General features: G+C 63.4%; 53 protein-coding genes and 1 riboswitch (1 of these 54 only partly in view). Of the genes, 27 read left to right on the top strand and 26 right to left on the bottom strand.

Translation table 11 applies throughout. From position 1 onward, the window contains the following. The 7 genes from NKK47_RS01360 to NKK47_RS01330 form a co-directional block, all read left to right on the top strand. On the top strand, positions 1-23 hold the 3' portion of the coding sequence (locus NKK47_RS01360; RefSeq protein ID WP_031212142.1) for an aminotransferase class V-fold PLP-dependent enzyme. 1,183 nt of this gene lie to the left of the window's left edge; only the last 23 of its 1,206 coding nucleotides appear in the window; its start codon lies beyond the left edge, outside the window; the stop codon is at positions 21-23. Between the two features lie 165 nt (positions 24-188). After that, positions 189-1,136 (top strand): metallophosphoesterase family protein, encoded by a 948-nt coding sequence (locus tag NKK47_RS01355; RefSeq protein WP_023678472.1) that lies wholly within the window; start codon positions 189-191, stop codon positions 1,134-1,136. A 116-nt stretch (positions 1,137-1,252) separates the two neighbouring features. Beyond that, a complete protein-coding gene (locus NKK47_RS01350; protein ID WP_502904968.1) occupies positions 1,253-1,495 on the top strand; it encodes a cupredoxin domain-containing protein in 243 nt (80 codons plus the stop codon). A 25-nt stretch (positions 1,496-1,520) separates the two neighbouring features. Then, on the top strand, positions 1,521-2,081 hold the full coding sequence (locus NKK47_RS01345; protein WP_352574780.1) for a sigma-70 family RNA polymerase sigma factor: 561 nt from the start codon (positions 1,521-1,523) through the stop codon (positions 2,079-2,081). Continuing rightward, positions 2,078-2,911 carry an anti-sigma factor family protein gene (locus NKK47_RS01340; RefSeq protein ID WP_352574778.1) on the top strand — a complete coding sequence of 278 codons (834 nt, stop codon included), beginning with the start codon at positions 2,078-2,080 and terminating at the stop codon, positions 2,909-2,911. Before NKK47_RS01345 ends, NKK47_RS01340 begins: the two co-directional genes overlap by 4 nt. Before the next feature lie 124 nt (positions 2,912-3,035). Next, positions 3,036-3,533: a 5-(carboxyamino)imidazole ribonucleotide mutase gene (gene purE, locus NKK47_RS01335; protein WP_023678468.1), complete on the top strand. Its 498-nt coding sequence runs from the start codon at positions 3,036-3,038 to the stop codon at positions 3,531-3,533. Continuing rightward, positions 3,530-4,606, top strand: a complete 1,077-nt coding sequence (locus NKK47_RS01330) for a 5-(carboxyamino)imidazole ribonucleotide synthase (RefSeq protein ID WP_352574776.1) — start codon at positions 3,530-3,532, stop codon at positions 4,604-4,606. Before purE ends, NKK47_RS01330 begins: the two co-directional genes overlap by 4 nt. Before the next feature lie 92 nt (positions 4,607-4,698). Here NKK47_RS01330 and NKK47_RS01325 read toward each other — a convergent pair whose 3' ends face one another. After that, positions 4,699-5,121, bottom strand: coding sequence for a lysozyme inhibitor LprI family protein (locus tag NKK47_RS01325; RefSeq protein ID WP_352574774.1), 423 nt, complete (start codon positions 5,119-5,121; stop codon positions 4,699-4,701). A gap of 235 nt (positions 5,122-5,356) precedes the next feature. Between NKK47_RS01325 and ykgO the strand changes: the two genes are divergently transcribed. Next, a complete protein-coding gene (ykgO, locus tag NKK47_RS01320) occupies positions 5,357-5,482 on the top strand; it encodes a type B 50S ribosomal protein L36 (protein ID WP_006203764.1) in 126 nt (41 codons plus the stop codon). A 94-nt stretch (positions 5,483-5,576) separates the two neighbouring features. Then, complete coding sequence (locus NKK47_RS01315; RefSeq protein WP_352574772.1) at positions 5,577-6,176, top strand: tetratricopeptide repeat protein; 600 nt, start codon at positions 5,577-5,579, stop codon at positions 6,174-6,176. Positions 6,177-6,310: 134 nt separating this feature from the next. Here NKK47_RS01315 and NKK47_RS01310 read toward each other — a convergent pair whose 3' ends face one another. The 3 genes from NKK47_RS01310 to NKK47_RS01300 all read right to left on the bottom strand — a co-directional run bounded on the left by NKK47_RS01310 (position 6,311) and on the right by NKK47_RS01300 (position 9,482). Next, the gene (locus tag NKK47_RS01310) at positions 6,311-7,393 is read right to left on the bottom strand and encodes an NAD(P)H-dependent flavin oxidoreductase (RefSeq protein WP_352574770.1); all 1,083 of its coding nucleotides are present in this window, start codon (positions 7,391-7,393) and stop codon (positions 6,311-6,313) included. A gap of 215 nt (positions 7,394-7,608) precedes the next feature. Then, positions 7,609-9,039: a pyruvate kinase gene (pyk, locus tag NKK47_RS01305; RefSeq protein ID WP_352452495.1), complete on the bottom strand. Its 1,431-nt coding sequence runs from the start codon at positions 9,037-9,039 to the stop codon at positions 7,609-7,611. Beyond that, entirely contained in the window at positions 9,036-9,482 is a 447-nt protein-coding gene (locus NKK47_RS01300) for a DUF1036 domain-containing protein (RefSeq protein WP_502894514.1), read from the bottom strand. Before NKK47_RS01300 ends, pyk begins: the two co-directional genes overlap by 4 nt. A 285-nt stretch (positions 9,483-9,767) precedes the next feature. On the opposite strand from NKK47_RS01300, the gene NKK47_RS01295 reads away from it, so the two are divergent. The 4 genes from NKK47_RS01295 (at position 9,768) to NKK47_RS01280 (ending at position 12,753) form a co-directional block, all read left to right on the top strand. Next, on the top strand, positions 9,768-10,565 hold the full coding sequence (locus NKK47_RS01295; RefSeq protein WP_352574768.1) for an N-formylglutamate amidohydrolase: 798 nt from the start codon (positions 9,768-9,770) through the stop codon (positions 10,563-10,565). A gap of 26 nt (positions 10,566-10,591) precedes the next feature. Continuing rightward, entirely contained in the window at positions 10,592-10,900 is a 309-nt protein-coding gene (locus tag NKK47_RS01290; RefSeq protein WP_352574766.1) for a DUF1244 domain-containing protein, read from the top strand. A 63-nt stretch (positions 10,901-10,963) separates the two neighbouring features. Continuing rightward, positions 10,964-11,425: a cupin domain-containing protein gene (locus NKK47_RS01285; protein WP_352574764.1), complete on the top strand. Its 462-nt coding sequence runs from the start codon at positions 10,964-10,966 to the stop codon at positions 11,423-11,425. A 146-nt stretch (positions 11,426-11,571) separates the two neighbouring features. Continuing rightward, the gene (locus NKK47_RS01280; RefSeq protein ID WP_352574762.1) at positions 11,572-12,753 is read left to right on the top strand and encodes an MFS transporter; all 1,182 of its coding nucleotides are present in this window, start codon (positions 11,572-11,574) and stop codon (positions 12,751-12,753) included. On the opposite strand, the gene NKK47_RS01275 is transcribed toward NKK47_RS01280, so the two are convergent. Further along, positions 12,711-13,622 (bottom strand): LysR family transcriptional regulator, encoded by a 912-nt coding sequence (locus NKK47_RS01275; RefSeq protein WP_352572004.1) that lies wholly within the window; start codon positions 13,620-13,622, stop codon positions 12,711-12,713. The genes NKK47_RS01280 and NKK47_RS01275 overlap by 43 nt on opposite strands. 93 nt (positions 13,623-13,715) lie before the next feature. Here NKK47_RS01275 and NKK47_RS01270 point away from each other — a divergent pair, with 93 nt between their 5' ends. After that, entirely contained in the window at positions 13,716-14,687 is a 972-nt protein-coding gene (locus NKK47_RS01270) for an SDR family oxidoreductase (RefSeq protein ID WP_352574760.1), read from the top strand. A gap of 53 nt (positions 14,688-14,740) precedes the next feature. On the opposite strand, the gene NKK47_RS01265 is transcribed toward NKK47_RS01270, so the two are convergent. The 6 genes from NKK47_RS01265 to NKK47_RS01240 form a co-directional block, all read right to left on the bottom strand. Then, positions 14,741-14,899 carry a DUF3309 family protein gene (locus NKK47_RS01265; protein WP_023678456.1) on the bottom strand — a complete coding sequence of 53 codons (159 nt, stop codon included), beginning with the start codon at positions 14,897-14,899 and terminating at the stop codon, positions 14,741-14,743. A gap of 99 nt (positions 14,900-14,998) precedes the next feature. Further along, a complete protein-coding gene (locus NKK47_RS01260; RefSeq protein WP_352574759.1) occupies positions 14,999-18,175 on the bottom strand; it encodes an efflux RND transporter permease subunit in 3,177 nt (1,058 codons plus the stop codon). A gap of 2 nt (positions 18,176-18,177) precedes the next feature. Then, on the bottom strand, positions 18,178-19,389 hold the full coding sequence (locus tag NKK47_RS01255) for an efflux RND transporter periplasmic adaptor subunit (protein WP_023678454.1): 1,212 nt from the start codon (positions 19,387-19,389) through the stop codon (positions 18,178-18,180). A 279-nt stretch (positions 19,390-19,668) separates the two neighbouring features. Further along, positions 19,669-20,799 carry a patatin-like phospholipase family protein gene (locus tag NKK47_RS01250; RefSeq protein WP_023678453.1) on the bottom strand — a complete coding sequence of 377 codons (1,131 nt, stop codon included), beginning with the start codon at positions 20,797-20,799 and terminating at the stop codon, positions 19,669-19,671. A 26-nt stretch (positions 20,800-20,825) separates the two neighbouring features. Then, complete coding sequence (locus NKK47_RS01245) at positions 20,826-21,608, bottom strand: 3-hydroxybutyrate dehydrogenase (RefSeq protein ID WP_023678452.1); 783 nt, start codon at positions 21,606-21,608, stop codon at positions 20,826-20,828. Positions 21,609-21,792: 184 nt separating this feature from the next. Further along, on the bottom strand, positions 21,793-22,881 hold the full coding sequence (locus tag NKK47_RS01240; RefSeq protein ID WP_352574757.1) for a citrate synthase/methylcitrate synthase: 1,089 nt from the start codon (positions 22,879-22,881) through the stop codon (positions 21,793-21,795). Positions 22,882-22,973: 92 nt separating this feature from the next. Here NKK47_RS01240 and NKK47_RS01235 point away from each other — a divergent pair, with 92 nt between their 5' ends. Then, complete coding sequence (locus tag NKK47_RS01235) at positions 22,974-24,122, top strand: citrate synthase (protein WP_023678450.1); 1,149 nt, start codon at positions 22,974-22,976, stop codon at positions 24,120-24,122. A 68-nt stretch (positions 24,123-24,190) separates the two neighbouring features. Here NKK47_RS01235 and phaR read toward each other — a convergent pair whose 3' ends face one another. After that, positions 24,191-24,799 carry a polyhydroxyalkanoate synthesis repressor PhaR gene (gene phaR, locus NKK47_RS01230; RefSeq protein WP_023678449.1) on the bottom strand — a complete coding sequence of 203 codons (609 nt, stop codon included), beginning with the start codon at positions 24,797-24,799 and terminating at the stop codon, positions 24,191-24,193. Between the two features lie 278 nt (positions 24,800-25,077). Between phaR and NKK47_RS01225 the strand changes: the two genes are divergently transcribed. From NKK47_RS01225 to NKK47_RS01200, 6 genes are all read left to right on the top strand, one after another. Then, on the top strand, positions 25,078-26,265 hold the full coding sequence (locus tag NKK47_RS01225) for an acetyl-CoA C-acetyltransferase (RefSeq protein ID WP_352574755.1): 1,188 nt from the start codon (positions 25,078-25,080) through the stop codon (positions 26,263-26,265). An 87-nt stretch (positions 26,266-26,352) separates the two neighbouring features. Next, on the top strand, positions 26,353-27,078 hold the full coding sequence (gene phbB / locus NKK47_RS01220) for an acetoacetyl-CoA reductase (protein WP_352572008.1): 726 nt from the start codon (positions 26,353-26,355) through the stop codon (positions 27,076-27,078). A gap of 731 nt (positions 27,079-27,809) precedes the next feature. Beyond that, positions 27,810-31,217 (top strand): helicase-related protein, encoded by a 3,408-nt coding sequence (locus NKK47_RS01215; protein ID WP_352574753.1) that lies wholly within the window; start codon positions 27,810-27,812, stop codon positions 31,215-31,217. 12 nt (positions 31,218-31,229) lie between these two features. Continuing rightward, entirely contained in the window at positions 31,230-31,616 is a 387-nt protein-coding gene (locus tag NKK47_RS01210) for an RNA-binding S4 domain-containing protein (protein ID WP_023680553.1), read from the top strand. Between the two features lie 148 nt (positions 31,617-31,764). Beyond that, the gene (fdxA, locus tag NKK47_RS01205) at positions 31,765-32,103 is read left to right on the top strand and encodes a ferredoxin FdxA (protein ID WP_023680554.1); all 339 of its coding nucleotides are present in this window, start codon (positions 31,765-31,767) and stop codon (positions 32,101-32,103) included. A gap of 368 nt (positions 32,104-32,471) precedes the next feature. Further along, positions 32,472-33,053: a CarD family transcriptional regulator gene (locus NKK47_RS01200; protein ID WP_006327799.1), complete on the top strand. Its 582-nt coding sequence runs from the start codon at positions 32,472-32,474 to the stop codon at positions 33,051-33,053. A gap of 73 nt (positions 33,054-33,126) precedes the next feature. On the opposite strand, the gene NKK47_RS01195 is transcribed toward NKK47_RS01200, so the two are convergent. The 3 genes from NKK47_RS01195 to NKK47_RS01185 all read right to left on the bottom strand — a co-directional run bounded on the left by NKK47_RS01195 (position 33,127) and on the right by NKK47_RS01185 (position 35,470). Next, positions 33,127-33,897, bottom strand: a complete 771-nt coding sequence (locus NKK47_RS01195; RefSeq protein ID WP_352452513.1) for an amino acid ABC transporter ATP-binding protein — start codon at positions 33,895-33,897, stop codon at positions 33,127-33,129. After that, entirely contained in the window at positions 33,894-34,574 is a 681-nt protein-coding gene (locus NKK47_RS01190) for an ABC transporter permease subunit (protein ID WP_023721020.1), read from the bottom strand. Before NKK47_RS01190 ends, NKK47_RS01195 begins: the two co-directional genes overlap by 4 nt. 122 nt (positions 34,575-34,696) lie before the next feature. Then, positions 34,697-35,470, bottom strand: a complete 774-nt coding sequence (locus NKK47_RS01185; RefSeq protein ID WP_023680557.1) for an amino acid ABC transporter substrate-binding protein — start codon at positions 35,468-35,470, stop codon at positions 34,697-34,699. Between the two features lie 325 nt (positions 35,471-35,795). On the opposite strand from NKK47_RS01185, the gene NKK47_RS01180 reads away from it, so the two are divergent. Beyond that, positions 35,796-36,653, top strand: coding sequence for an RNA polymerase factor sigma-32 (locus tag NKK47_RS01180; RefSeq protein ID WP_023680558.1), 858 nt, complete (start codon positions 35,796-35,798; stop codon positions 36,651-36,653). 13 nt (positions 36,654-36,666) lie between these two features. Here the strand turns inward: NKK47_RS01180 and NKK47_RS01175 are convergent, their stop codons facing one another. The 4 genes from NKK47_RS01175 to thiB all read right to left on the bottom strand — a co-directional run bounded on the left by NKK47_RS01175 (position 36,667) and on the right by thiB (position 42,056). Continuing rightward, on the bottom strand, positions 36,667-38,136 hold the full coding sequence (locus NKK47_RS01175) for a M48 family metalloprotease (RefSeq protein WP_352574751.1): 1,470 nt from the start codon (positions 38,134-38,136) through the stop codon (positions 36,667-36,669). Between the two features lie 253 nt (positions 38,137-38,389). Beyond that, a complete protein-coding gene (thiQ, locus tag NKK47_RS01170; RefSeq protein ID WP_352574749.1) occupies positions 38,390-39,181 on the bottom strand; it encodes a thiamine ABC transporter ATP-binding protein in 792 nt (263 codons plus the stop codon). After that, on the bottom strand, positions 39,178-40,797 hold the full coding sequence (gene thiP, locus NKK47_RS01165) for a thiamine/thiamine pyrophosphate ABC transporter permease (protein ID WP_352574747.1): 1,620 nt from the start codon (positions 40,795-40,797) through the stop codon (positions 39,178-39,180). The genes thiQ and thiP overlap by 4 nt, the downstream gene beginning before the upstream one ends. Positions 40,798-41,042: 245 nt before the next feature. Further along, positions 41,043-42,056 (bottom strand): thiamine ABC transporter substrate binding subunit, encoded by a 1,014-nt coding sequence (thiB, locus tag NKK47_RS01160; RefSeq protein ID WP_352574745.1) that lies wholly within the window; start codon positions 42,054-42,056, stop codon positions 41,043-41,045. Between the two features lie 43 nt (positions 42,057-42,099). Beyond that, positions 42,100-42,214, bottom strand: a riboswitch (TPP riboswitch). Between the two features lie 127 nt (positions 42,215-42,341). Here thiB and NKK47_RS01155 point away from each other — a divergent pair. From NKK47_RS01155 to NKK47_RS01140, 4 genes are all read left to right on the top strand, one after another. Further along, positions 42,342-42,986 (top strand): thiamine diphosphokinase, encoded by a 645-nt coding sequence (locus NKK47_RS01155; RefSeq protein WP_352574743.1) that lies wholly within the window; start codon positions 42,342-42,344, stop codon positions 42,984-42,986. Positions 42,987-43,001: 15 nt separating this feature from the next. Then, positions 43,002-44,822 carry an ABC-F family ATP-binding cassette domain-containing protein gene (locus tag NKK47_RS01150; RefSeq protein WP_352574741.1) on the top strand — a complete coding sequence of 607 codons (1,821 nt, stop codon included), beginning with the start codon at positions 43,002-43,004 and terminating at the stop codon, positions 44,820-44,822. Between the two features lie 138 nt (positions 44,823-44,960). After that, positions 44,961-45,122 (top strand): type II toxin-antitoxin system CcdA family antitoxin, encoded by a 162-nt coding sequence (locus tag NKK47_RS01145; RefSeq protein ID WP_502894507.1) that lies wholly within the window; start codon positions 44,961-44,963, stop codon positions 45,120-45,122. Continuing rightward, positions 45,122-45,421, top strand: a complete 300-nt coding sequence (locus NKK47_RS01140; RefSeq protein ID WP_352454881.1) for a CcdB family protein — start codon at positions 45,122-45,124, stop codon at positions 45,419-45,421. The genes NKK47_RS01145 and NKK47_RS01140 overlap by 1 nt, the downstream gene beginning before the upstream one ends. A 31-nt stretch (positions 45,422-45,452) precedes the next feature. Here the strand turns inward: NKK47_RS01140 and NKK47_RS01135 are convergent, their stop codons facing one another. After that, the gene (locus NKK47_RS01135) at positions 45,453-47,123 is read right to left on the bottom strand and encodes a hypothetical protein (RefSeq protein ID WP_352574739.1); all 1,671 of its coding nucleotides are present in this window, start codon (positions 47,121-47,123) and stop codon (positions 45,453-45,455) included. A 72-nt stretch (positions 47,124-47,195) separates the two neighbouring features. Then, complete coding sequence (locus tag NKK47_RS01130; RefSeq protein WP_352574737.1) at positions 47,196-48,494, bottom strand: adenylosuccinate synthase; 1,299 nt, start codon at positions 48,492-48,494, stop codon at positions 47,196-47,198. A gap of 321 nt (positions 48,495-48,815) precedes the next feature. Between NKK47_RS01130 and NKK47_RS01125 the strand changes: the two genes are divergently transcribed. Beyond that, positions 48,816-49,718: a DMT family transporter gene (locus NKK47_RS01125; RefSeq protein WP_023680655.1), complete on the top strand. Its 903-nt coding sequence runs from the start codon at positions 48,816-48,818 to the stop codon at positions 49,716-49,718. A 59-nt stretch (positions 49,719-49,777) separates the two neighbouring features. Here NKK47_RS01125 and serA read toward each other — a convergent pair whose 3' ends face one another. The 5 genes from serA to glmM all read right to left on the bottom strand — a co-directional run bounded on the left by serA (position 49,778) and on the right by glmM (position 56,207). Continuing rightward, entirely contained in the window at positions 49,778-51,379 is a 1,602-nt protein-coding gene (gene serA, locus NKK47_RS01120) for a phosphoglycerate dehydrogenase (protein WP_352574736.1), read from the bottom strand. A gap of 68 nt (positions 51,380-51,447) precedes the next feature. Next, positions 51,448-52,623 (bottom strand): phosphoserine transaminase, encoded by a 1,176-nt coding sequence (locus NKK47_RS01115; RefSeq protein ID WP_352574734.1) that lies wholly within the window; start codon positions 52,621-52,623, stop codon positions 51,448-51,450. A gap of 181 nt (positions 52,624-52,804) precedes the next feature. Continuing rightward, entirely contained in the window at positions 52,805-53,554 is a 750-nt protein-coding gene (locus tag NKK47_RS01110) for an outer membrane protein (protein ID WP_023680658.1), read from the bottom strand. A 234-nt stretch (positions 53,555-53,788) separates the two neighbouring features. Then, positions 53,789-54,628 (bottom strand): outer membrane protein, encoded by an 840-nt coding sequence (locus NKK47_RS01105; protein WP_352454888.1) that lies wholly within the window; start codon positions 54,626-54,628, stop codon positions 53,789-53,791. A 226-nt stretch (positions 54,629-54,854) separates the two neighbouring features. After that, entirely contained in the window at positions 54,855-56,207 is a 1,353-nt protein-coding gene (gene glmM / locus NKK47_RS01100; RefSeq protein WP_352574732.1) for a phosphoglucosamine mutase, read from the bottom strand. Positions 56,208-56,770: the final 563 nt, after the last annotated feature.

Below are 56,770 nucleotides of genomic sequence, written 5' to 3'. Positions count from 1 at the left end.
GAGCGCTGCGCTGGCCGGACTAGACATCGCCAGAGCGTGGTCGAGCCAGTGCCTTCCAGCGCCGGCTTCGCATCGGGCCAGTGCGCCATCACGGCAGTGTGAATGAACTTTTAGTCTTCGGGCGGAATAAACCACCCCGCCCATTGGTCTCCCAAACAGACGCCATTTCCGGCGTGCAGGAGACCGGTATGACCCACCACCACGACAATGAAGCTGACGGCATCAGCCGCCGTCATGCACTGGAATGCATGATCTGGGCCGGCACGGGAGTGCTGTGGACAATTTCGGCCGGCGTGCCGGTTTCGCTCAGCCTGCTCGGTGCGTCGCAAGCCGCCGAGGCCTTGGCCACCGGCTTCACTTTCCTCCAGATCTCCGACAGCCACATCGGCTTCGACAAGGCTGCCAACCCGCACGCCATCGACACGCTGAAGGAGGCCATCGGCAAGATCCAGGCGTTGCCGCAAAAGCCCGCTTTCATGATCCACACCGGCGACATCACCCATTTGTCGAAAGCCGCGCAGTTCGACAACGCTGCCCAGATCATCGGCGGCGCAGGCTTCGACGTGCATTATGTGCCCGGTGAGCACGACCTGATCGATGACGGCAATGGCCAGGCCTATCTCGACCGCTACGGCAAGGGCACCAAGGGCGCTGGCTGGTATTCGTTCGACCAGAACGGCGTCCATTTCATCGGCCTGGTCAACGTCGTCAACCTGAAGGCTGGCGGGCTGGGCAATCTCGGCGCCGACCAGTTGGCATGGTTGGCCGATGATCTGAAGGCGGTCACCGCCTCGACGCCAATCGTCGTCTTTGCCCACATCCCGCTATGGGCTGTTTATCCCGAATGGGGCTGGGGCACCGACGACGCGGCGCAGGCCTTGGCCCTGCTCAAGCGGTTCGGCTCTGTCACCGTACTCAACGGCCATATCCACCAGATCATGCAGAAGGTCGAAGGCAACGTTACCTTTCATACCGCGCGCTCGACCGCTTTCCCGCAACCGGCGCCGGGCACCGCAGCCTCACCCGGGCCGATGACGGTACCTGCCGGCCAGTTGCGCAGCCTGCTCGGCACAAGCAGCGTGACAGTCAAGCAAGGCGGGCAGGACCTCGCCATCATCGACAGCACGCTGGCCTGAGGGGAAATGCGATGATCCGCTCCCCATCCCGCGTCTTGGTCGTATCCCCTGTCACGTTCGGTTTGGCGGCGATCCTGATAATGGTTGCCATGCCACTGAACGCAGCAGACCTGCCAATGGTCAAGATCGAGAACTTTGCCTTCACACCGGCGGTGCTGACGGTAAAGCAGGGCACTACCGTGACCTTCGAGAATGACGACGACATCCCGCATCTGGTGGTCGCCAACGATGTCTCGTTTCGCTCCAAGGCGCTTGACACCGGTGACACATATGCCTTCACCTTCACCAAAGTGGGCGACTATGCCTATTTCTGCGGGCTTCACCCGCACATGCAGGGCAGGATCACCGTCGCTCCGTGAGGATTTTCGGAAGGTTCTGCCCGGGATGCCGGGCGATGCGACGGTGTTGAACCAAGAGGCCGCGACCGAGCGCTTTCGCGAGGTGGTTCTGCCCCATCTCGCGGATGCGCTTGCGCTTGCCCGCTGGCTGACCGGCAACGCCGCCGACGCGGAGGATGTGGTGCAGGAGGCCTGTTTGAAGGCGCATGCGGGCATCGCCGGCTATGCCGGCGGCAATGCGCGCGCCTGGCTGCTGGCGATCGTGCGCAACGCCTCTTACTCCTGGCTGGCGCGCAACCGGCCGCGCAGTATCGTCGCCGTCGGCGACCTGAGCGACCTCGATGACATGACGGCTGCATATGGCGCCGTCCTGCCAGATACGGCTAGTCCTGAGGCAAGCCTGATCGCCAAGGCCGACACGGCCGCACTCGAAGCGGCGATCGCCGCGCTGCCGCACCAATTTCGCGAGACTGTGGTGCTACGCGACATCAACGGCCTCAGCTATCGCGAGATCGCGACGCTGCTTGGCGTGCCGCTAGGCACGGTGATGTCGCGGCTGGCGAGGGCGCGCGGTCTGCTGATATCCCAACTTGGGAGGGCGCCATGAGCGCGCACAACGATGGACTGCCCGATGACCCGGCGGGCGTGGAACTGATGATCCATGCCTTGGTCGATGGCGAGCTCGACGCAGCAGCAGCATTGGCTGTCGAGCGACGCATCGCGGCCGATCCGGCGCTCGCCGCCGAGCATGCCCGCATCGCTGCGCTGCAGACGGTCGTCCGCGGGCTGCCGAGGCTCGATGTCCGTGAGGATTTCAAGGCTCGCATCGCTGCAATCGGGACAGCCGGTACGGAGAAAGTGCTGCCGGCGCCGGCGCCCGCCGCTCGAGTGCTGCCGGCGCACCGAGCGATGCACCGATTTGGCGCGTTCGACTGGCGCGCGCTGGCGGCGTCGATCATCGTCACCGCCGTGCTGGCCAGCGGCGCGACGCAATGGATGATGCTGAGCAGGGCCCCCGACAGCTTTGCTGCCGCGGTCGCCAGCGGCCACCGCCGCAGCCTGCTGGCCGCCAGCCCGGTGGACGTCGTGTCATCGGACCGGCATACGGTCAAACCTTGGCTCGATGGCAGGGTCGGCCTGTCGCCGCCGGCACCTGACCTTGCCAATGACGGCTTCGCATTGCTCGGTGGCCGGGTCGAGGTGATCGCCGGCCAGCCAGTGCCGGCACTGGTCTACCGGCACCGCGAGCACTTGATCACTCTCGTCGCCGCGCCCGAGGAAACCGGCTCGACAGCCGGACCGGTCGATCTTTCTGCCGGTGGCTTCTCGCTGGTCCACTGGAGCGACAGTGCCTTTTCGTACTGGGCGATTTCCGATACCGAACGGCCTGAACTCGACGACTTCGTCAACCGCTTCCGAGCAGCGGCCGCCCCATGACAGACCGCCCCTATCCATTTGCGGAGCGACAGAAACGTCACAAGCCGCTTTGCCGTTTGCGGCCATCCTTGCGGCTCCCCTCGATTTCCGCTAATGCGCGCCTTTGCCGCCGGGGAGCAGAAGCTTGGACGATCATCGCGCCGACGTCGCCATCATTATGGGCAGCCAGTCCGACTGGGCGACGATGCGCCATGCCGCCGAGACGCTGGAGGCGCTGGGCATTCCGCACAAGCGGCTGATCGTCTCGGCCCACCGCACGCCCGACCGGCTCTATGACTTCGCCAAGGGCGCCAAGGCGGCCGGCTACAAGGTGATCATCGCCGGTGCCGGCGGTGCGGCGCATCTGCCCGGCATGACGGCGGCGATGACGCCGCTACCGGTGTTCGGCGTGCCGGTGGAATCGAAGACGCTGTCCGGCCAGGATTCGCTGCTTTCGATCGTGCAGATGCCGGCCGGCATTCCGGTCGGCACTTTGGCCATCGGCAAGGCCGGCGCTGCCAACGCTGCCCTTCTGGCCGCCGCGGTGCTGGCGCTGAGCGACGAAAAGCTCGCCGCCCGGCTGGATAGCTGGCGCGCCGCGCAGACCGCCAAGGTGGCCGCCGAGCCCACGGACGCGCCGTGAGCCTGCCGGCGGGATCGAGCATCGGTATCATCGGCGGCGGCCAGCTTGGCCGCATGCTGGCGATGGCCGCGGCCCGCCTCGGCTACCGCATCGTCGTGCTGGAGCCGCAGCCGGATTGCCCGGCGGCACAGGTCGCCAACCGGCAGATCGTCGCCGCCTATGACGACGCGGCCGCGCTTAGCGAGCTGGCTGCGGCCAGTGCCGTCGTTACTTATGAATTCGAGAACGTACCGGTCGCGGCCGCCGCGGCACTTGCCTCTACGGTGCCGGTCTATCCGCCGGCACGCGCACTGGAAGTGGCGCAGGACCGGCTGGCGGAAAAGAAATTCCTCAACGGCATCGGCATACCGACCGCGGATTTCAGCCCCGTCGACAATGACGAGGAACTGACGGCTGCGCTGAAACAGTTCAACGGCAGCGGCATATTGAAGACGCGCCGCATGGGCTATGACGGCAAGGGCCAGCGTGTCTTCCGCAACATGGAAACAGGCGGCTTTGCCGGCACTTGCGAGGCGATGGGCACCGTGCCGTTGATCCTGGAATCCTTCGTCACCTTCGAGCGCGAGATTTCGGTGATCGCCGCCCGCGGCATCGACGGTTCGCTCGCCGCCTACGATCCGGCCTGGAATGTCCATCGCAACGGTATTCTGCACAGCTCGACGCTGCCGGCCGGGGTGAAGTCCGAGACGGCGGCTGCGGCTCAAGCGGCGGCGGCCGAGATACTCGCGGCGCTCGACTATGTCGGTGTCATCGGCGTCGAATTCTTTGTCCTCGCCGACGGTTCGCCGCTGGCCAACGAGATCGCGCCGCGCGTCCATAATTCCGGCCACTGGACGGAGGCCGCCTGCACCATCTCGCAATTCGAACAGCATATTCGAGCCGTCGCCGGCCTGCCGCTGGGAAGTCCCGCCCGGCAGTTCGACTGCGTCATGGAAAACCTGATCGGCGACGATGTCAGGCGCGTTCCTGATCTGCTCGCCGAGCCCGATCTGATGCTGCACCTCTATGGCAAGGCCGAGGCGCGGCCCGGCCGCAAGATGGGCCATTTTACGCGCGTGAGCCGCCGCAGCTAGAGCATGATCCCGAACCGAAGGTCCGCGCTAGCGAAAAGTGGAATCCGGTTTTCGGAAAAGATCATGCTCAAACACAAAGTTAGAACCTACGCTTACTGGATTTCGCCGCTCTCGTCCTCGTCGGGGCTGGCGCAGCTCACATCGCCTTCCGCGCAGGTCGAATCGGCGGTGAGCTGTTTGGTGCGATCGTCGGTCAGCCGCGTCAGGCATTCCGATATCAGCATCGGATAGATCGAGCCGCCTTCGCTGTCCGCGGCGGAATAGCTGCATTCCGCGTCGCGAAAAGCGATCCAGGCGCGCTGCGCCGTCTGCAACAGCTTCCTGGCTTTTGCGTCACTTCCGCCGATGAGATCCCGGTAGGCCTTGTTGAGCTTGGCGTCGGCGGATTTGTAGTCCGCGTCGGCGCAGATGTTCATCATCTGCTGGCTGTCGTCGTTGCGGTCGCATTCCTGCGCATAGGCAACAGAACCTGCCGCGAGGACGACAAGACAGGCGGACACAAGAATTCGGCGCATGACGATCTCCAATTCGCAACCGCATCATTCCAGCCGTCTCAACCCTGCGCAACGCCGCAAGACGCCAGTGGCGGATATTTGATGATACGAAACGGTCCGTATCGTTTAGGCAACGCGCTTGCGGTTGACACGGGCAACGCTCCTCGTCTATGAGCCACGCACAGTTCAAAGGCGCGTCTGTGGGCGCGCCTTAATAATTCGGCCCGTGACCGGGCCCAGACCGACGGGCAAGACCATGAAAATCAAGAATTCGCTTAAGGCGTTGAAGGCGCGTCACCGCGACAACCAGCTGGTTCGTCGCAAGGGCCGCATCTACATCATCAACAAGACCGCGCCGCGCTACAAGGCGCGCCAGGGTTGAGTTTTCGACGGAGGCTGCGCGCCTCCGTTCGCATGATACGACTCTCACGCTAAATTCAGTTTGACGATCCGGCGTCGGGGGCTAGATTCCCGCGATGCGGATTCTTTTTGCATTTTTCACGGCTTTCCTCGTTTCCGGCGCTGTCTCGCTGCCGGCGTGGGCTGAAGATCCGACCACAACTCCGCCGACAGCACCTCCGGTCGTCAAGACGAAACAGGCGCGGCTCGATCAGCTGTTTGCCGATCTCAAGCGCGAACGCAACGAAAAGGCGGCCGAGCGCATCGCCGGACGGATCGGCAGCGAGTGGTCCCAGTCGGGCAGCGCCTCTATCGACCTGATGATGCAATGGTCGCAGAAGGCGATCGAAAACCAGAAATTCGATGTTGCACTCGATTTCCTCGATCAGGTGGTGACTTTGCAGCCGACCTATGCGGAAGGCTGGAACCGGCGCGCCACTGTTCATTTCGTGATGAAGAACTACGGGAAGTCGATGGCGGACATCGACCGCACCCTGCAGCTCGAACCACGCCATTTCGGCGCGCTTTCGGGCCTGGCTCAGATCATGGCCGAAACCGGCCACAAGCAGTCGGCACTTGAGGCCTGGCAGCGCGTGCTCGGCATCTACCCAATGATGCGCAGCGCCCAGGACCAGGTCGCCGCACTTTCCGAGGAGCTTGCCGGCGAAGGCATTTGAGACCAGTAAGGGAGTAGGGGAATAGGGGAGTAAGGTAGTATGTGAGAGGTGCAGATTGCACTGCGGAACACATGCGCCCTACTCCCCTACTCCCCTACTCCCCTACTCCCCTACTCCCCTACTCCCCTACTCCCCTACTCCCCTACTCCCCTATAGGCCCGATCTATGCCGTTTGCTTCCGTGACGAGTTTCTCCACAAGGGCGGCGGCCGGCATCTCCCGCAGCTTCGCAACGCCCTGCCCGGCCCAAGTGGGCAAGAAGTCAGCCCGCTTGCTTTCATCCTTTGCCATCGAAAGCGGCATGACCAGACTCGCCTGCAGCGGAAACGCCAACGCTGCATCTTCCTCACCAGCCATTTCCATCACAAACCGGTTGCGCACCACGCGCGCTGGGCGGCCAGTGAAGCAGCGAGTCACCGACGTGCTCTCGTCGTTGGCCGAGCGCAATGCTGCGCGATAGACTGGCTGCACATTGGCTTCAGGACAGGCCAGGAAAGCCGTGCCGATCTGCACACCAGATGCACCAAGTGCAAAGCTGGCAGCAATGCCGCGACCGTCGAAGATACCGCCAGCGGCAATTACAGGCACCCGCACGGCATCAACAATCTGCGGTACGAGTGCCATAGTGCCGGCTGTGCCGATAGCAGGGTCGCCAGTGAATGTGCCGCGATGCCCACCCGCCTCGTATCCCTGGGCGACAATGGCGTCCACCCCTCCTGCCTCAAGCTGGCGCGCTTCCGAGACGGTGGTGGCCGAACACAAGACAGTACAGCCGGCCGCCTTCAACTGCTGCACAATTGCGGTGTCGGGTAGACCGAAGTGGAAGCTGACCACCTTGGGGCGCAGCTCGAGCACAATTTCGAGACGCTCACGATCGAAGGTGGGGAAGGGCTCGCCCGGCTCGGGCACCGGTCCGAGGCCGACCTCCTCATAGCAGCCGCAAAGGCGGTCTCGCATACTTTGGGCTGCCGCATCATCGTGTATCGGCGCCGGGTGCGCAAAGAAGTTGACGTTGATCGGACGATTGGTGGCGTGCTGTGTCGCCGTGAGCTGCTCGCGGATAGCCGCCGCAGGCAGAATGCCGCATGCGAGCGAGCCAAGTGCCCCGGCATTGCTGACTGCTGCCGCCAGTTCCGGCGTGGTGATGCCGCTCATCGGCGCCTGGATTATCGGGTGCTCAATGCCGAGGAGTTCCAGAAGATCAGTGCGCATCCACATTGGATCACCCTCCTCTTTCTCCCTGGATAGATTACCTTAACTGACTTCCAGCTCAAGTCGGATAGGGCCTTCGAACCGCTTCACGGCCGGTCACAGGCTGATGCAAGCTGGCGGAGTTCGGCGTCTATCCTAACCCGACTGCCGTCGATGCGCCCGGCTGGCGCCGTGTCTACGACGCGCCATGCAGCCGGCCTATCCGGCAGCCGCGGCCGACATTAGCGGCCGACTTCCGATCCGACATAGGCGATGCGCAGCATGTTGGTCGAACCGGGCGTCCTGAGCGGCACGCCGGCCGTGATGATGACGCGGTCGCCGGGCTTGCCGAAACCTTCGTCGAAGGCGATGCGGCAGGCGCGATCGACCATGTCGTCGAGGTCGATGGCATCGGGAGAAACGACGCAATGCGTGCCCCACAACAGCGACAGCCGCCGCGCCGTGTTGAGGATCGGCGACAGTGCGACGATCGGCACTTGCGGCCGCTCACGCGCGGCGCGCAGGCCGGTTGTACCCGAGGCCGTGTAGGTGATGATGGCCGACAGCTTCAGCGTCTCGGCGATCTCGCGGGCAGCAAGCGAAATGGCGTCGGCGCCGGTCGCTTCCGGTTCCGAGCGCTGCGCGTTGATGATGCCGGCATAGGTCGGGTCGGTTTCGACCTTGGTGGCGATCCGGTTCATCATCGCCACCGCTTCGACCGGGTAGGCGCCGGCGGCGGACTCCGCCGAAAGCATGATCGCGTCGGCGCCTTCAAACACGGCGATCGAGACGTCCGAGACTTCGGCGCGGGTCGGCACCGGCGCGGTGATCATCGATTCCAGCATCTGCGTGGCAACTACCACAGGCTTGCCGGCGCGGCGGGCGGCGCGGGTGATCTGCTTCTGAATGCCAGGCACGGCTTCGAGAGGCATCTCGACGCCGAGATCGCCGCGGGCGACCATCAGCGCATCCGAAAGCTCGATGATCTCGGCCAGCCGGGCGACGGCCTGCGGCTTTTCGATCTTGGCCATGATCAGTGCCCGGCCGCGTGCGATCTTGCGCGCCTCGGCCAGGTCCTCGGGCCGCTGCACGAAGGACAGCGCCACCCAGTCGACGCCGGTCGCCAGAACCGCGTCGAGATCCCGGCGGTCCTTTTCCGTCAGCGCGCCGACCGGCAGGTCGGTGTCGGGCAGGCTGACGCCCTTCTTGTCGGAAATGGTGGTGCCGGCGACGACGGTGCAGACGATCGCCTTGCCGTTGCTGCTGACCGCCTTGAGCTCGAGCTTGCCGTCGTCGATCAGCAGGCGATGACCAGCCTCGACCGAACGCAGGATTTCGGGATGCGGCAGGTAGACCCTCGTCGAATTGCCGGGCTCCGGATTGTCATCGAGCGTAAAGGTCTGGCCGACGGTCAGCACCTCTTTGCCGTTGGCGAATTTGCCGACGCGCAGCTTTGGCCCTTGCAGGTCGGCGAGAACGCCGATCGGCCGGCCGACCGCCTCCTCGACGGCACGAATGCGGCCGACAAGCGTACGCATCAATTCATGGTCGGTGTGGCTCATATTGATGCGGAACACGTCGGCGCCGGCTTCGAACAGCTTCTTCAGCATCTCCTCGGACGAGGAGGCCGGACCGATGGTGGCGAGGATCTTGACCTTGCGGCTGCGTCTCATTGACTGTTTGTTCCCGGGGCGGCTGGAGCGCCATCCGTTGCGGGCTCGTCAGTCAGCTGGACCATCCAGCTTGCCTGCTCGCCCGTGTCATATTCCTGGAATCCGGCGCGCTGAAAGCCCCGGGCGACGCAATCGGTAACGCCGGCGATCTTGAACTCTTTTTCGGCCACGCACATGTTGATCGGGCCATCCCAGCGTCCGCCGCGCTCGGCGTCTTCTGCATAAAGATAGTAAAACCTTGATGACAACGGTCCCTCGATCAGCGTCTTGCAGCTCGATCCTTCGATGTGCCACCAGCCTTCGGTGATCCAGCCGGCTTTGGCGCGATAGCCGATGCCGACACCGACCAGGTTCTGCGTGGCGTTGCAGACCCGGAAATCGGCCCGTGCCGGCGAGGCCGAAATCACCGCGAAAAGACCCATGGCCGGTACCAGGAGCGGCATGGCCAAGGCGTGGCGCACACGCAGCCTGCCGGCGAAACCCATCCTGAAACCCCTCAAGAACCACATTTGCATCTCTCAACGCCCCTTTTCGGAAAAGTCGGTACGCATGTCAACGCGCCGATCTGTCCAATTCCAATCGATTTAGAAGGCTCTGGCGCGCTTGCGGTCGCCCCTGCTCAGTTTTTTGGCAGAAACCGTGGCCAAACAACGGCATTGCGCAAGCGTTCTCTTCGTGGAATGACGATACCACCTCCCCGAAAGCCAGCGAACAGACCTTTCCCGCCAATGACCCGATCCACAGTTTTCGCGCCTTTCGATATCGTCGAAGGCGATCGCAAGCGCGGCATGGTGCTTCTGGCCGATCACGCCCGCCGCGACCTGCCGGAGGAGTATGGCAGTCTCGGCCTGCCGGCGGCGGAGTTCGACCGCCACATCGCCTACGACATCGGCGTCGAGACTGTAACCCGCGAACTCGCAAGTCTGCTCGGCGTTCCGGCGGTGCTTGCCAATTTTTCGCGACTGCTGATCGACCCCAATCGCGGCGAAGACGATCCAACGCTGATTCGCCAGCTCTATGACGGCACCGTCATCCCGGGAAATTATCCCATGGCCCCGGAGGAGCGCGAAAGACGGCTGGGCCGCTTTTACCGCCCCTATCATGATGCCGTCGGCGCCATGATCGCCTCTGTGGCGCGAGCATCCGCGCGGGCACCCTTCATCTTTTCGGTGCATTCCTTCACACCGACCATGCAGGGATTCGTGCGGCCGTGGCACGTCGGCATATTGTGGGACCTGGACGACCGCGTTGCGCGGCCGCTGATCGACATGCTCGCCGAGGACAAAAGCCTCATCGTCGGCGACAACGAACCCTATGACGGCGCACTGCGCGGCGATACCATGTTCAGGCACGCCATCGTCAACGGCTTTGCCCATGCGCTGCTCGAGGTCCGCCAGGACCTGATCGCCGACCGCAAGGGTGCCCTCGCCTGGGCCGAACGGCTGGCGCCGATCGTTGACGCGATAGATCGACGTGCCGATATACATGCGGTGAAAATATTCGGCTCGCGCACCGGGCCGGTATGATGAGGCCCAAGGGAGGCCAACATGACATGACCGAACTCAGCGAAGAACAAAAGCGCGATTTCGAAGCCGCTGCCTTCCGCCGGCTGGTCGCGCATCTGCGCGAGCGTTCCGACGTACAGAACATCGACCTGATGAACCTCGCCGGCTTCTGCCGCAACTGCCTGTCCAACTGGTACCGCGACGCGGCGCAAGCCGAGGGTGTCGAACTCAGCAAGGACCGGTCGCGCGAAATCATCTACGGCATGCCCTATGCCGAGTGGCAGGCCCTGAACCAGATCGAGGCCTCCGACGCCAAGAAGGCCGAGTTCGAGGCAAGGCGCCCCAGGGACCACTAGGGTCACAATCCATCGCGCTGAACGACCTTCACGAATGGTTTGCCGCCAAATGGGAGGACTGCCGTGCCTAAGATTGACGTTGCCGACGTGCCCGGACGCAAGGGCTCATCCTATCCACCGCCGTTCGATGCACCCTGTGCCGAACGCGTGCGGCAGCGGCTAGGCAACGCAGGCGGGCTCACCGACTTCGGCATCAATCTCATGCGCCTGCCGCCGGGCAACTGGTCGAGCCAGCGCCACTGGCATTCGCACGAAGACGAATTCGTCTACGTGCTTGAAGGCGAGCTGACGCTCGTCGAAGATGCCGGCGAGACGGTGCTGCGCGCCGGTGATTGCGCGGCCTTTCCGAGAGGATCAGGCAACGGCCATCACATGATCAATAAATCGGGCGCGATGGCGATCTATCTCGAAGTCGGTTCGCGCCGGCCCGACGACGTCGCCACCTGCTCCGACATCGACATGATGAGCACCAACGCTGACGGCCGGTTTGTGCACAAGGATGGCGCGCCTTATCCCGAGCCGTAGGGATTTCGGAGTGGACCGCCGAGGTGGTTGGCCGACGCGAGAGGACGTAGCGTCTGGTCCAAGCACTTTCGGCGAAGAGCGCTTGACTGTGAATTGAATCGATCTAATTTGCCGCGCAACGCCATTTCCGGACCGGATTCTACCCGATGGACGCGCAGAAAATCACGCAGATCGCGATTCGTGGACGCTGGGCAGTGGCCGGCATCTTCCTCGCCAACGGCTTCTTGACCGGCAGTTGGGCGCCGCAGATCCCGGTGTTCCTGACGCGACTCGACATTTCGAAGTTCACGCTCGGCTTGCTGATTCTGTTGTTCGGTGCCGGCGCCGTCACTGCCATGACCTGGTGCGGCCATCTGATCTCGAAGCATGGCTCGCGCACGGTGCTGCGCTGGTTCGGACTTGCCGGCAGCTTCGGCCTTTTGGTTGTGGCTCTGGCCCCCAACGTGCCCCTTGCGGCCGTCGCGATGTTCATCTTCGGCGGTTCGATCGGCGGCATGGACGTCGCCATGAATGCCAATGCAGTGGCAGTTGAACGGCGGCTGTCCCGTGCCATCATGTCGTCCTCGCACGGCTTCTGGAGCCTTGGCGGTTTCGCCGGCGGCGCTTTGGGCGGTTTCGCCATCCAGAACTACGGTCACCTCGCCCATGCGACAGTGGTGACAGCTCTTGCCTTTGCCGTAATCGCCGTAGCGATCCGCTACCTGATCGCCGAGGACAAGCACCCGGTCGCCGAGCACCACAAATTCGCGCTGCCGGCAAACCCGCTGGTCTATCTGGTTGGGCTGATGGCGCTGCTGACGATGATCTCCGAAGGTGCGGTACTCGACTGGGCGGCGCTGTATCTCAGGCAGGAGCTCGGCGCCGATCTTGCCGTCGCAGGCCTGGCCTATGCCGCCTTTTCCGGAGTCATGGCCGTCATGCGCTTCCTCGGCGATGGCGTCCGCAACCGTTTCGGTCCCGTTACGACGTTGCGCGCCTCGGCCCTTGCCGCTGCTGCCGGCATGCTGGTGGCCGGGCTGGCTCCCTCGCCTTGGCTGGCCATTGCCGCCTTCGCCTTTTGCGGCCTCGGCATTGCCAACATGGTGCCGATCATTTTTTCGGCCGGCGGCAACCAGGAAGGCATGGCGTCCGGCACAGGCATGAGCGTCGTCACAACAATGGGTTACTCAGGCATTCTGGTGGCGCCGTCGGCGATCGGCTTCGTCGCCGAGTACTCGAGCTTCGGCCCGATCTTCGTCGCACTGTCCGGGCTGCTGGTCGTCGTGCTGTTGATGGCCGGCCTCGCTCACCGCGCCGAATTCGCTGCCGAGCCTGCACCGGCTGAATAGCGCTTGAACTCTTCGTAGAGGAAATCCGCGACGCGGCGGATGCGGACGCTGGTACGCACGTCGCGGTGCATGGCCAGCCACACCGGCAGCGTCGGCAGCGGGAGACCCGGCAGCACTGTCTCGACCAGCGGATCACGGTCGGCGAGCGGCTCCTGGCCAAAGCCGATGCCGTTTCCCGCCCGCACCGCTTCCCACAGCACGATCTGATTATCGGTCCTGAAGCGGAAGGCATTGCGGGCGAGCGGGACGCCGAACTGGGCAAAGCCGCGAATGATCTCGTCGCTGCGGTCGAAGCCGACCAGATCATGGCCGGCAAGATCGCGGGCCTCGCGCGGACGGCCACGCCGGTCCAGATAGGATTTTGCCGCGCAGGCGCGGAGCGGAATGTCGGTCACCTTGCGCGCGACCAGTTCATTCTGCGCCGGCTTGACCATGCGAATGGCGATATCGGCGTCGCGACGCAGCAGATTCTCGACCTGGTTCGAGGCGACGATCTCGACCTCGATGCCCGGCTCCTCGAACCCAAGCCTCGCTGTGATTTCCGGCAGCACATAGGCCGCCACCACTTCGCTGGCGGCAATGCGCACCGTACCCTCTATCGCCTCGACCGATCCCAGCGCCAGCAGCGAAAAGGCGCTCGCCTGCTCGCTCACCGCGCGGCCCCGTTCAAAGAGCGTGCTGCCCGCTTCCGTGAGCGCGTAGCCACGCCGCCCGCGCCGGAAGAGCGTGACACCGAGCGCCTGTTCCAGCTCGGTGATGTGGCGGCCGAGCGTCGGCTGGCTCGCGGCAAGTTTTCGCGCGGCGGCCGACAGGCTGCCGGTCTCCGCCACGGTGACGAAACTCTTGATCAGGTTCCAGTCAATATCCATCCAAAATTGAATATCATATCGCCAGCTTTAGTCAATTTCCATTCGTTTGCGAAGAAATCACATTGGGGTCATACGCAAACATGGAGACAAACAATGACCACGATCGCAATTCTCGGCGCCAATGGCCGCCTCGGCCGCACGGTCGCCAAGGCCTTCCTCGATGCCGGCTACGATGTCCGTGCCATCACCCGCAGCGGCAAGGTGCCGGCCGAGCTCAAAGGCGCTACGGCGATCGCCGGCGACGCGCTCGACCGTGCTGCGCTGATCCGCGCGACCGAAGGCGTCGATATCATTTTCAACGGCCTCAACCCGCTCTACACCGACTGGAGCAAATGCCTGCCGATGGCCGAGAATGTGATGGCTGCCTGCCGGGCGAACGGCGCACTGCATCTCTTCCCGGGCACCGTCTACAATTACGGCTCGCAGATGCCGGCGGTGATAGCCGAAGACACGCCGTTTCGCCCGACGACGGAAAAGGGCCGTATCCGCGTCGCCATGGAGGACCTGTTTCGCCGTGAGGCTGATGCAGGTCGAGTGCGCACGATTCTGCTGCGCGCTGGTGATTTCTTCGGCGGCACCGGCAGCGGATCGTGGTTCGATCTGGTTGTTGCCGCCAAGATGACCAAGGGCGTCTATACCGCCCCCGGGCCGGTCGATCTCGTGCATGAATGGGCCTATCTGCCCGACCTGGCCAAGACCTTCGTCGGGCTGGCTGACAATCTCGACAAGCTCGGCTTCTACGAGGCGCTGAACTTTCCCGGTCATGCGGTGACCGACCTGCAGATCAAGGCGGCCGCGGAGAAGGCGCTCGGGCGCTCGCTGAAACTGACGTCGATGCCGTGGTGGGTGCTGCGTGCCGGCGGCCCGTTCGTGGCGATGTGGCGCGAGATCGTTTCGATGTCCTATCTCCGCTTCGAGCCGCACCGGCTGGTTTCAGGCAGGCTGGAAAGCGTTATCGGTACGATCCCGCACACGCCGCTGGAAGATGCAGTGTCGGAAGCGCTTGAGGATATCGCCATCGCCACGATCAAGACGACGCAAAAAGCTGCCCAACAAGGAACTTAAAAAAGGCGGATGGCCTGATGGTCATCCGCCGCTGTTCGGGAGGAAGGTTGCGCTCAGATCCGGCCCATCAACAGCAGCACCAGGACAACGATCAGGATGACGCCGACGATGCCGGATGGTCCGTAACCCCAGGACCGGGAATGCGGCCACGCCGGAACCGCGCCGATCAGAATAAGAATAAGGATAATGATGAGAATGGTGCTGATCGTCATCAGAAAATCCTCGCTTTGAGGTTGCAATGACGGAACAATGCAGAAGGCCGCCCATTGTTCCCGGGCGGCCTTTGCTTGATCAGGACGGCGATCCGGACTCTATTCGGCGGCCTTCGGGAAGGCGATCGCCGGTTCGGCGCCCAGATCGGCGTCCAGGCCTTTCGACGGGATTTCGGCCTTGCGACGCCCGAACAGGCGGCTGAACCAGCCCCGACGCGCGCCGGGTTTGATCTTGGCACGAGTGAATACCATCAGCATCGACGGCGTCACCACCAGCGTCAGCACGGTGGCGAAGGACAGCCCGAAGACGATCGCCGAGGACAGCGAAATCCACCATTGCGTCGACGGCGCGTTGATCGTCGTCTCGTGATGAAAGATTTCGAGGCCGAGGCCGAAGGCGATCGGCAGCACGCCGAGGATCGCCGACACCGCCGTCAGCACCACCGGGCGGGCACGCTCGCGGCAGGTCTGCAGAACGGCTTCGTATTTGTCCCAGCCCTCTTCGCGCAACCGGTCATAGGTGTCGATCAGCACGATGTTGTTGTTCACCACCACCCCGGCCAGCGCGATGACACCGATGCCCGACATGACGATGCCGAATGCCTCTCCCGTCAGCAGCAGCCCGAGAAACACGCCGATCGTCGCCATGACCACGCAGGACAGCACCAGCCAGACGCTGGTGAACTTGTTGAACTGCGCCAGAAGCACGATGAAGATCAGGAAGATCGCCGCACCGAAGGCTTTGCTGAGGAAGGCACCAGCCTCCGCGCTGTCCTCATTCGAACCGGCAAGCTTCCAGCGAATGCCGCTGCCGAGGTTCATGTCGGCGACAGCTTTGGTGACCTCCTGCTGGACGGCAGCCACCTGGGCGCCGGCAGCGACGTTGGCCTGGACGACGACCGTTCGCGCACCGTCGATGCGGTTGAGGATACCGACCGTCGGCTCCGGCTTGCGCACGACGAAGTTCGAGATCGGCACCGAGCCTTGCGCGGTCTGCACCCTGAGTTCGTCGAGCGTCGACAGCGTGCGTCGATCCTCGGGCAGACGCAGTCTGATGTCGACCGCATCATCGGCGCCGGCGGGCCGGTACTCGCTGAGCTTCAGCCCGTTGGTCACCAATTGCACCACCGTCCCGACCGCGGTTGGGCTGATGCCGTACTGCGCCGCCTTGGCGCGATCGACTTCAAGCGCCCAGTCGACGCCGGGCGGCGCCAGGCCGTCGGAAATATCGATGACGCCGGGCACCTTGGCAATGCGCGCGGCGACCGCGCGGGCCTTGTCGTCAAGGCCCTTCGGATCTACGGCCGAAAGCCTGATCTGGATCGGCTTGCCGGTAGGCGGGCCGGCTTCCGGCACGCGAACCTCGACGTCGACACCGGGAATGCCGGCCATAACGCCGCGCAGTTCGTCCAGGATTGAGTTCGCCGATTTACGCTCGCGCCAGTCGACGAATTCGTACTGGATCACGCCAACCACGTCTTCCGGAACATCCTGGCCGCCGCCCTGCGTCTTGCCGACACGGGTATAGACAGACTTTACGCCCGGCCAGCCGAGCAGCCGGTTTTCCGCGGTCTTGGTGGCCGCGTCCATTTCGGCAAGCGAAAGATTGCCGCGGGCGTGGACATAGAGCAGGCCGTAGTCAGGCTCGACATTCGGGAAGAATTCGACGCCGGCACCGAATTTCGAATAGGCGTAGCCGACGCCGAACAACAGCGCCACAGTGAGGACAAGCACGGTGATGGGATAATGCACCGCCTGCTTGACCACGGCCATGTACCAGCCGTCGCGATTGTCGTCGGGGTGATGGGCCGGCGCCTTGGCAAATATCGCGCCCAGCGTCGGCGCGAAGACCAGCGCATAGAGCATCGAGGCCGAGAGCGTCACGATCAGCGTGATCGGCATGTATTTCATGAAGTCGCCGATGATGCCCGGCCAGAACAACAGCGGCGAGAAGGCGGCAATGCGCGTCATCGTCGCCGCGATGACCGGGCCGGCCATGCGCTTGGCGGCAAGCGCGAACGCTTGCTCCTTCGGCATGCCCTCGCTCATGCGGCGCTCGGCGAATTCGGTGACGATGATGGCGTCGTCGACCAGCATGCCGACCGCCAGGATGAGGCTGAACAGCACGATCATGTTGATCGTGTAGCCCATCATTGCCAGCAACAGGATGCCGATCAGGAAGGATGAGGGGATGGCCAATCCGATCAGCAGCGAGGCACGGCCAGACAGCGCGTAGAGAATGACGATGAACACCAGGATCACGGCGATCATCACGTGGTTCTGCAAATCGCCGAGCAACTGGTTCACGAAGACGGACTTGTCTTGCGTGTAGGTGACGTGCATGCCCTCCGGCATCGTCTTGATGAAGGCGTCGGACACCTCCCTGACCTTGCCAATCGTATCGATCAGGTTGGAGCCGATGCGCTTCTTCACCTCGATGGCGATCGCCGGCTTGCCGTCGAGGCGGGTGACCGTCTCGGCGTCCTTGAATGTGGAACGGATGGTGGCAATGTCCTTGGCCTGCACCACCGCATTGGGGCCGGCGACGACCGGAAGCGCCGCCACATCCTCCGGTGTCTCGATAAGCGAGGGCACCTTGACCGCGTATTTGCCCTCGGATCCTTCGATGTTGCCGGCGGCGACAAGACTGTTGGAAGCGCCGACCGCACCGATCAACTGGTCGAGCTGCAGCCCGTAGGAAGACAGCTTCATCGGATCGATGACCACTTCGACGAGGTCGTCGCGCGCACCCTGCAGCGAGCCCTCGAGCACGCCAGGCACTTCCTCGATGCGGTCGCGCAGCTCGCGCGCCGCCGCCGTCAGCACGCGCTCGGGCACCTCGCCCGACAGCGTCACGACCAGGACGGGGAACTCGGAGATATTGACCTCGGAGACCACGGGCTCCTCAGCCGCTTGCGGCAGGTCGGCCTTGCCGTCCTGCACCTTGCTGCGTGTGTCCTGCAGCGCGGTGGCGAGATCCGTCTGTGGCTGGAATTCGACCAGCACATAACCGCCGCCCTGGAAGGCGGCCGAGCGCATCTCCTTGAGGCCTTTCAGGCTCTTCAGCTTGGCTTCCATCGGCCGCAGCAGGAGGCGCTCGGAGTCTTCCGGCGAGATGCCCTGGTAGATCAGGCTGACATACATCATCGGAATCGGAACGTCCGGTTCCGCTTCCTTCGGCGTCGACTGGTAGGCGACCGCACCGGCAAGGATGAGAAAGACCAGGACCGCAATGGTCAGCCGGGCATTGCTGATAGCAAGTTTGACGATGTCCATGATTACTGCGTCCCGGCCGTCGCTTCGCCCAACAGCTTTTGGATGGTCGCCTGGTCGGCTGCGACCGGCTTGACCACCTCGCCTTCCTTCACCAGCTCCTGGCCGGCGACGATGATGCGGGCGTCGGCCGCAATGCCGCCGAGCACCAGGCCGGTTGGCGTGTCGTCGACCAGATCGATCGGGAAGAACACGACCTTGTCATCCTTGTCGACGGCGCGGATGCCGAGGTCGCCCTTGTCGCCGAGCGTCACCACCGAGCGCGGCAGCATCACGGCGTCGGTCGGCTGGGCGCTGAGCGCGATTTCTGCCGTCATGCCGGCCGGTACGGACCCATCGGCATTGGGGATAGCGACTTCAACCCGAAAGGTACGGGTTGCCGAAGATGCATCCCGGCTGATGTAGCGCACCGTACCCTTGACGGTCTGGCCACTGACCAGGCGCACATTGGCTTCGTCACCGATCTTCAGATAGCCGAGATCGCGTTCGCTGACTTCGCCGCGTGCGATCACCGGATCGAGCTTGAGAATGGTCGCCACCTCGCCGCCCTGCATCACGGAACTGCCAAGCTCCACCGGCACCCGGTCGATGACGCCGTCGAAGGGCGCCTTCACCTCGTTGCGGTCGAGCTCGGCTTGCGCTGCGTCCAGTTGCGACTTGGCCAGCGTCAGGTTGGAGCGGGTTGTATCGAGCTGCAACTTGGGCAGATTGCCGGTTTTCATCAGCCGCAGGGCAGCTGCCAGCTCTGCCTCACGTTGCACGACAAGCTGCTTGGCGTTGTCGACCGCCGAGATTTTTTCCTCGGCGGCAAGCATCAGGATCAGGTCGCCGGTCTTGACGTGCTGGCCCTGCTTGACCGGCAGCTTGTCGATGACGCCGGCGACGCGTGTCGCCAGGACGGCGCGCTTGTCGGCTTCGGTCAGTCCCGAAATGCGGATAGCGCGTGCATAGGTGCGCCGCGGCGGGGTTATGACCGCGACCGTGCGCAACGGCGCCTTGGGCTGTTCCGCCTCGGCAGTCCCCGGTTTGGCAGCCCCCTGTTCGCCAGCTTGGGGCTTGCCTGCGTCGGCTGCCTTGGGCTGCTCGACCTCTCCTGCCTTGGGCTTGTTGTCGGCGGACGCGCTGCCGACGGACGAGAACTCGCCTGTCGCCATCCAGCCGGCGAACCCGATGAGCACAACAATGGCTGCAAGCTTGTGAAACCTGAATTTCGGCATCGTCATTTTTCCAGTGCGCGGGGTTCGGCCAGGCCGCATCTTCTACTTGGGGCGCGTCGCCGATATGGGTGCGCGCGAGGCCGTATTCAAATTGCCGTGATCGGCGAAGCGCGCTTCTACCTCAAAGTTGCAGCGCAATATAGTCAGAAAAGTTGATGGGTTGTTGCTTTGTCCGCAAAGATGCGGCTGCAGCATCGGCTGTTGATCGCCAAAACAGCGGTATGGCAGCAAGTGTCAGGATGATTGACGGATTGCGAATGCCATCTGCTTGCGAAGCAGCTAGGCCGGACGGCGGGCGGCCTCGGGCTGCTTGCGCGCCGCAAGAAATTCCTTGACCCGCCGGCCCGGCGCCGGCCCGGTCACCGGCTTCAAGCCGTCGTCGAGTTCGCCGGACAGATCGATCGTCGGCCGCTTGCCGACGGCGTCATAATTTTCTTCCAGCCAATCACTGGCTGCGGTGCGGCCGAGGTCGCGCAGATAGGCAAGGAACGCCCATTCGGCATTGACCTTGGACGATGCCGACAGATCCTTGAACGCTTCGTCGGCATCGATGCGGTGCATGCGGATGTCGCGATATTCGCCGTGCGGCAATCGGCCGGCGGCGATCAGTTCCTTGACGAAGGCGATCGAGCGGAATTCGCGCAACAGCCCGGCATTGAAGGTGATCTCGTCGATGCGGTTCTGGATCTCATTGGCGCTCTTCGGCGTTCCCTCGCGGACCACCGGATTGATCTGCACCAAAAGCACGTCCTCGGTGGCCGCCGTCTTGAAGAACGGGAACAGTGCCGGGTTGCCGCCATAACCGCCATCCCAATAGGGCACGCCCTTGATCTCGACGGCACGGAACAATTGCGGCAAGCAGGCCGACGCCATCACCGTGTCGAGGTCGATCTCGCCGTCCGAGAAGACCCGCAACTGGCCGGTCTCGACATTGGTAGCGGAAATGAACAGTTCCATCGACTTGCAGGCGCGCACATTGTCGAAATCGATCTCACGTTCGACCACGTCGCGCAGCGGATTGATGGCGAGCGGATTGGCGACATAGGGCGAAAATACCCGAGACATCGTATCGAACAGGAAATAGCCGGGCGTGTTCTCGATCGACCAATTGCCCCAGGCGACGTCCCAAGGCATGCGCTGTACCGGGCTGAAGCGGCCCTTTGCCGCCACCGCACGCCAGAAATCGTCGAGCTTCCGCCGCGCGCCCTCGACACCGCCGCGGACAAAGCCGTCGGCCAGCGCCACGGCATTCATGGCGCCGGCGCTGGTGCCCGAAACCGCCGTTATGTCGAGGCGCCCGTCCTCGAGCAGCCGATCGAGCACGCCCCAGGAAAACGCCCCGTGCGAACCGCCGCCTTGCAGCGCGACATTGATCTTCTTTGGCTCTTCCGCCTTGCCATTTTTCGGCATGGCGTGGCCCTTGACCGCTGGAAGCCTCACTGAGCGGTCCAGCCGCCATCGACAGAGATGTGCGCGCCGTTGATCTGCGCCGCCGCATCCGAGCATAGGAACACCGCGGCCGCCGCAACCTGCTCGACGGTGACGAACTCCTTGGTCGGTTGCTTTTCGAGCATTACCTCACGGACCACCGTCTCGCGGTCCATCTTGTTGGCCTTCATCTGGTCGGGGATCTGCGCCTCGACCAGCGGCGTCAACACATAGCCCGGACAAATGGCATTGCAGGTGATCTTGTCGCGCGCCAGTTCCAGGGCGACAGTCTTGGTCAAGCCCATAATGCCATGCTTGGCCGAGACATAGGCCGACTTGAACGGCGAGGCGACAAGGCCGTGGGCCGAGGCGACGTTGACGATCCGGCCGCCACCGGCCTGTTTCATCAACGGGATGGCGGCTGCGATGGTGTGGAAGGCCGATGACAGGTTAATGGCGATGATCGCATCCCACTTCTCGATCGGGAAGCTTTCCACCGGCGCGACATGCTGGATGCCGGCATTGTTGATCAGGATGTCGACCGAGCCGAATGCCTCGGCTGCCTTCGCCACCAAAGCCCGGCACTCGGCCGGCTTCGACATGTCGGCTTTGACATAGGCGGTCTTCACCTTGTGGTGCTTCGCGATCGCGTCTGCGATGGCGCGGTCGTCGGCGGTGTCGGAAAAGGAATTGACGACGACGTTGCAGCCTTCGGCCGCGAGCGCGTGGGCAATGGCCAGGCCGATGCCCGAGGTGGAACCGGTGACGATGGCGGTTTTTCTGGCGGTCAAGGCGGCTTTATTCCTTTCGAGGCGGGCTCCCGTGGAACCATGCTGCACTGCAGCATATAGGCTCTCTGTCACCCAAGAACAGCGGATGTGTGGAGCAATGACATGAAATTTTTGTCATGTAGACCTCTCTCGTCCCCTAAGAGAGGTCGTCGCCTCGTTTCGCAAAGCATGCGCTGAAAGCTCGTCAGGCGACGAGGTCCGGCACCGTCCCGATATAGCGCGACTGCGGCCGGATCAGCCGTCCGCTCGTTTGCTGCTCGCGCGCATGGGCAATCCAGCCGGCGACGCGCCCGGCAGCAAAGACATTGGTGAACGCCTCTTTCGGAAAGCCCGCCGCTTCCAGCAGGAGCGCTGTGAAGAACTCGACGTTGGTCTGGAGCGAGCGTGACGGCTTGGCGATGCGGAGCACTTCGAGCGCCGCCTGCTCCACGCTTTCGGCGAAGGCCAGCCGGTGGCCGCTTTCGCCCTCGGCGCCGAGCTGCCGCACCACCGCTTTCAGCACGTCGGCACGCGGATCGCGCACACGGTAGATGCGATCGCCGAAGCCCATGATGCGGCGGCCACGCGCGATCTCGCCACGCAGCCAGCCGGCGGCGTCGCCATGCGCCTCGATCGCATCCAGCATCTCGATCACCGGACCTGGCGCGCCGCCATGCAGCGGCCCCTTGAGCGCTCCGAGCCCGGCCAGCACCGCCGAAGTAAGCCCGGCCTGCGTCGAAGCGACCACGCGCGCGGCGAAGGTCGATGCGTTGAGGCCGTGGTCGCAAACCGTCACGAGATAGGCATCGAGCGCCTTCGCCAATTTAGGCGAGGCCACAATGCCGGTCAGCATCCGCAGCATGTCGGCTGCATGATCGGCCTTGCTATCGGGCGCAATCGGGCTTTCGCCGCGCTGCAAGCGCAGCAAGGCCGGCGTCAGCACGGCAGGTGCCGCAACCAGCCGCAGCGCGTCCGACAATTTGTCACCATCCGGCAGCAGGGCAATACCGGCGCGCATCGCGCTGTAGATATCGACGGATGCGAGAAACGGCAGCAAGGGTTTGATCTGCTCGAACACTTCGCTGCGCGCCCGACCGATCGCGTTCGCCAGCTCCCTGCCGTCGGGAAGATCGTCGAAAAAGCCGTCGAACAGCAGATGAACCACCTCGGCATATTTCCAGCGGCCTGCCAGTTCGGGCAACGAATGGCCCCGGATGGTCAGGCGGCCACCAAGACCGTCAACATCGGAGAGCACCGTTTCCGCCGCCACCACATCATCGAGCCCATTCGCCATTGGTTTTCTCCTTGACCCTTTCCGGGTGGAAGATAAGGGTTGGTGACTGGACCATCAATCTTGATCAACGGAATCAACATGACAAGGCTGACATGACGGAGTGGCTGACGCGGGACGAAGCCCTGGAGCGTCTCAAGGTGCGAGCCCAGACCCTCTATGCCTATGTCAGCCGCGGACGCATCGGCGTGCGGCCGGACCGGGCGGATCCACGCCGCAGCCAGTATCGCGCCGACGATATCGCGGCGCTGGCGAGCCGCCGGGCTCGTGGCCGAAATCCCCAGGCAATCGCCGAAAGTGCAATTGCCTGGGGTGAGCCGGCGATCGCCACCACGATCTCGACCGTTTTGCATGGCCGCCTTGTCTATCGCGGCCAGGATGCGGTTGCTCTCTGCGAGGCTGCCACGCTGGAGCAGACGGCAAACCTGCTTTGGGCATCTGGCGCACCAGTGTCGTTCGTCTCGGCGAGCCGCCATGGCAACGGCGCAACTGGCCGGCCGGCTGCCTTCGCGGAATTGGCCGCGTTGGCGGCCAACGGCCGGCCTTCGCTCGGCCGAAGATCGGCTTCGCTCAACCACGATGCGGCCGGCGCCATCGCCGCTTTGGCCCAGGCGCTCGGCGCGATTCCCGGAACTGGTGCCGTGCACGAAAGGCTGGCGCAGGGATGGTCGCTTGATGCGGCCGGCGCAGACTTGATCCGCCGCTCGCTCGTGCTGTTGGCCGATCACGAATTGAACGCATCGACCTTCGCCGCACGGGTCGCCGCGTCCACCGGCGCACCTGTTTCGGCCTGCCTGCTTGCCGGCCTCGCCACGCTCTCCGGGCCGCGTCATGGCGGCGCCGCGGAGGCGGTCATGATGCTGGCGGAGGATGCGCAGAGATTGGGGCCGGATGCGGCTGTCGGACGCTGGCTCGGTCACGACAGGCCGCTGCCCGGATTTGGCCATCCGCTTTATCCCGACGGCGATCCGCGTGCGGAACCGTTGCTGGCCGCGATAGATGTCGATGATGGGCTGTTACGGCTTTGCGATGTGGCCTTTGCGGCAACGGGCATGCGCCCGAACGTCGATTTCGCCTTGGCTGCGCTGACGCGCGGCCTCCGTTTGCCGTCCGATGCGCCGTTCCGCCTGTTCGCACTCGGCCGCAGCGTCGGCTGGGCCGCGCATGCCGTGGAGCAGGTGACGAGCAACGGCCTGATCCGGCCACGCGCCCGCTACCAGGGACCGCTGCCGGAGCAGCTCTAGCCGCGCTGCTTGCGAAGTCTCAGCGGCACCTGAAGAGAGGTTCGACGCTGCACTTCGCCAGCCGGCAGTCAGGACATCGTGTCGAGCTTACGCTGCATCGCGGCGATCTGCTCCTTCAGCTCCTGGAGGTCGTCGGGTTTTTCCGGCGTTTCCTTCCTGGCCGGTTCGGCCGGCGCTGCTGCCGGCGCCGAGCCCGCGGGCGGGAACGGCGTGAACAGCCGCATGGCGTTCTGGAACATTTCCATGTTGCGCCGCGTCTGCTCCTCCAGCACCTTGATTGGTGTCGCGATCTTCATCATGTCCATCGGCGACTTGCCGAGCGCATCTTTCATCTGCTCGCGAAAGCGTTCCTGCTCCTTAGAGAAGGCCAGCATCGACTGCTCGAGAAAGCTCGGCACGATCATCTGCATCTGGTCGCCGTAATAGGCGATGAGCTGACGCAGGAACGGGATCGGCAGCATGTTCTGCCCGTCCTTGTTCTCCAGCTCGAAGATGATCTGGGTCAGTACCGGATGCGTGATGTCGTCACCGGTCTTGGCGTCCTGGACAGTAAAGTCCTCGCCTCTTTTGACCATTTCAGCGAGATCCTCGAGCGTCACATAGGTGCTGGTGCCCGTATTGTAGAGACGGCGATTGGCATATTTCTTGATAACAATAGGTTCGTCTTTTGCGGCCATCTGCATCCTCCCCGGACACCGGGCAGCTTAAGTAAGCCGCCGGTAACGATTGCGCCTTTTTAAAGGATATGCGCAAAAGCGTCATGAATCCAAGCAGTTTGTGCAGTGCGGGACCATTTTATGCTGCGCAGCACGGATGGGCCGTCATCGCAGCGACGCGCGGCCTGCTTGCCGCGGAGGAACGCCATGCCCATTTCGGGTTTGACTCGGGTTGTGGAAAGGGCAAGAAAAGTCCCCGACGGCACCCGAAATCGTTCCCCGAAAGCCTGGAGAAGAATATGTCCGCTTCCAACGCCATCGTTGTCGCCAGTGCAGCGCGCACGCCCGTCGGCTCCTTCAACGGCGCCTTCGCCAACACCCCAGCCCATGAATTGGGTGCCATCGCCGTCAGGGAAGCGCTGGTCCGTGCCGGCGTCGACGGCAAGGAGGTGGACGAGGTCATCCTCGGCCAGATCCTGACCGCGGCTCAAGGGCAGAACCCGGCGCGGCAGGCGGCAATGGCTGCCGGCGTACCGCAGGAGGCGACCTCCTGGGGCCTGAACCAGCTCTGCGGCTCGGGCTTGCGCGCCATCGCGCTCGGCATGCAGCAGATCGCCCAGGGCGACGCGAGGATCATCGTTGCCGGCGGCCAGGAATCGATGTCGATGGCTCCGCATGCACAGCATCTGCGCGGTGGCGTCAAGATGGGCGATTTCAAGCTGATCGACACCATGATCAAGGACGGCCTGACCGATGCCTTCTATGGCTATCATATGGGCAACACCGCTGAGAACGTCGCCCGCCAGTTCCAGATCACCCGCGACGACCAGGACCAGTTCGCACTGGCTTCCCAGAACAAGGCCGAGGCCGCGCAGAAAGCCGGGAAATTCAAGGACGAGATCGTTGCCTTTACAGTCAAGGGCAGGAAGGGCGACACCGTAGTCGACCAGGATGAATACATCCGCCACGGCGCGACAATCGATGCCATGACCAAGCTCAAGCCCGCCTTCGATAAGGAAGGCACGGTGACTGCTGCCAATGCTTCCGGCATCAACGACGGTGCCGCCGCCGTGGTGCTGATGACCGAAGCGGAAGCCGCAAGGCGCGGCATCACACCGCTGGTGCGTATCGTTTCCTGGGCGACCGCCGGTGTCGACCCGCAGATCATGGGGACGGGACCGATCCCCTCCTCGCGCAAGGCGCTGGCCAAGGCCGGCTGGTCGGTCGGCGACCTCGATCTGGTCGAAGCCAACGAGGCCTTTGCCGCGCAGGCCTGCGCCGTCAACAAGGACATGGGCTGGGATCCGGCCATCGTCAACGTCAATGGCGGCGCCATCGCCATCGGCCATCCGGTCGGCGCCTCGGGCGCCCGCATCTTCAACACGCTGGTCTACGAGATGCGCCGCAGAAGTGCCAAGAAAGGCCTTGCCACGCTGTGCATCGGCGGCGGCATGGGTGTTGCCATGTGCGTGGAAGCAATGGGATGAATGGCAAATTGTGAATGGTGAATGGAAGATCGGAGGGCTTACGCAATAACCATTCACCATTCACCATTCACTCTGGGAGGGAAACGCATGACAAAGGTTGCAATCGTCACAGGCGGGTCGCGCGGCATCGGCGCGGCGATATCGGTCGCCTTGAAAAGCGCCGGCTATTCGGTCGCCGCAAACTACGCCGGCAATGAGGAAGCGGCGGCAAAGTTCAAGGCCGCGACCGGCATCCCGGTCTATAGATGGTCGGTCGCCGACTACGAGGCCTGCGCCGCCGGCATCAAACAGATCGAAGCCGATCTCGGTCCCGTCTCGGTGCTGGTCAACAATGCCGGCATCACTCGCGACGCGATGTTCCACAAGATGACGCGCGAGCAATGGAAAGAGGTCCTCGACACCAACCTTTCCGGCGTCTTCAACATGACGCATCCGTTGTGGGGCGGCATGCGCGACCGCAAGTTCGGTCGCATCATCACCATCTCCTCGATCAACGGCCAGAAAGGCCAGGCCGGCCAGGTCAATTATTCGGCCTCGAAGGCCGGCGATATCGGCTTCACCAAGGCACTGGCCCAGGAAGGCGCGCGCGCCGGCATCACCGTCAACGTCATTTGCCCCGGGTACATCGCCACCGAGATGGTCAAGGCAATGGACGAGAAGGTCCTCAACGAGCGCGTCATCCCGCACATCCCGGTCGGCCGTCTCGGCGAGCCGGAGGAAATCGCGCGCTGCGTCGTCTTCCTCGCTTCCGACGATGCCGGTTTCATCACCGGCTCGACCATATCAGCCAATGGCGGCCAGTACATCGCCTGATCGTTTATCTTTACGTTGAGACAGATACGCGCTTGGACGAACGGGCCTGCAAAACGGCCCGTTTCTATAGCGGTCTTCCCGTTGCAAGATCTCGATGCAGCACGCTGCCCCAATCCGGCACGCAAAGGTTAACGGCAAACTCGCAGCCTGTGCAAAAACCGCCCGGCAGCCTGTGGATTCTAGGTGGAAAAGCTGTTCACAACACAACATGCTGCGGTGAACAAACCAAGAAACTTCGGCTATCTCTGATTCGTCGCCGATTCGTTCCGGCTTTGAGCGGAACGTTAACGGCGAGAGCTGAAAACACCCTCGAAATGATTAAAGCGCGTTAGGAAACATCAATAATTTCATAATGTTGTGCGAAGCAGATTGGCCAGCCACGACCATTCACCGGCAGAGGTTAACCGCAGTGCTCGCGTGGATGCCGCCTGCATAAATCGGGCCAGTTTCCGTGATTCAGCATGTGGTGAGGTACGCCGACAGAAAACCCAGATGTAGCCGTGAACAAACCCTGAATCAGCGTGAGTCAGTGATTCGTCGCTGATTCGTTCCAGACTCGTTCCAACTGTTAATCGGGAACAGATTTTCTGGCTTCGAACCAACCAATCGGCCTGCCCTCGGCATATTCCGCTTTCGCTTCGTGCCCGAAATCCCTATGTGTCGCCTGTCATACGCGGCCAATATGGGCGCGCTCCCGACAATGCGAGGCAGAGAGCCTTATTTCCAGGCCGATGAACATCTATCCGAAACACACTGAACCGCTGATCCTGTCGGGTCGAGACGTGACGGCCGTGCTCGGCCCGACCAACACCGGCAAGACCCACCTCGCCATCGAACGCATGGTGGCGCACGAAAGCGGCGTCATCGGCCTGCCGCTCAGGCTGCTTGCCCGCGAGGTCTATACGCGCGTCTGCGAGAAGGTCGGCGCCCATAAGGTTGCGCTCATCACCGGCGAGGAAAAGATCCAGCCGGCTGGCGCGAAATACTCGGTCTGCACCGTGGAAGCGATGCCGCGCGAGACCGACGCCGCCTTCGTTGCCATCGACGAGGTCCAGCTCGCCGGCGATCTCGAACGCGGCCACATCTTCACCGATCGCATCCTGCATCTACGCGGCCGCCAGGAGACGCTGCTGCTGGGTGCGGCCACCATGCACGGCATCCTGCAGCGCCTGCTGCGGGGCGTGTCGGTGGTGACCCGGCCACGCCTGTCGCATCTTGCCTATGTCGGCTCGAAGAAGCTGACCCGCCTGCCGCGGCGCACCGCGATCGTCGCCTTCTCGGCCGACGAGGTCTATGCCATCGCCGAGCTGATCCGCCGCCAGCAGGGCGGTGCCGCCGTCGTGCTCGGCGCACTCAGCCCGCGCACCCGCAACGCCCAGGTGGCGCTGTTCCAGTCGGGCGACGTCGACTACCTCGTCGCCACCGACGCCATCGGCATGGGCCTCAACCTCGACCTCGACCACGTCGCCTTCGCCCAGAACCGCAAATTCGACGGCTACCAGTACCGCAACCTGACGGCGGCCGAGCTCGGCCAGATTGCCGGCCGGGCCGGCCGGCATCTGCGCGACGGCACCTTCGGCGTCACCGGCCAGGTCGATCCGCTGGATGATGAACTGGTCAACAAGATCGAGGCGCATGATTTCGATCCGGTGAAAGTGCTGCAGTGGCGTACCGCGCATTTCGATTTCGCCAACCTCGATGCGCTGAAGCGCTCGATCGAGACCAACGCCCCGGTCGAAGGCCTGACGCGCGCGCTGCCGGCAGTAGACGCGCAGGCGCTCGAGCATCTGTCGCGCGACGAGGACGTCCGGGCACTCACCACCGATGCCAGACGCGTGGCGCTGCTGTGGGAAGCCTGCGCGCTGCCCGACTACAGGAAGATCGCGCCGGCCCAGCACGCCGACTTGATCGCCTCCATCTACATGGACCTTGCCAGGCACGGCCATGTCGACGAGAACTACATGGCCGAGCAGGTGCGCCGTGCCGACACCACCGAAGGCGACATCGACACGCTATCGCACAGGATTGCCCAGATCCGCACATGGACCTTCGTCTCCAACCGGCCCGGCTGGCTGGCCGATCGGGCACACTGGCAGGAAAAGACGCGCGAAATCGAAGACAGATTGTCGGATGCGCTGCATGAGCGGTTGACGAAACGTTTTGTAGACCGCAGGACTTCCGTCCTCATGCGGCGCCTTAGAGAAAACACGATGCCTGAAGCCGAAATCAGCCCAACCGGAACCGTCCTCGTCGAAGGCCATCACGTCGGCGAGCTGCAGGGTTTCCGCTTCACCGCCGACCAGAGCGCCGGCGGCGAGGATGCCAAGGCGGTGCGGGCGGCGGCGCAGAAGGCGCTTGCCGCCGAGTTCGAAGCGCGGGCCGAGCGGTTCGGCGCCTCTGCCAATGGCGACATTGCGCTGGGTTCGGATGGCACGCTGCGCTGGATCGGCGCGCCGATCGGCACGCTGGTTGCCGGCGAAGACGCTTTGAAGCCGCGTCTCGTTCTGCTCGCCGACGAGCAACTCACCGGCCCGGCACGCGACAAGGTTGCGGCGCGCGCCGAGCGCTTCGTCAACTTCCAGATCGAATCCCTGCTGAAGCCGCTGGTCGACCTCAAGAATGCGGAGCAGATCACCGGCATCGGCCGCGGCATTGCTTTCCAGCTCGTCGAGCATTTCGGCCTCATCAACCGTCGCGACATCGCCGACGAGATGAAATCCCTCGACCAGGAAGGCCGCGCGGCGCTTCGCCGTCTCGGAGTGCGCTTCGGCGCCTACCATGTCTTCGTGCCGGCGCTGATCAAACCGGCGCCGGCGGGGCTGATAACACTGCTGTGGGCGCTGAGAAACGACGGCAAGGACAAGCCCGGCTTCGGCGATGTCGTTCACGCACTGGCCTCCGGCCGCACCTCGGTGGTCATCGATCCGACCTTCGACAAGACCTTCTACAAGCTTGCCGGCTACCGCAATCTTGGCCGGCGTGCTGTACGCGTCGATATTCTCGAACGGCTGGCCGACCTGATCCGGCCGGCGACCAACTGGAAGCCGGGCCTCGGCCCTCGCCCCGACGGCGCCTATGACGGTCAGTCCTTCATGGTGACGCCGCCGATGATGTCGATTCTCGGCGCCACCGCCGACGACATGGAAGAAATCCTGAAGGGACTCGGCTATCGCGCCGATGCCAAACCGGCGGCCGAGGTCAAGGCGCGGCTCGAAGCACAGGACAATGCCGCGCGTGAAGCTGCCGCTGCAAAGCAGGCGGCGGAAGAGGCTGCGCGAGTCGAGCAGGCGAGGATGGCGGAAGCATCTGCCGCGGCAGAGCCGCCGGCGGAGGCTTCGGAACCTGTGTCGGATGCGGCTCCTGTTGCGGAGGCGGCGGCCGAAGCTGTGACCGAAGCGACGGCAGAGCCTGTCGCGGAAGCTCCAGCCCCTGAAGCTGCGGCAGAAGTCACGCAAGAGACCCGGCCCGCCGCGGAGGCGACTGCTGAAGCGCCTGCGGAACCAGCGGCCGAGCCAAGGGCGGAACTTGGGGCGGAAACTGAGGCTGCGGCATCGGCAGAACCGCCGGTTTCCGACACTACGGAAGCATCGCCGGCCGAACCTGCAGCGACGGCGGAAGCCGTCTCCGGCGAAGCTGCTCCAGAAGCGGAGGAGCCAAAACCTGTCCTGTTATGGCGGCAGGGTCGTTTCGACCAGCGCCCGCGTCATCGCCAGCATGACAACCGCCCCCGGGACAATCATCGGGACAATCGCGCGCGCAATGGTCAAGCTGGGCCGGACAGCCGCAGCGATGCGCCGGCAGATGCCGGCGGGCAACCGACGCCGGGCGACCGGCCCGCCCGTCAGGGGCGCCACGACCAGCGCGACGGCGCCGGCAAGCCGCGCTTCGATCGCAGCAAGTTCAAGCCCAGGCCGCAAGGCGAGGCGGCAGAACAGCGCGCCGGCAAGCCGCAAGGTGAACGCCCGGACCGGCGCGAAAACCGGCCCGACTGGAAGGCTGGCCGACAGGACGGCAAAGGCGGCGCCCAAGGCGCAAAGCCCGCCTTCCAGCCAAAGCCGCGTGAGGAACGCCCGGTCCGCTTCGATCCGGACTCGCCCTTCGCCAAGCTCGCCGCGTTGCGCGACCAGCTGAAGAAGTAGGCTGCTCGTCCAATGGTCACTGATGCCCGCCAGCGCATCGACAAGTGGCTGTTCTTCTCGCGCGCGGTAAAATCGCGCACGCTGGCAGCCAAGCTGGTCGTCGCCGGACGCGTCCGCATCAATCGCGACAAAGCAGCGCAGGCCTCCGATACGGTCCGGCCGGGCGACGTTTTGACCATCACGCTGGAGCGGCGGATCTTCGTCTGGAAAGTCCTTGGCACCGGCGTACGGCGTGGCCCGGCCGAAGAGGCCCGCCTGCTCTACGAGGACATGTCGCCGCCCCCCGCGCCCAAGGGCGAGGCGCTTCCGGATGCGGTGCCGCCGTTGCGCGAGGCCGGCAGCGGTCGCCCGACGAAGAAGGAACGCCGCCAGACCGACCACCTGCTCGGCGACGATTGAGCAAGGTCGAACGCCCGCTTTGCCGGCCTTCCGGAATTCCATTCCGGAAACCGCGGCACCGCTGGCAGGGGCCGCCCTTGCCACCAGCGGACAAAGGCGTTACCTCACCAAAAAAGCCCAATAAAATGGGACGTCCCGGAGCCGACCAATGACCTATGTCGTGACCGACAATTGCATAAAATGCAAATACATGGACTGCATCGAGGTCTGTCCGGTCGACTGCTTCTACGAAGGTGAGAACATGCTCGTCATCCACCCGGACGAGTGCATCGATTGCGGCGTCTGTGAACCGGAATGCCCGGCCGACGCGATCAAGCCCGACACCGAGTCGGGCCTCGACAAATGGCTGCAGATCAACACCGAATATGCCGACAAATGGCCCAACATCACCGCCAAGAAGGAGCCGCCGGCCGACGCTAAAAATTTCGATGGCGAAACTGGCAAGTTCGAGAAATATTTCTCCGCCGAGCCCGGCGAAGGCGACTGACGAGCCTGCCGGCTGCGGCGGCCTGACGCCGCGTAACAGACGTGATACATTAACTGCCTTGACAGGCGGCGACGGCGCGTGGCCTTCGCGCGTGCAGCAAAACCTTGATTCTTCCGACTTTTTGTGTTATATCAACCAAACATGCCGGTGACACAACGTCGATTTATGGCGCAAACGCCCCAAATCACTGAAAGGTGAATTTCTCAATCCGGACCAGAGCGATCTGGGGCAGGCGGTCGCAATGTTGCGATTTGCCGGTCCTGGCCTTTCCGGTGAGTTCATCGTTGTGTGGCTAAGGACCGGTCACCCCGGTCGCACGAGTTCGGGCCGGCACGATGCCGGTACCACAACAAGGAGTTCAGGGCGTAATGGCAACGATCACCCCGCAGAAGAAGTCCACCGCAGCGCGCCACGGTTTCAAGACCGGCGAGTACATCGTCTATCCGGCGCATGGTGTCGGCCAGATCGTCTCGATCGATGAGCAGGAAGTCGCGGGCCACAAGCTGGAGCTGTTCGTCATCGACTTCCAGAAGGACAAGATGCGCCTCAAGGTGCCGGTCGCCAAGGCGACCTCGATCGGCATGCGCAAGCTGTCGGAAGAGGATTATGTCGAGCGCGCGCTGAAGGTCGTGCAGGGCCGCGCCCGCGTCAAGCGCACCATGTGGTCACGCCGCGCCCAGGAATATGATGCCAAGATCAACTCCGGCGATCTGATCTCGATCTCGGAAGTGGTGCGCGACCTTTACCGCGCCGATAACCAGCCGGAGCAGTCCTATTCCGAGCGCCAGCTCTACGAGGCGGCGCTTGACCGCATGGCCCGCGAGATCGCGGCCGTCAACCGCATGTCGGAGACCGAAGCGGTGCGCCTCATCGAGGTGAACCTCAACAAGGGCCCGAAGCGCGGCGCCAAGGCCGACAACGAGGAAGCCGAGCAGGAAGAAGCCGCCTGAGCTTTTTTGCTTTCGAAAAAAACCCGGCCTTGCGCCGGGTTTTTTTGTCTTAGCTGACCGGCGACGGGCATATCTAACCTTCGCCGCCCTCCCTTTCCGCCTCGTGCTTCAGCGTGGCAATGAACCGCTTGGTCCGCTGGCGTTCCGGGTTGCTGAACAGCACCGCGGCCGGGCCTTGTTCGACGATGTTGCCGGCATCGAGGAACACCACTTCCCGCGCGATCTTGGAGGCGAGCCGCAGGTCATGCGTCGCCATCACCATGGTCGTGCCCTCGCTGGCGAGCTTGCCGAGCACGTCGACCACCTCCTGCGCCAGTTCCGGATCGAGTGCCGAGGTCGGCTCGTCGCAGAGCAGGACCTTCGGCGAAGGCGCCAGCGCCCGGGCAATCGCCACGCGCTGCTGCTGGCCACCTGACAGCGTCGCCGGCCAGGCGTCGGCCTTGTGCGCCATGCCGACCTTTTCGAGCAGGGCCAGCGCCCGTTCGCGCGCCCTTTCCTTGGGCCATTTCAGCACCGTCACCAGCCCCTCCATGATGTTCTCGATCGCGGTGCGATGCGGAAACAACTGGAAATTCTGGAACACCATGCCGGTCTGCAGCCGCAGTCGCTGGATATCCCTGGTCGAGACCCTGCCGCCGGGGTGGAATTCGAGTGCATCGTCGCCGATCCGTACCGTGCCTGAAGTCGGCAGCTCGAGCAGGTTGATGCAGCGCAAAAGCGTGCTCTTCCCTCCGCCCGACGGCCCGACAAGCGCCGTGACGCTGCCTTCCTCGATGGTGACGGTGACGCCCTTCAGCACCAAATTGTCGCCGAAACGCTTTTCGATGTTGGTGAGGCCGATCATGCGCGCGCCTCCAGGAAGCCGCCATAACGGTTGAGCCGCGTTTCCAGCCGCGCCTGCAAGGCCGACAGCACGGAGCTCATGACCAGATAGAGGGCCGCTGCCTCGACATAGAGGATCAGCGGCTCATAGGTGGTGGCGACGATGCGCTGCGCTGCCTGGAACATCTCCGGCACGGTGATGGCGGCGGCGAGCGAAGTGTCCTTGACCAGCGAGATGAAGGTGTTGGACAGCGGCGGCACGGCGACGCGCCCCGCCTGTGGAAGAATGGTGCGCCGCATTGCCTGGGCCCAGGTCATGCCGATCGAATAGGCCGCTTCCCACTGGCCCTTGGGCACCGAACCGATGACGGCGCGGATGATTTCCGACGAATAAGCACCGATGTTCAAGGTGAAGCCGATCAGTGCTGCCGGAAAGGCGTCGAGCAGGATGCCGACCGATGGCAGGCCGTAGAAGATAAGGAACAGTTGCACGAGAAGCGGCGTGCCGCGGAATATCCAGACGTAGAAGCGGACCACGGCGACCAGCGGTTTGGGACCGAACAGCCGGACAAGCGCCACAACCAGGCCTAGGACAAGACCGAATGCAAACGACAGCAGCGTCAACGGCACGGTGAAGATCAGTGCAGCCCACAGCAGCGTAGGCAGGGATTCCAGCATCAATTGCAGCCAGTGCGGCACGAAGGCTCCTCCTTGCCAGATTGCCGTCGCTCATATCACGCGAAAGCGGCGGGCCGTCAAAAGACAGCTCGCCGCGATATGAACGACGCGGGCCGGCGTTCGGCCCACACGAGAAAGCCGTTTTACTTCGAAACGTCCTGGCCGAAATAGGTGTCGGCGATTTTCTGGTAGGTGCCGTCGGCCTTGATGTCGGCCAGCGCCTTATTGATGGCGGCCACCAGTTCCGGATCGCCCTTGCGTACGATGACGCCGGAATAGTCGGCGTTTTCTTCCTGCGCGGCAATCTTCACATTGGCGTCGGGCTTGTGCTTCTTGAAGTCGAGGAAGGACAGGCTGTCGTTGATGGTGGCGTCGGCGCGGCCGGTAAGAAGCAGCTGGATCGACTGGTCGAAGCCGTCGGTGCCGACGAGCTCGGCGCCGTTGGTTTCAGCCAGCTTGCCGAAATTCGAGGTCAGCGACTGCGCCGCCTTCTTGCCCTTGAGATCGGCGAAACCCTTGATGTCGGTGTTGTCGCCGCGCACGATCAGCACCGCCTTGGAGGCGATGTAAGGATCGGAGAAATCATATTTGGCCTTGCGCGCCTCGGTGATGCCGACCTCGTTGATGACGGCATCGTAGCGGTTGGCATCGAGACCGGCGATCAGCCCGTCCCATTTGCCTTCGAGGAACTGGGCCTTGACGCCGAGGCGCTCGGCGATGGCCCGCGCGATCTCGACGTCGAAGCCGACCAGCGCGCCGGAAGCATCATGATAGGTGAAGGGCGCATAGGTTCCTTCCGTGCCGACCTTGAAGACGCCGGCCTGCTTGATCTGGTCGAGATTGGCGCCGGCATGACTGGCGGCGACGGCCAGAACCTGCAGCGTTCCGGCGATGATGAGCGATTTGAGCCATTTCATTTTTCTGTGATCCCGTCCTTGGCCGATGTCCGGCGTCATTGCGAGTGCCGGAAAATGACAGATGCGCGATGCCAGAATAAGAAACTAAATTTCAAAAATCTCGCGTCCTTGAAATCCAATTCTCAACCAGCATCTCCGGGCGCCATCCGGCTGAGTCAAGGCCGGTGGCGAATCGCCTGGAACAGCGCACTCGACATGACAGTCCGGGGGAACATTCCCCCGCATGGCACGTTCTTCGCTGTTGTAGGGCGCGGCGCCGCCATTTCAACCATCGGCGCCAACTCACGATTCGATCGCGCCGCAACGCCTGGAGCAGGAGCGCGGCATGATGGAAGACAGTGCAGGACGGACCATGGTTCGCGCGGCGATGAAAGCCCCTTATCTGGAACGTGACGAAGAGCATCTCCTGGCGCTGCGCTGGAAGGAAAACAATGACCAGCACGCGCTGCACCGCATCACCGTCGCGCATATGCGGTTGGTCATTTCCATGGCGTCGCGGTTTCGCCACTACGGCCTTCCGCTGGGCGACCTGATCCAGGAAGGCCATGTCGGGCTGCTGGAGGCAGCGGCCCGTTTCGAGCCCGAGCGCGAGGTGCGGTTCTCGACCTACGCGACTTGGTGGATTCGCGCCTCGATGCAGGACTATATCCTGCGCAACTGGTCGATCGTGCGCGGCGGCACTAGCTCGGCGCAAAAGGCGCTGTTCTTCAACCTGCGGCGTCTGCGCGCCCGCCTGGCAAACGGCGCCGAGCAGATGTCGAATGCCACGCTCTACCGCGAAGTGTCGGCGGCTCTCGGGGTATCGGAGGCCGATGTGGCGATGATGGATTCCCGCCTTTCGGCGCCGGACAGCTCGCTCAACACGCCGCTAGCCGACGATGCGGGCGCAACCGAGCGGATGGAGTTCCTGGTTTCGGATGACCCGCTGCCCGATGAGGTCGTCGGCGATACGATCGACGTCGAACGCCGTTCGGTCTGGCTGAAGACGGCGCTCGGCGCGCTCAATGCGCGAGAACTCAGGATTATCGAGGAGCGCCGGCTGAGCGACGAGGGCGCGACGCTCGAAGCGCTCGGCGAGACGCTCGGCATCTCCAAGGAACGTGTCCGCCAGATCGAGGCGCGCGCCATGGAAAAGCTCAAGGCGGCGCTGGTGAAGCAGAACCCGGAATTTCTCGCAGCCTGAATCGCGTCGGCTGCTATTTGTCGGTGACGATCTTGACCTTGTCGCCGGCCGAAACCGCGGCACCCGGCGACAGCGCGTTGAGCACCCTGAACAAATCCAGCTTGCGGTCGACGCCGACCATCTGTGCGGCCAGGGAGCCCATTGTCTGGCCGGGCTGCACCGTGACGATGCGGATACGCAGCGGCTTCAACGCCGCCTTCTCGGCAGCACTCAGGATGCGGAACGAGCCGCTGACCGAGCGCGCCACCGTGCTCAGCGAGGTGCTGGCCGAAGGTGCCGCGGTCAGCAAGCGGTAGACCTGGCCGCCGGCGCGGATCACCGCAATATCGAATTGCCAGCCATCGGCGCCGGCATGCGCGGTTGCCGCTTCGTTGCCGTTGATCGTCTCCTGGCGCACGCTGCTGTCGTCGAGGCCGGCAACCCAACCGCTGCGGATGTAGTCGGTCAGCGAGCGGTTCTTGTCGATCGAAACGCCGTCGAAGCGGATCGCCATGTCGCCCGGGCCGGTCGCCGTCACCGCCGCCGCCGAATTGTCGATGATGAAGCCGTTGGGCACCGAGAACGACACGCCGAGGCCAGGATGCAGGAAGGTTTCGCCGCGCACATAGCCTTCCTCCGGCGTGTCGCCGTAAAGCAGCCCGTCTACGCCGGCAAGAAATGAATCGCGGTCGCGCGACCCGACACCGGGCGCGCCGAACTGGCGGGCGTGGCGCTGCGCGAGATCGATACGCTGCGGCGTGTTGGGGTGCGTCGCCAGGAAGTCGAGGCTGGCGTCGGTAGCGCCGCTGATCGAGCGGAAATCGGTATAGGCCGACATCGACTGCAGGAAGCGGCCGGCGGCGTAGGGATCGAAACCGGCTTCGCCGATCGACTTGATGCCGATTGCGTCGGCCTCCAGCTCCTGATTGCGCGAGAACTGGGCCAGCCTCAGCTTGCCGCGGATCAGTGCCGCCTTGGCCGTCGGGTTGTCGCCGAGCACATCCGAAACGACCTTGGTCGCCAACCCCTCCTCGGCTTCCAGTTGCTGGCGCTGCAGGCCGTGGTTGGCCGTAACGTGGCCCATCTCATGCGCAATGACGGCGGCAAGCTCGGCCGAATCGTTGGCCAGCGCAAGCAGGCCGCGGGTGATGTAGAGATAACCGCCCGGCAGCGCGAAGGCATTGACGTTGGGCGAGTTGAGGATGGTGATGCGGTAGGTCTGGGTTGGGTTGGCCGACACCACGGTCAGTCTGCCGACGATCTTGGCCACCATGCGCTCGAGCTTGGGGTCGGAATATTCGCCGCCATAGGTGGCGAGGATGCGCGGGTGCTGCGCCTTCGCCAGTTGAGCGAGCTTGCCGTTGGCGGCGACATTGTCGACCGTGATCGGCTTGTCTGAGGGCTGAAAGCCTGATTCCTGCACGTCGGGAGGCGTGAACATCTGGCAGCTTGCCAGCGCCACGGCGAGACCGGCCAGCGCCAGAAAGCGCGCCAGCGGTTTCACCCTCCGATTGTCGATGCCGGTCGGCAGATCGGCTTCCTTTCAAGTCCTGGCACGTGACCGCGAAAATCGGGCGCGATTTCCGGAAAGCATCACGCGCAAATCAAGTGCTACGGCGTCCTTCGTGCGTCCGACAGATGCGAGGCAGCAAGGGCAAATCACGGTCTAGGCCGGACCAGCTCCTGGCGGACCTAGCCACACAACCTCGACCATGGCAAGCAAGCGCCGCTTCGCCTTCCGCCGGTTTGACCATAAATTATGTCCGCTTCCGGGCAACATCTCGTGATCCAACCGCAAACGGACCCGAGCCGATATAGCGTCGGAATGCCTCCGGTCCAGCCCCGACGAAAAAATCGGCCGCGGTGCCCGTCGCGGCAACCGTGCCACCATCCAGGAAAACCATGTTTTGGCCGATACGGCGCGCATCGTCCGGCTGGTGCGTGACGAATAGCACCGTCATGCACTGCTCCGAATGGACGTCGGCCACCAGGTCGAGCATGTCGTCGCGCAGTGCCGGTCCGAGCGAAGCGAACGGCTCGTCGAGCAACAACACCGGCCGGTCGCGCACCAGGACACGGGCGAGCGCGACGCGCTGCCGCTCGCCGCCGGAGAGTTCGCGCGGCAGCCGGCTTTCCTTGCCGGCAAGGCCGACGCGCTTCAGCGCTGCGGCGATTGCGGCGCGGTCAGCGTCGCTCAGCCTGAGCGAAGGCGAGCGGCCGAGCCCGACATTCTGCTCGAGGGACAGATGGGCAAACAGGTTGTTTTCCTGGAACACCATCGATACCGGCCGCGCTGATGGCGGCGCAGTGCTGACGTCGGCGCCGCCGATCAGCACGCGGCCCGACCGCGGCGTCTCGAAGCCGGCCACCAGATTGAGCAGCGTCGACTTTCCCGAACCGCTCGGCCCCATGATGGCGGTGATTTCCGACGCCGGGAAATCGACATCGAATATAAGCGGCGTTTCACCATAGCTGAACGAGACATTATCGAGCCGCACGGCCGCGCCTTTTTCGACGGAAATGGACCGTTCCGGGCTGATCGGCATCATGATTTCTCCCTCCTTCCCAGCCAGTCTGCGGCCAACACCAGCGCCAGGCAGACAAGGCCGAGCAGCAGCGCCAGGCCGGCCGCATCATCGGTGCGGTAACTGCCCATGCGCGCCAGCAGCAGATAGGGCAAGGTCTGCACGGAATCGCTGCCGAATAGCGCAATGACGCCGAGATCGCCGAGCGACAGCGCCATGGCGAACGCGAAGCCGGTGGCGAGCGGCCGCCGCAGCGACGGCCAGTCGACCAGCCGCAACCGGTTCCAGCCCAAGATACCAAGCTGTGCGCAGAGCCGTTCGTGGCGTTCGCTCGCCGCGTCATAGGCAGGGCGAATGGCGCGGATGGCGAACGGCATCGCCATCACCGCATTGACCGTAACGACCATGACAGGGGCGATCGCAAAGACATCGCCGACGGTGCGCAAGAGCAGGAACCAGCCGGCGCCGATGACGATGGGCGGCACCACCAGGACGAACCCCGCACCGGTGTCGGCCAGATGTTCGAGCAGTGTCCGCCGGCCCTGCCGCCGGGTGAGCGCCAGCGCCCGGCGCGCCACGACCAGCGACAGCGACAACGCCACAGAGAGCAGCGCCGATAGGAGGGAGAGCACGGCACTGGTCGCCGTCGCTTGCCGCACCGCGCTCTCGCCGGCCAGGCGGCCGAGATCGGCGCCAAGCCCGGCTGCCAACGTGGCCGCCATCGGCCCGGCGACAAACAGCAGTGCGAGCCCGATCGCCAATGCGTTCAGCACGGTCTCGGCCGCACCGGCTGAAAAATACCGGCGCGGCGCCACCGGCAGATTGGCATCCCCGACCATATTGGCGCCGAGCCGCGTCAAGGCCAGCACGACGACGAAGGTCAGGGCAATCTGCAGCAGGGTCAGCGTCACAGCCCGCGCCGGGTCGAAGTCGAAACGCAGCGCCTGGTAGATGGCAACCTCCAGCGTCGTCGCTCTGGGTCCGCCGCCGAGCGTAAGCACGATGGTGAAGGAGGTGATGCACAGCATGAAAACGAGCCCGGCAACGCCCGGCAGGGCCGCACGCAGCGGCGGCCATTCGATCAGCCGGAAGGCCGGCGCAGCCCCCATGCCAAGCTGGCTCGCCAGCCGCCATTGGTCGGCCGGCACGGTCTGCAGCGCTTCCAGGAACAGCCGCGTCGCCAGCGGCAGGTTGAAGAAGACGTGGGCGACGAGAATGCCCGACAGGCCATAGATGCCGGGCCAGCTCTGCCCGCCAATCGCGCCGAGCGTGCCGGCGAAATACCCGGCGCGGCCATAGAGTGCCAAGACACCGAGTGCGGCAACAATGGCCGGCAGCGCCAGCGGCACGGCGAAAAGCTGGAGGATGAAGCCTCGCCCGAAAAAACGCGGATGCCGCGACAGGGCGCGCGCGACGAACAGCGCCGGTGCGACGGAGAGCAGGGTCGACAACAGAGCCTGCCAGAGCGTGAAGCGGGCAACACGCAGGAGATAGGAATCGAAGGCGGAAGCGGCGCCGGACAGGTCGCGCGTAGCTTCGACGAGGAGCCCGGCGAATGCTCCGCCGATAAGCAGCGCGATGGCAGCGAGCGCGACGATGCCGGCGGTGACGCGGGGATCGGCCGGATGACGCGTACGCATGTCGCGCTACCCGAGACAGGCGTTGATCGAAGGAAATACCTGACAATGGCCGAGCCCACCCCTCTCTGGCCTGCCGGCCATCTCCCCCTCAAGGGGGGAGATTGCGCACTCAGCCGCCTTCGCCAATCTCACAAGTGGCAGGACGAGGAGAGGCGACAAAGCTGCCGATCTCCCCCCTTGAGGGGGAGATGGCCGGCAGGCCAGAGGGGGGTGGCTTGGCGTAAACATCCGACGAGGCTTGAGCCCTACTTGCTCATCGCCGCAAGCCACTCATCGACCCAGGCCTTGCGGTTGGCCGCGACGTCTTCCGGGCTGAACAGCAAGGTCTTGGTCGGCTTGACCAGCTTGTCGAACGCCGGGTTGAGCGGCTTGTCGGTTTTGCCGGCCGGGAACATCCAGTTGGTTTCGGGAATGACATCCTGGAATTTCGGTCCGGTCATGAAGGCAATGAACTTTTCTGCCAGCGGGTTCTTCGCACCCTTGGTGGTGATCCCCGCAACCTCGATCTGCAGATATTCGCCCTCCTCGAAGGACGCCGCCTGGTAGCGCTCGGTGTTTTCGGCGACCATGTGGTAGGCCGGCGAGGTGGTGTAGGACAGCACCATCGGCGCCTCGCCCTTGGTGAACAGGCCGTAGGCCTCGCTCCAGCCCGGCGTTACCGTCAGCACCTTCGCCTTGAGTTTGGCCCAGGCTTCCGGCGCCTTGTCGCCATAGACCGACTTGACCCACAGCAGCAGGCCAAGGCCCGGCGTCGAGGTGCGCGGATCCTGGATGACGATCTTCTCTCCGGCATCGCCCTCGACCAATTCCCTGAGGCTCTTCGGCGGGCTCTTCAGTTTTTCGGTATCGTAGACGACGGCGAAATAGCCATAGTCGAACGGCACGAAAATATCGTCGCTCCAGCCGCCCGGCACACTGACGTCCGATATTGCGCCATGCGGCGAAAACAGGCCGGTTGCCTTGGCATCCGCCGTCAAATTGGTATCGAGGCCAAGTACGATATCGGCCTTGGTCGCGGCGCCTTCCAGCTTCACACGGTTGAGCAGCGCCACGCCGTCGGCGACCGAGACGAATTCGACGACGCAACTGCATTCGGCCTCGAAGGCCTTCTTCACCGCCGGTCCCGGACCCCAATCGGCGGTGAAGCTTTCATAGGTATAGACCGTCAGTCTATCCTGTGCCGATGCCTGCCCTGGCAAGGCGAGCGCGGATGCCGCAAGCAGGACAATTGAGACAAGAGAGTGGAAAAAACTGCGCATCGGCGCCTCCTTCGTTCGCGTTGAAAGGAATTGAGGCGTCGGGCTGTCCGAAACGTCTAATCCCTCCGCCGGTACAAACCGGATCAGGTTCAGCGGGTTGGCAGTCTTGCCTCTCAGCCGGTCAGCGAAAATCGCGTCCGGCACCCCGTTAGAGCGTTGCGACACATAGGCCCGGCCGAAGTGCTGCGCAAGCGGAAGTTTGCCGGGCATCCAAAGCCCAGCCTTCCGTTTCGTCTGCCGTTTCATCTTCCGTTTCCGGGGCAGGGCTGGTAAGGGCCACGAGATATGAGCACATTCACCATCCTGCTTGGCGGCGATCTCATCCGCACGCCGCTGCTCGACCGCCAGGTCGAAGGCTCGCGTGTCATCGCTGCCGACGCCGGCATCGGCCATGCCCGTATGCTGGGCCTGAGGCCGGAACTCTGGGTCGGCGATTTCGATTCGGTGCCTGCCGATTTGCCGGAAGATCTGGCCGCCGTGCCACGGCAGGTGTTTCCCGCTGAAAAGGACAAGACCGACGGTGAACTCGCTATCGCCGCCGCACTCGAACGCGGTGCGACCAGCCTTGTGCTCGCAGGCGCCTTCGGCGGCAAACGTACCGACCACATCTTCCTGCATCTGGCGCTAAGCATCCGGCTGGCGGAAGGCGGGACGGAAGTGCTTTTGACCAGCGGCGCACAGGAAGGCATTCCCTTGCTGCCGGGAAAGACTGGCTTCGACTATGCCGACGGCACGCTGTTTTCGGTGCTCGGCTTTTCGGATCTCGCCGGCCTGACAGTCACCGGCGCCAAATGGCCGCTCGACCATGTCGAGGTTGCGTTCGGCTCGTCGCTGACCATTTCCAACGAGGTCAGGGGCCGGTTGGAAATCGCGCTGGCCAGCGGCCGCGCGCTGCTGCTCGCACATCCCTATCCTCTTCCGGAAAGCTGAGCCCAGAAAGCCGACATGGCGCCGCCGCTTCTCAATCTCGACGGGATAAAGCTGACCTTTGGCGGCACGCCGCTGCTCGACGGTGCCGCCCTGACGGCCTCTGCTGGCGACAAGATCGCCCTGGTCGGCCGCAACGGCTCTGGCAAGTCGACGCTCCTCAAGATCGCCGCCGGGCTGATCGAACCGCAGGACGGCGAAGTCTTCCGCCAGCCTTCGGCGACCGTGCGCTACTTGCCGCAAATGCCCGACATGGACGGCTTTGCGACTGTCCGCGCCTATGTCGAGGCGGGGCTCGGGCCGGCCGACGATCCCTACCGCGCCACCTATCTGATGGAGCATCTCGGCCTGACCGGCGAGGAACGGCCGAACGATCTCTCCGGCGGCGAGGCGCGGCGCGCCGCCCTCGCCCGCGTCATGGCGCCGGAGCCCGACATTCTCCTCCTCGATGAGCCGACCAATCATCTTGACCTTTCGGTCATCGAATGGCTGGAGGAGGAGCTTGCCCGCACCTCCTCGGCACTGGTCGTCATCTCGCATGACCGCCGTTTTCTCGAACGCGTGTCGCGCGCCACAATCTGGCTCGACCGCGGCCAGACTCGCCGTCTCGACAAGGGCTTTGCCTATTTCGAGGAATGGCGCGACACGGTGCTGGAGGAGGAAGAGCGCGAGCAGCACAAGCTCGGCCGCCAGATCGTGCGTGAGGAGCACTGGCTGCGCTATGGCGTGACAGCGCGGCGCAAGCGCAACATGCGCCGGCTCGGTGAGTTGCAGACCATGCGCCAGCGCTTTCGCGGCCACCGCGGCGCCGAGGGTGCGGCGACGATGACAGCCAGCGACGCCGCCGAATCCGGCAAACTGGTGATCGAAGCCAAGAACATCGAGAAGAGCTTTGGCGATCTGACCGTGGTCAAGGGATTCTCGACCCGCATCCAGCGCGGCGATCGCGTCGGTCTGGTCGGGCCGAACGGCGCCGGCAAGACGACGCTGTTGAAGATGCTGACCGGCGAATTGAAGCCGGACGCGGGCACGGTGCGGCTCGGCACAAATCTGGAGATCGCCACGCTCGACCAGAAGCGCGAAGCCGTCGACCCGCAGGAGACATTGGCGCAGTATCTGACCGACGGGCGCGGCGAGAACCTCGTCATCAATGGCGAGCAGCGCCACGTCGTCTCTTACATGAAAGACTTCCTGTTCAAGCCGGAACAGGCGCGCACGCCGGTGCGCGAGCTTTCGGGCGGCGAGCGGGCACGGCTGATTCTCGCACGCGTTTTGGCGCGGCCGGCAAACCTGCTTGTGCTCGACGAGCCGACCAACGACCTCGACATGGAGACGCTGGAGCTGCTGCAGGAACTGGTCGCCGGTTTTGCCGGCACGGTGATCCTGGTCAGCCACGATCGCGATTTCCTCGACCGCACCGTGACCAGCATCATCGCGCCGGATAGCGACGGCCGCTGGATCGAATATGCCGGCGGCTATTCCGACATGCTTGGGCAGCGCGGCGGCACCAGGCTGGACGACCGCAGGGCGCGGCCAAAAGCAGAAGCCGGTGAAGCCACGGCGGCAAGCAGGAACGAAGCGGCCGCACCGAAGGGCCCGGCCACGAAACTGTCGTTCAAGCAGAAATTCGCGCTGGAAACCTTACCCAAGAAGATCGAGGCGGTGTCGGCCTCGATCTCGCGGCTGGAGAACAACATCGCCGATCCGGCGTATTACGAGCGCGACCCGGCCTCGTTCCAGAAGACGATTGCCGCGCTCGACAAGGAGCGCGTCACACTGGCAGCGCTCGAGGAGGAATGGCTGGAACTCGAGATGCTAAGGGAAGAGATGGAGGCTTGAGAGGTTGCATGCACGCTCATATGCGCCTACATTATGCGCATAAATGGGAGCGGCTGTATGCTTCAATCGAATCCAAAAACCCAAAGAAAGTCGGTTAATACATCGATCGACTCCCGATTGATCGAGGATGCCAAGGCGTTGGGCATCAATATATCCCGCGCTGCGGAAGAGGGCATCGCCAAGGCGATTTCGGCCGAAAAAAACCGCCGGTGGCAGGAGGAAAACAAGGAAGCGATCGACAGTTCGAATGACTATGTCAGGCGCAACGGCTTGCCTCTGGCCAAGCACCGGCTGTTTTGATGGCACGTTATGATTTCTACCAGAGTGCCGAAGGCGACGGTTACCTTCTCGATGTCCAATCCGACCTTCTGGGACGGCTCGACACGAAGGTCGTCGTCCCGCTGATGCCAGCCAACAAGGCCCCAGTGCCGGGCCGCCGGCTAAACCCTATCTTCACCATCAACGGTAAGGACCATGTCATGGTCCCTCAATTCATGTCAGCCTTGATGACCTCTGAATTGCCCGTTGCCGAAGGAAATCTTTCTCGCCATCACGATGACATCGTGAGCGCGCTCGACATGCTGTTCCAAGGCTTCTGAGCCAGAGAGGCGTTGGGCTGGTGAGCCGACCTCACCCCGCCGTCTTTGTCTGCCAGGCCTTTAGCGCCTCGTCGAACACCTTCTCGCCTGGAATGCCCTTTTCCATGGTGAGCAGCGCCCGCCGCCCGGTCTTGTAGACGACCGGCACGTCGATCCAGTCCTGGCCTCTGAGCAAGGTCAGATTGGCGTCTTCATCCGCCTTGGTATCGTTGAGCGCAACCAGGAAGAAACCGTCGGCGATCTTGGCCGGGATGCCGATCAGCGGGCTTCCGGCATCCTGCTCGGAGCCCTTCATGGCGACACGCAGGATGTTGTCGACGCCGCCGCCCTCGAAGCCGTCAGGCGTCAGGAAGATCATCTCGATAATATGGCTGGCCGGCAGCGTCTGGTCGGTGTTGCGACGGATCGTCATGCGCAACTGGATATCCTTGCCTGGAATGGTCGCCTCGGCGCGGATCGCCGGCTCGGGCGGCAGGTCGCCGCCGGGCGATTCCTGCACCAGCGACCAGACGATGTTGCCGGGCTCGGCCGAGCCTTGAGCGGTGCTGGTGCGCTCCTCGTAGAAGATCGCCTTCTGGCCGACGGCCAACGTGGCTTGCGGCGGAACTGCCGTTGGTGCCGCTGCCGGTGCGGGCGGCGGGGCGGCCGCTGCAGGCGCTGCTGCCCCGTTGGCGGGCGGCGCTGCGGGAGTTGGTGCAGCGGACCCATCGACTGCTGGAGCATTGGCCGTGGCTTGCGTGTCGGCGGGTGCGGCCGGTGCCGGCGCGGCGGGTGCCGGGGTGGTCGGCGCTTGTGCGGCCGATGGCGGCGTGGTCAGTGCGGCGACGGATTCGCCTTCGCCGATGCCCGCCTGCCCGGCCGCGGGGCCGGGATCGACTTCGTGGCCCTCGGGCGTCAGGCGCTGTGTGAACTTCGCGCCCTCGCCGGCCTCCGTCGGAGGCGCGGCGGCCGGTACCGCCGCATCGGCCTCCGGCTTGGCCGGGGCTGGTTTTACCAGCGGTTCGGTGGCGACGGCTTTGGTCGAGTCGAGGCCGAGCATGCTGCCGAACGCATCCTTGTTCAGCCAGATGCCATAGCCACCACCGGCAATGACGAGCAAGGCAATGGCGGCGGCGATCACACCGCCATAGCTGCGCCTGCGCTCGGCAGGATGGAGTCGCTGGAACCTGTCCTCCGCGGGGCCGCCGTCGTTGGAAAAGTCGTCGCCCCGAAAAACGCCGTCTTGGCCGTCAGCCGTCGGAAGATCCATATCGGACGGCGGCGGACCAGCGCGCTCCTGAGAAAGAGCGACGGGCTGCGGCTTTTGCCAGTTCGGCGCCGCCTTGGCGGGCGTGGGCTGCCAGGCCGGCCCGGTCTTTGCTGGCTCGGTCTTGGCCGGCTGCCATGCCGGCTCCGTCTTTGCTGGCTGTCGGATATGGCTGGACTGGTTCTTGTTGCGGTCGATGGAGGAGAAGATGTCCTCCAGTTCCGCCAGCGGGTCGGGTGGCGGCGCAGGCTTGGCATAGTCCCGCTCGACTTTGGCGATGGCGTCTTCCAGTGCACGCATCTGCCGGTCGACATCGGAAGGCGTCATCGTGGCCTTCTCTGCGAGTTGTTTCGCGATTGACGAACGGGCCCTGTCATAGACCCTGGCGCGCACTTCCGCCGACGGCTCACCGAGTTTATCGAGCGCCTTTTTCAGAATAGGAACAAAATCTACCATACGTCAGTCGACCTGCATTTGTTTCTGGGCCGGCCCCCGCAAATCAGCCGCAATGCCCGGAAGGCTGAGAAACTAGTCTTGAAACGGATCGGTCACAAGTATCGTGTCGTCCCGTTCAGGGCTGGTGGAAAGGAGTGCGACCGGCGCGCCGATCAGCTCTTCGATGTAGCGGACGTACTTCACCGCCTGGGCCGGCAGGTCGTTCCAGCTGCGCGCGCCGGCAGTGGTGCCTTTCCACCCCTCCAGCGTCTCGTAGACCGGTTCGACGCGGGCCTGCGCACCCTGGCTGGCCGGCAGGTAATCGATCGCCTCGCCGTCGAGTCGGTAGCCGGTACAGACCTTGATCTCGTCCAGCCCATCGAGCACATCGAGCTTGGTCAGCGCAATGCCCTTGATGCCGTTGACGGCGACGGCCTGGCGGACCAGCACGGCATCGAACCAGCCGCAGCGCCGCTTGCGGCCGGTGACGACGCCGAATTCATGGCCGCGCGTGCCCAGGAACTCGCCGATCTCGTTCTTCTGTTCGGTTGGAAACGGGCCTTCGCCGACGCGCGTCGTATAGGCCTTGGTGATGCCGAGCACATAACCGATGGCGCCCGGCCCGACACCCGACCCGGCGGCGGCCTGACCGGCAACCGTATTGGACGAGGTGACGAACGGATAAGTGCCGTGGTCGATGTCGAGCAACGTGCCTTGCGCGCCCTCGAACAGGATGCGCTCGCCGGCGCGGCGCTTGTCGTCGAGGATTTTCCAGACGCGGTCCATATAGGGCAGGATCTCGTCGGCTACCGAGATCAGCTCGCTCATGATCGCCCCATGCGTGACCTCGGCATGGCCGAGCCCGCGCCGCAGCGCATTGTGGTGCGTCAGCAGCCTGTCGACCTTCAAGGGCAGCGTTTCCAAATCCGCCAAATCCATCACCCTGACCGCGCGCCGGCCCACCTTGTCTTCATAGGCGGGACCGATGCCGCGACGGGTCGTGCCGATCTTCGTTCCGGAATTGGAAGCGGCGTCCTCGCGAAATCCGTCCAGCTCCCGGTGCAAGGACAGGATAAGCGCGGTGTTTTCGGCTATTTTCAGGCGGTCTGGCGTCACCTCGACGCCCTGCGCCTTCAATTTCGCAACCTCCGCGACGAAAGCGTGCGGATCAAAGACGACGCCATTGCCGATGATGGAAAGCTTGCCTTGCCGCACCACGCCGGACGGCAGCAGCGACAGCTTGTAGACCTTGCCGTCGACGACCAGCGTGTGGCCGGCATTGTGGCCGCCCTGGAAGCGCACGACAACATCGGCGCGCTCCGACAGCCAGTCTACGATCTTGCCTTTGCCCTCATCGCCCCATTGCGAGCCGACGACCACCACATTGGCCATATTTCTTTTCCCTTGAGACGCCGCACGAGCAGCTTGAAACAATTCGAAACGATAGGCCTCTATCGCATCGGCCCCCAAAATCGGAATCGATTTTCGGAAAAGCACGACGCGAGATTAAAGCCTTCCGACGCGTACTTTGTAGCGTCCAATTGCACGCACGTCGCTCTATAGCGTCAAGACCCGGCGAGCGCGACCACTCTTTGCCGCCCAAAACGCTCCGAGGCACAACAATTTTCGCCTTTGACATCATTTACTTGGGCTGGCGGTCGCAATAGGCCCACACCGACCGTCAAATTCCCTCTGCCTGGCCGGGAGTTCACGATGCATCGAGCCGCCTATCTGTTCCTGCTGTTCACCACCTTGCTGTGGGGCGGCAACTCCGTGGCGGGAAAGCTGGCGGTCGGTCATATCTCGCCGATGACGCTGGTCTTCCTGCGTTGGCTGCTGGCGGTTCTGATCCTGCTGCCGATCGGCTGGGGAACGCTACGCCAAGACTGGCCGGTGGTGCGCAGGCACTGGTTGCTGCTTGGCGGGCTCGGCGCTTGCGGCTTCGCCTTTTTCAATGCGATCTTCTACACGGCGCTCAACTACACGACGGCGATCAACGTCTCGATCGAGCAGGCGGCGATACCGATCGTGATCATCATCGCCAATTTCGTGCTGTTTCGCCTGCGGGTGAACCGGGTGCAGATAGCTGGCGTCGTGCTGACCATCATTGGCGTCGCGGTGACGGCGAGCCATGGCGACCTGCGCCAGCTTCTCAAGCTGGATCTCAACTTTGGCGACGCGATCATGCTGGTCGCCGTGCTTTGCTACTCCTTCTATTCGGTGGGGTTGCGGCTGAAGCCGGTCATCCGCTGGCAGAGCCTGATGCTGGCGCTTTCGGTTGCCGCACTCGTCACATCGCTGCCTTTCTTCCTGTGGGAGATTGCCGCCGGCAAGGTCATTGTCCCCGATGCCCGCGGCTGGGCGGTCGCGTTCTATACCGCCATCGGTGCTTCGGTCATCGCGCAGATCTTCTATATCAGGGGCAACGAGCTGATCGGCGCCAACCGGGCCGGCCTGTTCATCAATCTGGTGCCGATCTTCGGTACGCTGCTATCGGTGCTGATTGTCGGTGAGACATTCCAGCTCTATCAGGCGCTGGCTCTCGCGCTGGTGCTCGGTGGCATCAGCCTCGCCGAATACAGCGGACGGAAGATGGCGGCATCCGCTGCTGAATGAAGTCGCTTGCCGCGACGTTCCACCGCCCCGCGTGCTGCTGCACACGGGGCGACCGAATTTCAGGCTATCCCCACATCGAAATGCAGCCGCTTGGCGGAGTCGATCGACTTGTGCGAGCGCACCTGCGCCAACACGTTTTCCGGGAACGGCGCATCGAGATAGAGCAATGCGATGGCATCGCCGCCCGGCCGGTTGCGGCCGAGCTGGAAGTTGGCGATGTTGACGCCGTTCTCGCCGCACACCGTGCCGAGCAGACCGATGATGCCGGGCGCGTCGGCATTGGTCGTGTAGAGCATGTGCTGGCCGACCTCTGCGTCGAGATTGATGCCCTTGATCTGGATGAAGCGCGGCTTGCCGTCCGAGAAACAGGTGCCGGCGATCGAGCGCGTCCTGTGCTCGGTCTTGACCGTCAGCTTGATATAGCCGTCGAACACGCCCGACTTGTCACGCTTGACCTCGGCGACGATGATGCCGCGCTCCTTCACCATGATCGGCGCCGACACCATGTTGACGTCGGAGACCTGCGGCCGGATCAGCCCGGCAAGGGTGGCACTGATCAGCGCGCGCGTGTTCATCGTCGCGGTCGAGCCGTCGAACAGTATCTCGACCTCCTTGATCGGATCCTCGGTGACCTGTCCGACAAAGGCGCCGAGCACTTCGGCAAGCTTGACGAAAGGTTTCAGCCGCGGCGCCTCTTCGGCGGTGATCGACGGCATGTTGATGGCGTTGGAAACGGCGCCCTTGATCAAATAGTCGGACATCTGCTCGGCGACATGCAGGGCGACATTCTCCTGCGCTTCGGTGGTCGACGCGCCGAGATGCGGCGTCGCCACGACATTCTCCATGCCGAACAGTGCGTTGTTGTCCGCCGGTTCGACCTCGAACACGTCGATGCCGGCGCCGGCCACCTTGCCGCTCTTCAGCGCCGCGATCAGGTCGGCCTCGACGATCAGCCCGCCACGGGCGCAGTTGATGATACGCACGCCGTTCTTCATCTTGGCGATCGCCGCGGCGTCGATGATGTTGCGCGTCTTGTCGGTAAGCGGCGTGTGCAGCGTGATGAAGTCGGCGCGGGCGAACAGCTCGTCGAGCTCGACCTTTTCGACGCCGAGCTCCTCGGCGCGGCTGTCCGACAGGAATGGATCGAAGGCGATGACATGCATCTTCAGGCCGACGCCGCGCGTAGCGACGATCGAACCGATATTGCCGCAGCCGATGATGCCCAGCGTCTTGCCGGTGATCTCGACACCCATGAAGCGGTTCTTTTCCCATTTGCCGGCGTGGGTCGAGGCGTTGGCCTCCGGTATCTGGCGGGCCAGCGCGAAGATCATGGCGACGGCATGCTCGGCGGTGGTGATCGAATTGCCGAAGGGCGTGTTCATCACGATGATGCCCTTGCGGCTCGCCGCCGGGATGTCGACATTGTCGACGCCGATGCCGGCGCGGCCCACGACCTTCAGCCTGGTCGCGGCATTGATCAGCTTCTCCGTGACCTTTGTCGCCGAGCGGATGGCCAGCCCATCATACTGGCCGATCACTTCGAGCAGTTTTTCCTTGTCCTTGCCGAGATCCGGCAAATAGTCGACCTCGATGCCGCGATCCCTGAAGATCTGCACGGCGGTGGTGGAAAGTTTGTCTGAGACGAGAACGCGGGGCGCCATGGCGGCCTCCTTCAATTATGATTTGATCCGTTTGGGGATAGGCGGCCCGAGAGCCGCCACAGGAAAACTCAGGCGGCTGCCTTCAGCGACGCCTTTTGCGCGGCAAAGGCCCAGTCGAGCCAGGGCAGCAGCGCTTCGAGGTCGGAGGTCTCGACTGTCGCGCCGCACCAGATGCGCAGGCCGGGCGGTGCATCGCGGTAGGCGCCGATGTCGTAGGCGACGCCTTCCTTGTCGAGCGCCGAGACAATTGCCTTGGCGAATGCAGCCTGTCCGTCGGCGTCGAGTGCAGCGACATCCGGATCGGTGAAGGAAAGGCAGACCGACGTGTTCGAACGCGTCGCCGGGTCTACGGCAAGATGGCCGAGCCAGGAAGATTTTCCGACAAAGCGATCGAGAACAGCGGCATTGGCATCCGCTCTGGTGACCAGCGCGTCGAGGCCGCCGATCGACTTCGCCCAACGCAGCGCGTCGAGATAGTCCTCGACGCACAGCATCGACGGCGTGTTGATCGTCTCGCCCTTGAAGATGCCTTCGATCAGCTTGCCCCCCGAGGTGAGACGGAAGATCTTCGGCAGCGGCCAGGCCGGTTTGTAGCTTTCCAGGCGTTCCACGGCGCGCGGGCTGAGGATCAGCATTCCGTGCGCGCCCTCACCGCCCAGCACCTTCTGCCAGGAGAAGGTGACAACGTCGAGTTTCCTGAAATCGAGCTGTTGCGCAAAGGCCGCCGAAGTAGCGTCGCAGATGGTCAGGCCCTTGCGGGTGGCCGGGATGAAATCGCCGTTCGGCACGCGCACACCCGACGTCGTGCCATTCCAGGTGAAGACCACGTCGCGGTCGAAGTCGATTTTGGTCAGGTCCGGCAGTGCGCCGTAGTCCGCCTCTAACCTGCGAACATCGGCGAGCCTCAGCTGCTTGACCACATCGGTGACCCAGCCGGAGCCGAAGCTCTCCCAGGCGACCATGTCGACGCCGCGTTCGCCGAGCAGCGACCACAGCGCCATTTCGACCGCGCCGGTATCCGAGGCCGGCACGATGCCGATGCGGTAATCCGCCGGAACCTGGAGGATTTCCCGGGTCAGCTCGATCGCTTGTTCGAGCTTGGTCTTGCCGATCTTGGCGCGGTGCGAGCGCCCGAGCGCGGCATTTTTGAGCGCCTCGACCGACCAGCCGGGGCGTTTTGCACAGGGACCTGAGGAAAAATTGGGATTTGCCGGACGGAATCCGGGCTTCGTATGCGTGGTCATCGTGGTCTATCCTTCCAGATAGTGGCCCCTCGTTGGGGAGGGGTGGCCCACGGATGGCGATATGCGTTCAGGCTTTCGGCGTCAAGGGGAAAGTTTTTGTCGCTGTCAGGATATTGCCGAGGCGAAACGCAAACGGCGGGCCTGCGATCCGCCATTGTCAACGCCTCGGCTTCGATCGAGCCTACCAGAGATCGTAGCGTAGTCCGACTTTGACTTGATGATTGTTGATCCCTTTGCGGATCGGAAAAGAAGTCAGACTCTCGGCAGTCACATATTCGGCGTCTGGCGCGGAAAAATACTGATAGCCCAGATCGACTGAGACGTTCTTGGAAACTTGGTACGCAAGCCCGGCATTCAGCGTGTAGGCGAAGGAGTACTGGGTCTTGTTGTCATGCCGGACGAAATCGTCGGTGGGGTCGGCGTTGTCGGTGAAGTAGCTCGCCGACAGGCGACGCTTGCTCTGCACGACACCGACACCGGCGCCGAGATAAGGTGTGATTCCGACATAGGTGCCAAGGTCGACATAGCCGTTGAGTATGCCTGAGAAGGCATAGTTCTTCAGGGTCGCCGATGCCACGGTCGTTCCGTCGTTATAGCCGACGTCGATCTTGTTGCCGGGAAGATAGCCGACATTGAGATCGGCGCGCAGATAGTCATTGAAATGGTAGCCGAAGCCGATGCTGGCGAAGATGGGATCTTCCTTTTCGTCGAAGCTCGCGGGCGTGAAGGCGAAATCCTTATCCTTGAAGCTCTTCTGCACCAGATAGGAGACATCGCCGCGCAGATACCATCCCGAGCCAACCTCGACCGGTACATAGTCGGGCGCCTGGTCGACATAGACCGGCGGATCGTAATCGGCGCCAAGCGCCGGCGTCAGCGGCATCAGGATGACTGCTGCAAGCGCCAGTGCTACAGGCGATTTGGATGTCATAGTCCTCGGCTCCCGAACTTGGCGCATTCGCGATCGCGCGCGCCGTTTCAGACAGCATTGTTAACCATAGTGGTTAAGTGCGGGTTAAGGATAACAAGGCGTTAGCAATTGATTTGATCCGTTTTCGCTCCTCGAGCTGGACGGTGTTACAGGGCAACGCAGCATTTTTAGGCAGCCAAACGAAACCGCCCGGCATCAGCCGGGCGGTCGACGAATTCCTCGATTTCGAAGCGACTACTTCGTGTAGACCGGCTCGGGTTCCGGGACGTAAGGCTCCGGCGGCGCGCAGTCCGACCTGCCGAACTGGTAGCGCAGGCCGCCGCGCACTTCGTGCACGTTGATGCCGCGGTCATAGCCCGGGCCGACATTGCTATCCGAAGCGTAGTCGAACATCTTGCCGCCATTGATGTGGCTGAAGCGGTAGCCGACGTCGAGTTTGACGCGGTCGGTCAGGCAGTAGGAGGCGCCCGCCATGGCAGCATAAGCAAAACGCCAGCCTTTGCCGCCGTGATGCTCGAACTCGCCGTCATCGTCGACGTTGTGGAGTGTATCCCACTTAACCCAGGCGCCGCCGATGCCGGCACCGACATAAGGCGTGACGCCATGCCAGGTGCCGATGTCGACATAGGCGTTGGCCAAGAGCAGCAGCGCCGAATAGGACGAGGTGTCGACGGATGTGCAAGGGGTTTGTAATACGCCGCAGAAGCCGTTGGTCGAGCCGCGGAATTTGGACTTGCTCATCCAGTCCAAGGTGAGATCGGTGCGGAAATGCTCGTCGATCTGGTAACCAACACCGCCGCCGGCCGAGAAGGCGCCATCCAGCTTGCCTGTATCGAACTTGCCGGGACTCTGGGGCGCCACACCGTAGGTGATGTAGTCGCCACCACGAAACTTCGACCAGTGATAGTCGATGTCGCCACGGATATACCAGCCGCCAAAGTCGGCCGGCTGCTCGTAGGCAACCGGTGGCGGCGCCTCCTCGACGACGGGCGGCTCGACGAAATCGGCGGCGAATGCCGGCCCGGCGCCGGCAAACAGCGCGGCCAGGAGAGCCATTCTTGCTGTGTTGAACATGCTTATCACCCCTGAGAACCCTCGAACGGCGAACGCGCCCGAAATGTGATTGACTTCAGTTGTGGATAATGAATCGGAAAGGTTAAAAGGCGTTTAACCGTATTGATTAACCACGAATCTCTAAAAGTGGAGCAATCTGGCGGCCGTTGCTGCAGGCGGAGCTGGCCGCGACCCAATAAAAAAGCCCGCCGGCAAGGCGGGCTTTTGAACCGATGTTGGAGGGAGATCAGGCGGCGCTGCGCGTTTCCGAAATGACCTCGACGATGTCGTTGACGACGGACTCGACAAGCTGCGGGTCGTCGCCCTCCGCCATGACGCGGATGAGCGGCTCCGTGCCAGATGGCCGGATGACCAGGCGCCCGGCCTTGCCGAGGCGATTGCGCGCATCTTCGATCGCCGCCTTGACCGGCGCCTCCTCCAGCGGCTTGCCGCCGGAAATATGCACATTCTTCAAAAGCTGCGGCACCGGCTCGAATTTCTTCGACAGTTCGCTGACCGGCCGGTTATGCCGCTTGATGCAGGCGAGCACCTGGAGCGCCGAGACGAGCCCGTCGCCGGTAGTCGAGAAATCGGACAGCACGATGTGGCCCGACTGTTCGCCGCCGACATTGAGCCCATGGGCACGCATGTGCTCGACGACATAGCGGTCACCGACCTTGGTGCGATGCAACTGCAGGTTCATGTCGCCGAGGAAGCGTTCGAGGCCGAGATTGGACATCACCGTCGAGACGATGCCGCCGCCGGCCAGCCGTCCGCTCTGGTGCCAGGATTCGGCGATCAGTGCCATGATCTGGTCGCCATCGACGATCGCGCCGTTCTCGTCGACGATGACGACGCGGTCGGCATCGCCGTCGAGCGCAATGCCGATATCGGCGCGCACCTCGTGCACCTTCTTTTGCAGGCCGGCCGGATGAGTCGAGCCGCATTCCTTGTTGATGTTGAAGCCGTTGGGCTCGACATTGATGGCAACGACCTCGGCGCCGAGTTCCCACAGCGCGTCGGGCGCCACCTTGTAGGCGGCGCCATTGGCGCAATCGACGACGATGCGCAGGCCCGACAGCGACATCGAGCGCGGCAGCGTGCGCTTGGCGAATTCGATATAGCGGTCATGCACGCCGTCGACGCGTTTGGCGCGGCCGAGCCCATCGGAATCGGCGAGCGCCAGTTCGATATCCTTGTCGAGCATCCCCTCGATACGCTCCTCGATCTCATCGGACAGCTTGTAGCCATCGGGACCGAACAGCTTGATGCCGTTGTCGTAATAGGGGTTGTGCGAGGCAGAGATCATCACGCCGATATCGGCGCGCAGCGAGCGCACCAGCATGGCAACAGCCGGCGTCGGAATCGGGCCGAGCAGGAAGACATCCATGCCGGCGGCGCACAGGCCGGATACCATCGCGTTCTCGATCATGTAGCCGGAAAGCCTGGTATCCTTGCCGAGCACGACGCGGTGGCGGTGGCTGCCGCGCTGGAAGGAGAGGCCGGCGGCCATGCCGACCCGCATGGCGACCTCCGCCGTCATTGGAAACTTGTTGGCTCGCCCACGAATGCCGTCCGTACCGAAATAATGTCCTGCCATATTCGCCAGCTTCCCGATGGTTCTTTCCGAGCATCTCATGCCATAAAATGGCCCAAGCCCCGTCATCACATTGTATGATTATGGACGACCAATCCTTAGAAAATTATTGTTTTGTGTGTTTTGCGTCACGCTAGTGTGTTGATTTTCAAGTTCCGAGCCCTTGTTGCGGCAGCAGCATCAGAAACGTCAACTCAAACCTCATCTGGATCCTTTGGTCTGTGGCAGTGTGGCCTTGAACCCGAATCCGCATCGTGCTGCTCCAGACAGCGGTAGGCTGAGGTCCGCCGCACGCGCCGATTTGACTGGCCGTCATGCGACGCAGTGTCCTCGCTGGGAACCAGCCATATGCGCGCTCTCCGTGCAATGCACCCGGACGAACTTGGCCGGGAGACAGTCCCGGCAACGAATTCATCACCTTAAAGAAAAGAATGCACTTCTAAATTTGTCTCTACGCTACTTAGCATCTGGCGCAACCAGCCGTTGAGCGCTATTGCTGCACTGGGACATATCATGAACCGCCGTAGGGAGAACAAGCATGCTCATCCACCGACTTGCCACTTTGA

The organism is Mesorhizobium sp. M0019, assembly GCF_040323975.1.
GTDB lineage: Bacteria > Pseudomonadota > Alphaproteobacteria > Rhizobiales > Rhizobiaceae > Mesorhizobium.
The sequence above is the reverse complement of the archived record's forward strand: the minus strand, read 5'-3'. Positions and strand labels throughout refer to the sequence as shown.

Excerpts from the sequence above, each read along its gene's own strand:
- NKK47_RS01355 (WP_023678472.1), top strand. The coding sequence starts at position 189 with ATGACCCACCACCACGACAATGAAGCTGACGGCATCAGCCGCCGTCAT.
- NKK47_RS01350 (WP_502904968.1), top strand. The coding sequence starts at position 1,253 with ATGGTCAAGATCGAGAACTTTGCCTTCACACCGGCGGTGCTGACGGTA.
- NKK47_RS01345 (WP_352574780.1), top strand. The coding sequence starts at position 1,521 with ATGCCGGGCGATGCGACGGTGTTGAACCAAGAGGCCGCGACCGAGCGC.
- NKK47_RS01340 (WP_352574778.1), top strand. The coding sequence starts at position 2,078 with ATGAGCGCGCACAACGATGGACTGCCCGATGACCCGGCGGGCGTGGAA.
- NKK47_RS01325 (WP_352574774.1), bottom strand. The coding sequence starts at position 5,121 with ATGCGCCGAATTCTTGTGTCCGCCTGTCTTGTCGTCCTCGCGGCAGGT.
- ykgO (WP_006203764.1), top strand. The coding sequence starts at position 5,357 with ATGAAAATCAAGAATTCGCTTAAGGCGTTGAAGGCGCGTCACCGCGAC.
- NKK47_RS01315 (WP_352574772.1), top strand. The coding sequence starts at position 5,577 with ATGCGGATTCTTTTTGCATTTTTCACGGCTTTCCTCGTTTCCGGCGCT.
- NKK47_RS01310 (WP_352574770.1), bottom strand. The coding sequence starts at position 7,393 with ATGTGGATGCGCACTGATCTTCTGGAACTCCTCGGCATTGAGCACCCG.
- pyk (WP_352452495.1), bottom strand. The coding sequence starts at position 9,039 with ATGAGACGCAGCCGCAAGGTCAAGATCCTCGCCACCATCGGTCCGGCC.
- NKK47_RS01300 (WP_502894514.1), bottom strand. The coding sequence starts at position 9,482 with ATGCCGCTCCTGGTACCGGCCATGGGTCTTTTCGCGGTGATTTCGGCC.
- NKK47_RS01295 (WP_352574768.1), top strand. The coding sequence starts at position 9,768 with ATGACCCGATCCACAGTTTTCGCGCCTTTCGATATCGTCGAAGGCGAT.
- NKK47_RS01290 (WP_352574766.1), top strand. The coding sequence starts at position 10,592 with ATGACCGAACTCAGCGAAGAACAAAAGCGCGATTTCGAAGCCGCTGCC.
- NKK47_RS01280 (WP_352574762.1), top strand. The coding sequence starts at position 11,572 with ATGGACGCGCAGAAAATCACGCAGATCGCGATTCGTGGACGCTGGGCA.
- NKK47_RS01275 (WP_352572004.1), bottom strand. The coding sequence starts at position 13,622 with ATGGATATTGACTGGAACCTGATCAAGAGTTTCGTCACCGTGGCGGAG.
- NKK47_RS01270 (WP_352574760.1), top strand. The coding sequence starts at position 13,716 with ATGACCACGATCGCAATTCTCGGCGCCAATGGCCGCCTCGGCCGCACG.
- NKK47_RS01265 (WP_023678456.1), bottom strand. The coding sequence starts at position 14,899 with ATGACGATCAGCACCATTCTCATCATTATCCTTATTCTTATTCTGATC.
- NKK47_RS01260 (WP_352574759.1), bottom strand. The coding sequence starts at position 18,175 with ATGGACATCGTCAAACTTGCTATCAGCAATGCCCGGCTGACCATTGCG.
- NKK47_RS01255 (WP_023678454.1), bottom strand. The coding sequence starts at position 19,389 with ATGCCGAAATTCAGGTTTCACAAGCTTGCAGCCATTGTTGTGCTCATC.
- NKK47_RS01250 (WP_023678453.1), bottom strand. The coding sequence starts at position 20,799 with ATGCCGAAAAATGGCAAGGCGGAAGAGCCAAAGAAGATCAATGTCGCG.
- NKK47_RS01240 (WP_352574757.1), bottom strand. The coding sequence starts at position 22,881 with ATGGCGAATGGGCTCGATGATGTGGTGGCGGCGGAAACGGTGCTCTCC.
- NKK47_RS01235 (WP_023678450.1), top strand. The coding sequence starts at position 22,974 with ATGACGGAGTGGCTGACGCGGGACGAAGCCCTGGAGCGTCTCAAGGTG.
- phaR (WP_023678449.1), bottom strand. The coding sequence starts at position 24,799 with ATGGCCGCAAAAGACGAACCTATTGTTATCAAGAAATATGCCAATCGC.
- NKK47_RS01225 (WP_352574755.1), top strand. The coding sequence starts at position 25,078 with ATGTCCGCTTCCAACGCCATCGTTGTCGCCAGTGCAGCGCGCACGCCC.
- phbB (WP_352572008.1), top strand. The coding sequence starts at position 26,353 with ATGACAAAGGTTGCAATCGTCACAGGCGGGTCGCGCGGCATCGGCGCG.
- NKK47_RS01215 (WP_352574753.1), top strand. The coding sequence starts at position 27,810 with ATGAACATCTATCCGAAACACACTGAACCGCTGATCCTGTCGGGTCGA.
- NKK47_RS01210 (WP_023680553.1), top strand. The coding sequence starts at position 31,230 with ATGGTCACTGATGCCCGCCAGCGCATCGACAAGTGGCTGTTCTTCTCG.
- fdxA (WP_023680554.1), top strand. The coding sequence starts at position 31,765 with ATGACCTATGTCGTGACCGACAATTGCATAAAATGCAAATACATGGAC.
- NKK47_RS01200 (WP_006327799.1), top strand. The coding sequence starts at position 32,472 with ATGGCAACGATCACCCCGCAGAAGAAGTCCACCGCAGCGCGCCACGGT.
- NKK47_RS01195 (WP_352452513.1), bottom strand. The coding sequence starts at position 33,897 with ATGATCGGCCTCACCAACATCGAAAAGCGTTTCGGCGACAATTTGGTG.
- NKK47_RS01185 (WP_023680557.1), bottom strand. The coding sequence starts at position 35,470 with ATGAAATGGCTCAAATCGCTCATCATCGCCGGAACGCTGCAGGTTCTG.
- NKK47_RS01180 (WP_023680558.1), top strand. The coding sequence starts at position 35,796 with ATGATGGAAGACAGTGCAGGACGGACCATGGTTCGCGCGGCGATGAAA.
- thiQ (WP_352574749.1), bottom strand. The coding sequence starts at position 39,181 with ATGATGCCGATCAGCCCGGAACGGTCCATTTCCGTCGAAAAAGGCGCG.
- thiP (WP_352574747.1), bottom strand. The coding sequence starts at position 40,797 with ATGCGTACGCGTCATCCGGCCGATCCCCGCGTCACCGCCGGCATCGTC.
- thiB (WP_352574745.1), bottom strand. The coding sequence starts at position 42,056 with ATGCGCAGTTTTTTCCACTCTCTTGTCTCAATTGTCCTGCTTGCGGCA.
- NKK47_RS01155 (WP_352574743.1), top strand. The coding sequence starts at position 42,342 with ATGAGCACATTCACCATCCTGCTTGGCGGCGATCTCATCCGCACGCCG.
- NKK47_RS01150 (WP_352574741.1), top strand. The coding sequence starts at position 43,002 with ATGGCGCCGCCGCTTCTCAATCTCGACGGGATAAAGCTGACCTTTGGC.
- NKK47_RS01140 (WP_352454881.1), top strand. The coding sequence starts at position 45,122 with ATGGCACGTTATGATTTCTACCAGAGTGCCGAAGGCGACGGTTACCTT.
- NKK47_RS01135 (WP_352574739.1), bottom strand. The coding sequence starts at position 47,123 with ATGGTAGATTTTGTTCCTATTCTGAAAAAGGCGCTCGATAAACTCGGT.
- NKK47_RS01130 (WP_352574737.1), bottom strand. The coding sequence starts at position 48,494 with ATGGCCAATGTGGTGGTCGTCGGCTCGCAATGGGGCGATGAGGGCAAA.
- NKK47_RS01125 (WP_023680655.1), top strand. The coding sequence starts at position 48,816 with ATGCATCGAGCCGCCTATCTGTTCCTGCTGTTCACCACCTTGCTGTGG.
- serA (WP_352574736.1), bottom strand. The coding sequence starts at position 51,379 with ATGGCGCCCCGCGTTCTCGTCTCAGACAAACTTTCCACCACCGCCGTG.
- NKK47_RS01115 (WP_352574734.1), bottom strand. The coding sequence starts at position 52,623 with ATGACCACGCATACGAAGCCCGGATTCCGTCCGGCAAATCCCAATTTT.
- NKK47_RS01110 (WP_023680658.1), bottom strand. The coding sequence starts at position 53,554 with ATGACATCCAAATCGCCTGTAGCACTGGCGCTTGCAGCAGTCATCCTG.
- NKK47_RS01105 (WP_352454888.1), bottom strand. The coding sequence starts at position 54,628 with ATGTTCAACACAGCAAGAATGGCTCTCCTGGCCGCGCTGTTTGCCGGC.
- glmM (WP_352574732.1), bottom strand. The coding sequence starts at position 56,207 with ATGGCAGGACATTATTTCGGTACGGACGGCATTCGTGGGCGAGCCAAC.